At 57.2% G+C, this 57,671-nt stretch carries 49 protein-coding genes, 3 tRNA genes, 1 other RNA gene and 2 pseudogenes (2 of these 55 only partly in view); 23 read left to right on the forward strand and 32 right to left on the reverse strand.

Going from position 1 to position 57,671, the window contains the following annotated elements:
• From PFAS1_RS07270 to rlmE, 17 genes are all read right to left on the reverse strand, one after another.
• Positions 1-31 carry the 5' portion of a DUF6388 family protein gene (locus PFAS1_RS07270; protein ID WP_074873679.1) on the reverse strand. Its footprint begins 275 nt before the window's first position, so 31 of the gene's 306 nt are visible here — the first part of the coding sequence; its start codon is at positions 29-31; its stop codon lies beyond the left edge, outside the window.
• A gap of 136 nt (positions 32-167) precedes the next feature.
• Positions 168-240: transfer RNA gene (locus tag PFAS1_RS07275), tRNA-Thr, on the reverse strand.
• Between the two features lie 139 nt (positions 241-379).
• On the reverse strand, positions 380-2,485 hold the full coding sequence (pnp, locus tag PFAS1_RS07280; RefSeq protein ID WP_076028691.1) for a polyribonucleotide nucleotidyltransferase: 2,106 nt from the start codon (positions 2,483-2,485) through the stop codon (positions 380-382).
• A 197-nt stretch (positions 2,486-2,682) separates the two neighbouring features.
• On the reverse strand, positions 2,683-2,952 hold the full coding sequence (gene rpsO, locus PFAS1_RS07285) for a 30S ribosomal protein S15 (protein ID WP_003176135.1): 270 nt from the start codon (positions 2,950-2,952) through the stop codon (positions 2,683-2,685).
• Positions 2,953-3,069: 117 nt separating this feature from the next.
• Complete coding sequence (gene truB, locus PFAS1_RS07290) at positions 3,070-3,987, reverse strand: tRNA pseudouridine(55) synthase TruB (protein WP_074873678.1); 918 nt, start codon at positions 3,985-3,987, stop codon at positions 3,070-3,072.
• A gap of 3 nt (positions 3,988-3,990) precedes the next feature.
• Entirely contained in the window at positions 3,991-4,392 is a 402-nt protein-coding gene (gene rbfA / locus PFAS1_RS07295) for a 30S ribosome-binding factor RbfA (protein WP_008149016.1), read from the reverse strand.
• A 159-nt stretch (positions 4,393-4,551) separates the two neighbouring features.
• Positions 4,552-7,080 (reverse strand): translation initiation factor IF-2, encoded by a 2,529-nt coding sequence (gene infB, locus PFAS1_RS07300; protein ID WP_076028692.1) that lies wholly within the window; start codon positions 7,078-7,080, stop codon positions 4,552-4,554.
• A gap of 27 nt (positions 7,081-7,107) precedes the next feature.
• Positions 7,108-8,589 (reverse strand): transcription termination factor NusA, encoded by a 1,482-nt coding sequence (gene nusA, locus PFAS1_RS07305; protein ID WP_008024459.1) that lies wholly within the window; start codon positions 8,587-8,589, stop codon positions 7,108-7,110.
• A 47-nt stretch (positions 8,590-8,636) separates the two neighbouring features.
• On the reverse strand, positions 8,637-9,095 hold the full coding sequence (gene rimP / locus PFAS1_RS07310; protein ID WP_010463487.1) for a ribosome maturation factor RimP: 459 nt from the start codon (positions 9,093-9,095) through the stop codon (positions 8,637-8,639).
• 138 nt (positions 9,096-9,233) lie between these two features.
• A tRNA-Met gene (locus tag PFAS1_RS07315) sits at positions 9,234-9,310 on the reverse strand.
• 96 nt (positions 9,311-9,406) lie between these two features.
• Positions 9,407-9,492 (reverse strand) — tRNA-Leu (locus PFAS1_RS07320).
• Between the two features lie 22 nt (positions 9,493-9,514).
• A complete protein-coding gene (secG, locus tag PFAS1_RS07325) occupies positions 9,515-9,898 on the reverse strand; it encodes a preprotein translocase subunit SecG (protein ID WP_030128079.1) in 384 nt (127 codons plus the stop codon).
• Positions 9,899-9,902: 4 nt separating this feature from the next.
• A complete protein-coding gene (gene tpiA, locus PFAS1_RS07330) occupies positions 9,903-10,658 on the reverse strand; it encodes a triose-phosphate isomerase (RefSeq protein WP_076028693.1) in 756 nt (251 codons plus the stop codon).
• 66 nt (positions 10,659-10,724) lie between these two features.
• A complete protein-coding gene (gene glmM / locus PFAS1_RS07335) occupies positions 10,725-12,062 on the reverse strand; it encodes a phosphoglucosamine mutase (protein ID WP_076028694.1) in 1,338 nt (445 codons plus the stop codon).
• 16 nt (positions 12,063-12,078) lie between these two features.
• Complete coding sequence (gene folP, locus PFAS1_RS07340; protein ID WP_008149024.1) at positions 12,079-12,930, reverse strand: dihydropteroate synthase; 852 nt, start codon at positions 12,928-12,930, stop codon at positions 12,079-12,081.
• Positions 12,931-12,938: 8 nt separating this feature from the next.
• Positions 12,939-14,852, reverse strand: coding sequence for an ATP-dependent zinc metalloprotease FtsH (ftsH, locus tag PFAS1_RS07345; RefSeq protein WP_076028695.1), 1,914 nt, complete (start codon positions 14,850-14,852; stop codon positions 12,939-12,941).
• Between the two features lie 202 nt (positions 14,853-15,054).
• Complete coding sequence (gene rlmE, locus PFAS1_RS07350; RefSeq protein ID WP_008005470.1) at positions 15,055-15,684, reverse strand: 23S rRNA (uridine(2552)-2'-O)-methyltransferase RlmE; 630 nt, start codon at positions 15,682-15,684, stop codon at positions 15,055-15,057.
• Between the two features lie 105 nt (positions 15,685-15,789).
• Between rlmE and PFAS1_RS07355 the strand changes: the two genes are divergently transcribed.
• On the forward strand, positions 15,790-16,098 hold the full coding sequence (locus PFAS1_RS07355; protein WP_008005472.1) for a YhbY family RNA-binding protein: 309 nt from the start codon (positions 15,790-15,792) through the stop codon (positions 16,096-16,098).
• Positions 16,099-16,107: 9 nt separating this feature from the next.
• On the opposite strand, the gene PFAS1_RS07360 is transcribed toward PFAS1_RS07355, so the two are convergent.
• The 8 genes from PFAS1_RS07360 to grpE form a co-directional block, all read right to left on the reverse strand.
• Complete coding sequence (locus PFAS1_RS07360; RefSeq protein ID WP_076028696.1) at positions 16,108-16,512, reverse strand: MFS transporter; 405 nt, start codon at positions 16,510-16,512, stop codon at positions 16,108-16,110.
• 28 nt (positions 16,513-16,540) lie between these two features.
• On the reverse strand, positions 16,541-17,017 hold the full coding sequence (gene greA, locus PFAS1_RS07365) for a transcription elongation factor GreA (protein WP_019651075.1): 477 nt from the start codon (positions 17,015-17,017) through the stop codon (positions 16,541-16,543).
• The gene (gene carB / locus PFAS1_RS07370; RefSeq protein ID WP_076028697.1) at positions 17,014-20,235 is read right to left on the reverse strand and encodes a carbamoyl-phosphate synthase large subunit; all 3,222 of its coding nucleotides are present in this window, start codon (positions 20,233-20,235) and stop codon (positions 17,014-17,016) included. Before carB ends, greA begins: the two co-directional genes overlap by 4 nt.
• A gap of 118 nt (positions 20,236-20,353) precedes the next feature.
• Positions 20,354-21,490, reverse strand: coding sequence for a glutamine-hydrolyzing carbamoyl-phosphate synthase small subunit (gene carA, locus PFAS1_RS07375; protein WP_074873662.1), 1,137 nt, complete (start codon positions 21,488-21,490; stop codon positions 20,354-20,356).
• 259 nt (positions 21,491-21,749) lie between these two features.
• On the reverse strand, positions 21,750-22,556 hold the full coding sequence (gene dapB / locus PFAS1_RS07380) for a 4-hydroxy-tetrahydrodipicolinate reductase (RefSeq protein WP_076028698.1): 807 nt from the start codon (positions 22,554-22,556) through the stop codon (positions 21,750-21,752).
• A gap of 9 nt (positions 22,557-22,565) precedes the next feature.
• Positions 22,566-23,690, reverse strand: coding sequence for a molecular chaperone DnaJ (gene dnaJ / locus PFAS1_RS07385; RefSeq protein WP_074873658.1), 1,125 nt, complete (start codon positions 23,688-23,690; stop codon positions 22,566-22,568).
• A 453-nt stretch (positions 23,691-24,143) separates the two neighbouring features.
• Positions 24,144-26,060: a molecular chaperone DnaK gene (dnaK, locus tag PFAS1_RS07390; RefSeq protein WP_008149038.1), complete on the reverse strand. Its 1,917-nt coding sequence runs from the start codon at positions 26,058-26,060 to the stop codon at positions 24,144-24,146.
• A 102-nt stretch (positions 26,061-26,162) separates the two neighbouring features.
• The gene (gene grpE, locus PFAS1_RS07395; RefSeq protein WP_076028699.1) at positions 26,163-26,729 is read right to left on the reverse strand and encodes a nucleotide exchange factor GrpE; all 567 of its coding nucleotides are present in this window, start codon (positions 26,727-26,729) and stop codon (positions 26,163-26,165) included.
• Positions 26,730-26,970: 241 nt separating this feature from the next.
• On the opposite strand from grpE, the gene recN reads away from it, so the two are divergent.
• Positions 26,971-28,644 (forward strand): DNA repair protein RecN, encoded by a 1,674-nt coding sequence (gene recN, locus PFAS1_RS07400; RefSeq protein WP_076028700.1) that lies wholly within the window; start codon positions 26,971-26,973, stop codon positions 28,642-28,644.
• A gap of 75 nt (positions 28,645-28,719) precedes the next feature.
• Here the strand turns inward: recN and fur are convergent, their stop codons facing one another.
• Positions 28,720-29,124 (reverse strand): ferric iron uptake transcriptional regulator, encoded by a 405-nt coding sequence (gene fur / locus PFAS1_RS07405; RefSeq protein ID WP_003197684.1) that lies wholly within the window; start codon positions 29,122-29,124, stop codon positions 28,720-28,722.
• A gap of 97 nt (positions 29,125-29,221) precedes the next feature.
• On the opposite strand from fur, the gene PFAS1_RS07410 reads away from it, so the two are divergent.
• A complete protein-coding gene (locus PFAS1_RS07410; protein WP_076028701.1) occupies positions 29,222-29,749 on the forward strand; it encodes an outer membrane protein assembly factor BamE in 528 nt (175 codons plus the stop codon).
• A 61-nt stretch (positions 29,750-29,810) separates the two neighbouring features.
• Here PFAS1_RS07410 and PFAS1_RS07415 read toward each other — a convergent pair whose 3' ends face one another.
• From PFAS1_RS07415 to PFAS1_RS07425, 3 genes are read right to left on the reverse strand one after another with little or no spacing between them, the layout of a single operon-like run.
• Positions 29,811-30,125 (reverse strand): RnfH family protein, encoded by a 315-nt coding sequence (locus tag PFAS1_RS07415; protein WP_076028702.1) that lies wholly within the window; start codon positions 30,123-30,125, stop codon positions 29,811-29,813.
• Positions 30,118-30,552 carry a type II toxin-antitoxin system RatA family toxin gene (locus tag PFAS1_RS07420; RefSeq protein WP_033058141.1) on the reverse strand — a complete coding sequence of 145 codons (435 nt, stop codon included), beginning with the start codon at positions 30,550-30,552 and terminating at the stop codon, positions 30,118-30,120. Before PFAS1_RS07420 ends, PFAS1_RS07415 begins: the two co-directional genes overlap by 8 nt.
• 7 nt (positions 30,553-30,559) lie before the next feature.
• Positions 30,560-31,963, reverse strand: coding sequence for a sodium-dependent transporter (locus tag PFAS1_RS07425; protein ID WP_076028703.1), 1,404 nt, complete (start codon positions 31,961-31,963; stop codon positions 30,560-30,562).
• Positions 31,964-32,081: 118 nt separating this feature from the next.
• On the opposite strand from PFAS1_RS07425, the gene smpB reads away from it, so the two are divergent.
• Positions 32,082-32,564 (forward strand): SsrA-binding protein SmpB, encoded by a 483-nt coding sequence (gene smpB / locus PFAS1_RS07430; protein ID WP_076028704.1) that lies wholly within the window; start codon positions 32,082-32,084, stop codon positions 32,562-32,564.
• A 122-nt stretch (positions 32,565-32,686) separates the two neighbouring features.
• On the opposite strand, the gene PFAS1_RS07435 is transcribed toward smpB, so the two are convergent.
• Positions 32,687-33,454, reverse strand: a complete 768-nt coding sequence (locus PFAS1_RS07435; RefSeq protein ID WP_076028705.1) for a GntR family transcriptional regulator — start codon at positions 33,452-33,454, stop codon at positions 32,687-32,689.
• 262 nt (positions 33,455-33,716) lie between these two features.
• On the opposite strand from PFAS1_RS07435, the gene PFAS1_RS07440 reads away from it, so the two are divergent.
• The 15 genes and pseudogenes from PFAS1_RS07440 (at position 33,717) to rimJ (ending at position 48,792) form a co-directional block, all read left to right on the forward strand.
• Entirely contained in the window at positions 33,717-35,411 is a 1,695-nt protein-coding gene (locus tag PFAS1_RS07440; protein WP_076028706.1) for a lactate permease LctP family transporter, read from the forward strand.
• Between the two features lie 152 nt (positions 35,412-35,563).
• Complete coding sequence (locus tag PFAS1_RS07445; protein ID WP_076028707.1) at positions 35,564-36,388, forward strand: (Fe-S)-binding protein; 825 nt, start codon at positions 35,564-35,566, stop codon at positions 36,386-36,388.
• Positions 36,385-37,839 carry a LutB/LldF family L-lactate oxidation iron-sulfur protein gene (locus PFAS1_RS07450; protein ID WP_076028708.1) on the forward strand — a complete coding sequence of 485 codons (1,455 nt, stop codon included), beginning with the start codon at positions 36,385-36,387 and terminating at the stop codon, positions 37,837-37,839. Before PFAS1_RS07445 ends, PFAS1_RS07450 begins: the two co-directional genes overlap by 4 nt.
• The gene (locus PFAS1_RS07455) at positions 37,839-38,510 is read left to right on the forward strand and encodes a LutC/YkgG family protein (protein ID WP_076028709.1); all 672 of its coding nucleotides are present in this window, start codon (positions 37,839-37,841) and stop codon (positions 38,508-38,510) included. Before PFAS1_RS07450 ends, PFAS1_RS07455 begins: the two co-directional genes overlap by 1 nt.
• Positions 38,507-41,326, forward strand: coding sequence for an FAD-binding and (Fe-S)-binding domain-containing protein (locus PFAS1_RS07460; RefSeq protein WP_076028710.1), 2,820 nt, complete (start codon positions 38,507-38,509; stop codon positions 41,324-41,326). Before PFAS1_RS07455 ends, PFAS1_RS07460 begins: the two co-directional genes overlap by 4 nt.
• 119 nt (positions 41,327-41,445) lie before the next feature.
• Positions 41,446-41,718 carry a hypothetical protein gene (locus PFAS1_RS07465; protein ID WP_076028711.1) on the forward strand — a complete coding sequence of 91 codons (273 nt, stop codon included), beginning with the start codon at positions 41,446-41,448 and terminating at the stop codon, positions 41,716-41,718.
• 325 nt (positions 41,719-42,043) lie between these two features.
• Positions 42,044-42,295: a hypothetical protein gene (locus PFAS1_RS07470; protein ID WP_008149057.1), complete on the forward strand. Its 252-nt coding sequence runs from the start codon at positions 42,044-42,046 to the stop codon at positions 42,293-42,295.
• 114 nt (positions 42,296-42,409) lie between these two features.
• Positions 42,410-42,803, forward strand: a transfer-messenger RNA (tmRNA) gene (gene ssrA, locus PFAS1_RS07475).
• 187 nt (positions 42,804-42,990) lie between these two features.
• Positions 42,991-43,452, forward strand: a complete 462-nt coding sequence (locus tag PFAS1_RS07480) for an isochorismatase family protein (protein ID WP_076028712.1) — start codon at positions 42,991-42,993, stop codon at positions 43,450-43,452.
• Between the two features lie 80 nt (positions 43,453-43,532).
• Complete coding sequence (locus tag PFAS1_RS07485) at positions 43,533-44,456, forward strand: hypothetical protein (protein ID WP_076028713.1); 924 nt, start codon at positions 43,533-43,535, stop codon at positions 44,454-44,456.
• 79 nt (positions 44,457-44,535) lie between these two features.
• A pseudogene (locus tag PFAS1_RS29170) lies at positions 44,536-44,853 on the forward strand (DUF2252 family protein); the annotation flags it as partial.
• A 355-nt stretch (positions 44,854-45,208) separates the two neighbouring features.
• Positions 45,209-45,643, forward strand: a complete 435-nt coding sequence (locus PFAS1_RS07500; protein WP_232252214.1) for a hypothetical protein — start codon at positions 45,209-45,211, stop codon at positions 45,641-45,643.
• A complete protein-coding gene (locus tag PFAS1_RS07505; protein WP_076028716.1) occupies positions 45,640-47,100 on the forward strand; it encodes an ATPase domain-containing protein in 1,461 nt (486 codons plus the stop codon). The genes PFAS1_RS07500 and PFAS1_RS07505 overlap by 4 nt, the downstream gene beginning before the upstream one ends.
• A gap of 9 nt (positions 47,101-47,109) precedes the next feature.
• Positions 47,110-48,132, forward strand: a complete 1,023-nt coding sequence (locus tag PFAS1_RS07510) for a sensor histidine kinase (protein ID WP_076028717.1) — start codon at positions 47,110-47,112, stop codon at positions 48,130-48,132.
• A 57-nt stretch (positions 48,133-48,189) separates the two neighbouring features.
• On the forward strand, positions 48,190-48,792 hold the full coding sequence (rimJ, locus tag PFAS1_RS07515) for a ribosomal protein S5-alanine N-acetyltransferase (protein ID WP_076028718.1): 603 nt from the start codon (positions 48,190-48,192) through the stop codon (positions 48,790-48,792).
• Here rimJ and PFAS1_RS07520 read toward each other — a convergent pair.
• Together PFAS1_RS07520 and pmrG are read right to left on the reverse strand one after the other, a co-directional pair.
• Positions 48,705-49,550, reverse strand: a complete 846-nt coding sequence (locus tag PFAS1_RS07520) for a phosphatase PAP2 family protein (protein ID WP_076028719.1) — start codon at positions 49,548-49,550, stop codon at positions 48,705-48,707. The two genes, rimJ and PFAS1_RS07520, sit on opposite strands and share 88 nt — an antisense overlap.
• Positions 49,547-50,218 carry a lipopolysaccharide core heptose(II)-phosphate phosphatase PmrG gene (gene pmrG / locus PFAS1_RS07525; protein WP_076028720.1) on the reverse strand — a complete coding sequence of 224 codons (672 nt, stop codon included), beginning with the start codon at positions 50,216-50,218 and terminating at the stop codon, positions 49,547-49,549. Before pmrG ends, PFAS1_RS07520 begins: the two co-directional genes overlap by 4 nt.
• 395 nt (positions 50,219-50,613) lie before the next feature.
• Between pmrG and PFAS1_RS30340 the strand changes: the two are divergent.
• The 4 genes and pseudogenes from PFAS1_RS30340 to PFAS1_RS29725 all read left to right on the forward strand — a co-directional run.
• Positions 50,614-51,492 (forward strand): annotated as a pseudogene (locus PFAS1_RS30340) (methyl-accepting chemotaxis protein); the annotation flags it as partial.
• Positions 51,493-51,693: 201 nt separating this feature from the next.
• A complete protein-coding gene (locus tag PFAS1_RS30345; RefSeq protein ID WP_418329256.1) occupies positions 51,694-52,398 on the forward strand; it encodes a methyl-accepting chemotaxis protein in 705 nt (234 codons plus the stop codon).
• 231 nt (positions 52,399-52,629) lie between these two features.
• Entirely contained in the window at positions 52,630-55,176 is a 2,547-nt protein-coding gene (locus PFAS1_RS29870; protein WP_076028722.1) for a Tc toxin subunit A, read from the forward strand.
• Positions 55,177-55,211: 35 nt separating this feature from the next.
• A protein-coding gene (locus PFAS1_RS29725; RefSeq protein WP_076028723.1) for a Tc toxin subunit A-related protein crosses the window boundary here: on the forward strand, positions 55,212-57,671 show its 5' portion. The gene runs 1,728 nt beyond the window's last position; the window shows 2,460 of its 4,188 coding nt (coding positions 1-2,460); its start codon is at positions 55,212-55,214; its stop codon lies off the right edge, out of view.

Consider the following 57,671-nt stretch of genomic DNA (forward strand, 5'->3'; position numbering starts at 1 on the left):
TGGCTTCTTGGGTCAATTCTTTAACGGTCATGGCGTTCTCTTTGATCTGGGGAATGGAAGATGGATCTGGATCATCAAGGATCTCTCTGACGCAAAAAACCGTTTGAAGCCCGGTTTGTCTGGCCTTCAGAACCATTCGGGATCATTTGAAAACAACGTGTCGCTCGTGCCCGAGACAGGAGTCGAACCTGCGACCTTCGCGTTACGAGTGCGCTGCTCTACCAACTGAGCTACACGGGCAGTGGGCTAAACCTAGCACTGACTTTGGGGTCAGGCAACTTCATGGCTCGTCTCATTTTTCTGCAGGCAAAAAAATGCCCCGCAGCTTTCACTGCGGGGCATTTTTTACAACGTTGAAGCGGTCAGGCGTGGGGAGTGATTAAACGCCCGAAGCCTTGGCTGCTGCTACGTCTTTGATGGACAGCTTGATACGGCCGCGGTTGTCCACGTCCAGTACCAGTACTTCCACTTCCTGGCCTTCTTTCAGGATGTCGGTCACTTTTTCTACGCGAGCGTCGCTCAGCATCGAGATGTGAACCAGACCGTCCTTGCCCGGCAGGATGTTGACGAATGCGCCGAAGTCGACGATGCGCTCAACCTTACCAACGTAGATCTTGCCGATTTCAGCTTCTGCGGTGATGCCCAGAACGCGCTGACGTGCAGCTTCAGCCGCTTCCTTGGTTTCGCCGAAGATCTTGATCGAGCCGTCGTCTTCGATGTCGATCGAAGCCTTGGTCTCTTCACAGATCGCACGAATGGTCGCGCCGCCTTTACCGATGACATCACGGATTTTGTCGGTGTCGATTTTCATCGCGATCATGGTCGGAGCGTTTTCCGACAGCTCGGTACGCGACTGGCCAATGATCTGGTTCATCTGACCGAGGATGTTCAGGCGCGCTTCCAGGGCTTGGCCCAGAGCGATCTCCATGATTTCTTCGGTGATGCCTTTGATCTTGATGTCCATCTGCAGCGCGGTAACACCTTTGGCGGTACCGGCTACTTTGAAGTCCATGTCGCCCAGGTGGTCTTCGTCACCCAGGATGTCGGTCAGGACGGCGAATTTCTCGCCTTCTTTAACCAGACCCATGGCGATACCGGCAACCGGTGCCTTCATCGGAACGCCGGCATCCATCAGAGCCAGGGAAGCGCCGCAGACCGAAGCCATGGAGCTCGAACCGTTGGACTCGGTGATTTCCGACACAACACGGATGGTGTACGGGAACACGTCGGCAGCAGGCAGCATGGCCTGAACCGAACGACGAGCCAGACGGCCGTGACCGATTTCGCGACGACCGGCGCCACCCATGCGACCACACTCACCTACCGAGAACGGAGGGAAGTTGTAGTGCAGCATGAACGGGTCTTTTTTCTCGCCTTCCAGGGTATCCAGCAGTTGTGCGTCACGGGCGGTGCCCAGTGTTGCAACTACCAGAGCCTGGGTTTCGCCACGGGTGAACAGAGCCGAACCGTGGGTCTTCGGCAGAACGCCGACTTCGATGTTCAGCGGACGTACGGTCTTGGTGTCGCGACCGTCGATACGTGGCTTGCCGTTAACGATGTTTTCGCGAACGGTGCGGTATTCGATTTCGCCGAAAGCCGCTTTGACTTCAGCGGAAGTCGGTTGGCCTTCTTCGCCGGACAGCTTGGCAACCACTAGGTCTTTCAGTTCGCCCAGACGAGCGTAACGGTCGGCCTTGATGGTGATGGTGTAAGCCTGGGAGATCGCCTCGCCGAACTCGGCACGGATAGCGCCCAGCAGTGCGGTGGCTTCTGGCTGTGGAGCCCAGGTCCAGGTCGGCTTGGCAGCTTCAGCGGCCAGTTCTTTAACGGCGTTGATCACCACCTGGAACTCGTCGTGAGCAAACAGTACTGCGCCCAGCATCTGGTCTTCGGTCAGCTCTTTGGCTTCCGATTCAACCATCAACACGGCTTCCGAAGTACCGGCAACGACCATGTCCAGGCTCGAAGCTTTCAGTTGTTCGTAAGTCGGGTTCAGCAGGTAGCCGGTGCTTTCGTGGAATGCAACGCGAGCAGCGCCGATCGGGCCATCGAAAGGAATGCCGGAGATGGCCAGCGCAGCCGAGGTACCGATCATCGCAGCGATGTCCGGATCGGTCTTCTTGCTGGTGGAAACGACGGTGCAGACAACCTGCACTTCGTTCATGAAGCCTTCTGGGAACAGCGGACGGATCGGACGGTCGATCAGTCGGGAAGTCAGGGTTTCTTTCTCGGAAGGACGGCCTTCACGCTTGAAGAAACCGCCAGGGATCTTACCGGCAGCGTAAGTTTTTTCCTGGTAGTGAACAGACAGAGGGAAGAAGCCCTTGCCTGGATCGGCTTGCTTGGCGCCGACCACAGTCACCAACACGCTGACGTCGTCGTCAACGGTGACCAATACTGCGCCGGAGGCCTGACGGGCGATACGGCCAGTCTCGAGGGTAACGGTCGACTGACCGAACTGGAATTTTTTGATTACCGGGTTCACGGTGTCCTACCTTCTTTTGTGGCTCTTGGGGAACTTGTCTTCTTGCGAAATTCTTGGGCAACGCCGGGAATCGGCCCGACTGTCATTGTCCAGGTAAAGCAGGTATCCAGATAAAACTTGAGGCTGGGAGCCTGCCATGCGCCAGCGGGAAACCCACTGACGTACGACAGCCAACCAACCTCTAGCGCAATCGCTTATTAGCGACGCAGACCCAGGCGACCGATCAGAGCCTGGTAACGGCCCAGATCCTTGCCTTTCAGGTAGTCCAGCAGCTTACGACGCTGGTTTACCATGCGGATCAGACCACGACGGGAGTGGTGATCTTTACCGTTGGCCTTGAAGTGACCTTGCAGCTTGTTGATGTTGTGGGTCAGCAGTGCAACTTGCACTTCTGGCGAACCAGTGTCACCAACAGCTTGCTGGTAGTCAGCTACGATTTGAGCTTTTTCTTGAACGTCGAGAGCCATGAGGCAATCCTTTTATCAGGAAACTGTTTCAAAGAAACAGTTTCAACAGGCCAGGGACAAATCCCTGTATCTAAAAATGAGTAGTGACCGTGCCTGTTAACAGCCACCCTCGTCCGGTCATTCTGACCGAATCAGTCGACGTGGCGCGATGCGCCCGTCTTCGCTCACTTCACCGATACCGATGAAGCGGCCATTGTGATCCTGTACCCGCACCATGCCGAACTTCGGTGCATCCGGGGCTCGTACCGGTTGGCCGTTAAGCCAGTAGAACGAGCTGTGCTCCGAGAACTGCAACAGTGGCCAATCCAGCAGGCCGCTGTCCGAGGGCATCAAAAAGCGATCGACCGCTTCGTTGCCGCCTTCGGCATGTACCGCTTCCAACTCTTCCAGGGTGACTGTCTGCGCCAGCGTGAAAGGCCCGGCCTGGGTACGTCGCAGTTCAGCAACGTATGCGCCACAACCGAGTTGCTCACCGATATCCTCCACCAGGGTGCGGATATAGGTACCTTTGGTGCAATCCACCGCAAGCCGCGCAGTATCACCTTCAAAGGCCAGTAATTCCAAGCGCGTAATAGTAACAGAACGCGGTTCGCGCTCCACTACTTCACCTGCCCGGGCCAGCTTGTACAACGGCTGGCCATCACGCTTGAGCGCCGAGTACATGGGCGGTATCTGGCTGATTTGCCCACGAAATTTCGGCAGTACCGCTTCGACATCGGCGCGACCAACGGTCACCGGGCGCTCCAGCAAAACTTCACCTTCGGCATCGGCCGTGGTGGTGGTCTTGCCCAGTTGCGCCAGGGTTTCGTAACCCTTGTCGGAATCGAGCAGGTATTGCGAAAACTTGGTGGCCTCACCGAAGCACAACGGCAACACGCCGGTGGCCAGCGGGTCGAGACTGCCGGTGTGCCCGGCCTTCTCGGCGTTCAGCAGCCAGCGAACCTTCTGCAACGCCGCATTGGAGGTGAACCCCAAAGGCTTGTCGAGCAGGATGATGCCGCTGACGTTACGACGGATACGTTTGACCTGAGCCACCGATTACTCCTTGGTGTCTTCGGCTTCTGCCGCAACCGGATGCTGATTGTCTTCAGCGACCGCACGTTCGATCAATGCCGACAGATGAGCACCACGCACGACGCTTTCGTCGTAGTGGAAGTGCAACTGCGGAACGCTGCGCAACTTCATTTCGCGAGCCAACTGCATGCGCAGGAAACCGGCGGCGGAGTTGAGCACCTTGATGCTTTGCGCGATATCTTCGGCGTTGTCCTGCCCCATCACCGTGATGAAGATCTTGGCGTGACCGACGTCACGGCTGACTTCAACAGCGGTAATGGTGACCAGGCCGACGCGCGGGTCTTTGACTTCACGACGGATCAGCTGTGCCAGCTCACGCTGCATCTGATCGCCGATACGTTGGGTACGGCTGTATTCTTTTGCCATGTCTTGTTACCTGTTACTGCCCCACGGTGAAACCCGAAGGGTCTGAAAGCGGCAAACGCCCGGCCTGACAAAAGCCAGACCGGGCGTTGCGTTTAGAGTCCTGACGATGCGCCGTGCATCTGCATGCGGCGGCTCATCGTGGCCCTTGAAGTGCGCGAGTTAGAGGCTGCGAGCAACCTGAACCTTCTCGAAGACTTCGATCTTGTCACCGACTTTGACGTCGTTGTAGCTCTTCACGCCGATACCGCATTCCATGCCGGCACGTACTTCGGAAGCGTCATCCTTGAAGCGGCGCAGGGATTCCAGCTCGCCTTCGAAGATAACGATGTCTTCACGCAGTACACGGATTGGACGGTTACGGTGAACAACACCTTCGATAACCATGCAACCGGCGATCGCGCCAAACTTCGGCGAACGGAACACGTCACGCACTTCAGCGGTACCCAGGATGTTCTCGCGAACATCGCTGCCCAGCATACCGGTGAGGGCTTTCTTGACGTCTTCGATGATGTCGTAGATCACGTTGTAGTAACGCATATCCAGACCTTCCTGCTCGACGATCTTGCGAGCGCCAGCATCGGCACGCACGTTGAAGCCGAACAGTACAGCGTTGGAGGCCAGCGCCAGGTTGGCGTCGGACTCGGTGATACCACCGACACCGCCACCGACAACACGCACTTGCACTTCGTCGTTACCCAGGCCGTTCAAGGCACCGTTCAACGCTTCCAGCGAACCACGGACGTCGGATTTGAGGACGATGTTGAGCGTCTTCTTCTCTTCCTGACCCATGTTCTCGAAGATGTTTTCAAGCTTGCCAGCGTGAGCACGGGCCAGTTTGACTTCGCGGAACTTGCCTTGACGGAACAGAGCCACTTCACGGGCTTTCTTCTCGTCAGCAACTACGCTCATCTCGTCGCCAGCGTCCGGGGTACCGTCCAGGCCGAGAATCTCGACAGGGATGGAAGGACCGGCTTCCTTGATTGGCTTGCCGTTCTCGTCGAGCATGGCGCGCACGCGGCCATAGTTCGAACCGACCAGCACCATGTCGCCTTGGCGCAGGGTACCGTCTTGAACCAGAACGGTAGCAACCGGGCCACGACCTTTGTCGAGACGCGATTCAACCACGACGCCACGGCCAGGAGCCGAAGGAGTCGCTTTCAGTTCCAGAACTTCAGCCTGCAGCAGAACAGCTTCGAGCAACTCGTCCACGCCAGTACCGACTTTCGCCGAAACCGATACGAACGGGGTGTCGCCGCCCCACTCTTCCGAAGTCACGCCGTGAACCGACAGTTCGCTACGAATGCGATCGAGATCGGCGCCCGGCTTGTCGATTTTGTTCACTGCAACAACCAGTGGAACACCAGCGGCCTTGGCGTGCTGAACGGCTTCAACGGTCTGCGGCATTACGCCGTCGTCCGCTGCAACCACCAGGATCACGATGTCGGTCGCCTTGGCACCACGGGCACGCATGGCGGTAAACGCGGCGTGACCAGGGGTGTCGAGGAAGGTGACCATGCCGCGTTCGGTTTCAACGTGGTACGCACCGATGTGCTGGGTGATACCGCCGGCTTCGCCAGCAGCTACCTTGGCACGACGGATATAGTCGAGCAGCGAGGTCTTACCGTGGTCGACGTGGCCCATTACGGTCACAACCGGTGCACGGGAGAACGCTTCACCTTCAAACTTCAGGGACTCGGCCAGGGAATCTTCCAGGGCGGTGTCGCTGACCAGGGTCACTTTGTGGCCCAGCTCTTCGGCAACCAGTTGGGCAGTTTCCTGATCCAGTACCTGGTTGATGGTCGCTGGAGTACCCAGTTTGAACATGAACTTGATGATTTCAGCAGCCTTGACCGACATCTGCTGGGCAAGATCGCCAACAGTGATGGTCTCGCCGATCTTCACTTCGCGCACTACAGGGCCGGTTGGGCTCTGGAAACCGTGAGCGTTGCGTTTCTTCAGCTTGGCCTTGCCGCGACCACCACGACGGAAGCCATCGCTTTCTTCGTCGGTAGTACGTGGGGCAACGCGTGGAGCAGGCGCTTTCTCTTTGACCGAAGCACGATGCGGAGCGTTTTTGCGCTCACCATCGCCACTGCCACGACGACTGTTATCGTCGGCACGTGGTTTGTCCGGACGGCGCTGTTCGTTCTGCTTGTTACGAACGTCAGCAGACGGCGCTGGTGCAGCCGCCACAACCGGCGCGCTTTCACGTACTGGCTCGGCAACTGCAGCAGGTGCTGCAACGGCGTCGTTAGTAGCGGATTGCGCAGCAGCAGGCTGGCGACGTGCGTCTTCTTCGGCGCGACGCTTGGCTTCTTCTTCAGCCTTCTGACGTGCAGCATTTTCTACTGCGCGACGTTCTTCCAGTTCGCGTTTGCGCTCGGCTTCGATTTCTTCCGGGCTGCGCTGTACGAAAACTTTCTTTTTACGTACTTCAACACTGATGCTTTTGCTGCCAGCAACACGCAATGTGCTGGTGGTTTTACGCTGCAGTGTGATCTTGCGTGGTTCTTCCACTTTCGCCTTGTGGCTGCTTTTCAAGTGAGTCAGCAAAGATTGCTTCTCACTGTCAGTCACATGTTCTTCGGCGGCGGTGTGCGGCAGACCTGCCTCACGCATCTGCTGCAACAGGCGCTCTACCGGTGTTTTGACCTCATCGGCCAGTTGTTTCACCGTGACTTGCGTCATGCACTTCTCTCCTCAGGCCGCGCCTAATTACTCGAACCAGTGGGCTCGGGCGGCCATGATCAACTTGCCGGCACGATCATCGTCAATGCCGTCGATGTCGAGCAGGTCGTCAATAGACTGCTCGGCCAGGTCTTCGCGGGTAATTACGCCGCGCACCGCCAGTTCCATCGCCAAATCCTTGTCCATACCCTCAAGCGAGAGCAGGTCTTCGGCCGGATGGGCGTCTGCCAGCTTTTCCTCAGTAGCGATGGCTTTGGTCAACAAACGATCCTTGGCGCGAGCGCGAAGCTCGTTGACGGTTTCTTCGTCAAAGCCGTCGATGTTGAGCATTTCTTCCAACGGTACGTAGGCAATCTCTTCCAGGCTCGTGAAACCTTCATCTACCAGCACCTGTGCCAGGTCTTCGTCGACTTCCAGCTCGTCGATGAAGTTGCGCAGGATGTCGCCGGTTTCTGCTTGCTGCTTAGCCTGGATGTCCGATTCGGTCATCACGTTCAGGGTCCAGCCAGTCAACTGGCTAGCCAGACGCACGTTCTGACCACCTCGACCAATGGCCTGAGCCAGATTGTCTGCGCCAACGGCGATGTCCATTGCATGGGCATCTTCGTCAACGATAATTGCCGCCACTTCAGCCGGCGACATTGCATTGATTACAAACTGAGCCGGGTTGTCGTCCCACAGGACGATGTCCACACGCTCACCGCCCAACTCACCCGACACTGCCTGGACGCGCGAACCGCGCATACCGATGCAAGCGCCTTGCGGGTCGATGCGTTTGTCCTTGGAGCGGACCGCGATCTTGGCGCGCGAACCCGGGTCACGGGATGCCGCCATTACTTCGATCAGGCCTTCAGCGATTTCCGGCACTTCGATGCGGAACAACTCGATCAGCATTTCCGGCGCGGTTCGCGACAGGATCAGCTGCGGGCCGCGGTTCTCGGTGCGGATTTCCTTGAGCAGCGCACGCAGACGCACGCCAACCCGGAAGGTTTCGCGAGAAATGATGTCTTCACGAGCCAGCAACGCCTCGGCGTTGTTGCCCAGGTCGACGATCACGTTGTCGCGGGTCACTTTCTTCACGGTGCCGGAGATGATCTCCCCCAGGCGCTCGCGATAGGCATCAACGACTTGAGCGCGCTCGGCTTCGCGAACTTTCTGCACGATGACTTGCTTGGCAGTCTGTGCAGCGATGCGGCCGAACTCAATGGACTCGATCTTTTCTTCGACTACATCACCAACCTGAGCACCAGGATGCGTTTCGGCAACCTTGCTCGGCCAGGTTTCGATGGCCGGATCGTCCAGGTCTGCTTCTTCGACGACCGTCCAGCGACGGAATGTCTCGTAAGCACCGGTGTGGCGATTGATTTCCACACGCAGATCGACTTCGTCCTCGAAACGTTTTTTGGTAGCAGTGGCCAGAGCCAGCTCCAACGCTTCAAAAATTACGTTTGCCGGTACGCCCTTTTCATTGGATACCGACTCAACAACCAGCAGTACTTCTTTGCTCATCGTACGCCTCGCCTTTCGCAAGCCATTGGATCCGCGGGATCCGCGTCTCAGTCAAAACTGGGAATAATGTTGGCCTTGTCGATCATATCGATCGGCAACAGGAACTCATGGTCTTCTACCTGCACCACGACGTCCTGCTCTTCTACACCGCGCAGAAGGCCCTGAAAGTTGCGTCGGCCTTCAAAAGGCGAGCGCAGCTTGATCTTCACTTGTTCACCGGCAAATTTTGCAAACTGCTCAATAGTGAACAGCGGGCGTTCCATGCCAGGCGAGGAAACTTCAAGGGTGTATTCAACGGCGATTGGATCTTCAACATCCAGAACACCACTGATCTGACGGCTGACAATGGCACAATCGTCCACCAGCACACCGCCCTCTTTATCGATATAAACGCGCAACATTGAGTGGCGACCTTGAGCCGAAAACTCAATACCCCAGCATTCATAGCCTAGGGCCACGACCACCGGGGCCAGCAAGGCCTGCAACTCTTCTAGCTTGCTCGACACCTGAACCCCCTCGTGCATGTATGTGCATGCTGTGCAAAATAAAAAAATGGGCGAAACGCCCATCCTTGAAACGCCGTCGAACAGCGGCGTTGAAAGTGTCCAGCTAACAAAAAGCCCCTTAAAAGGGGCTCCTTAAACTGGTTGCGGGGGCCGGATTTGAACCGACGACCTTCGGGTTATGAGCCCGACGAGCTACCAGACTGCTCCACCCCGCGACAAAGCTGGGGCGGAAGTATACGACCGATCCCTGACAGGGTCAATGTAACCTTCCACCTACAAGAAAGCCCGCTACTGCGGGCTCTCCTGATAATTGGTACCGAGAAGGGGACTCGAACCCCTACACCCTATGGGCACAACCACCTCAAGGTTGCGTGTCTACCAATTCCACCACCTCGGCAATACTACGTTTGAAACCCTTCTTACTTTTGCTCTTGAGCTGGAGGCACGTCAGTCGCTGGAGTAGCCGACTTTTGCTCTTGAAGCACCGGTACATCATCAGAAGCCGGTTGTTGCTTTGGAACTTCCAACACTGCTGGATTTGGCAAACCTACTTGAGTCAGCTCATGAGCCTTCTCTTTAGCAAAGTAACCTAACCCTAAGCTGGTTATGAAGAAACCGGCGGCAAGTATAGCAGTAAACTTACTAAGAAAGGTAGAGGAACCTTGGCTTCCGAACACAGTATTTGAAGCACCTGCTCCGAAAGACGCGCCAGCATCCGCACCTTTACCCTGCTGAAGCAATACCAGAGCAACTACGCCCAACGCACCCAGCAGATGAAAAACGACTACGACTGTTTCCAGCATTTTTTCAGTTTCCCGCGGCGCGACAAATCGCACCGAACTCATCTGCATTCAGGGAAGCCCCACCAATGAGCCCCCCATCGATATCCGGCATGCCGAACAGTTCGACCGCATTGGCCGCCTTCACGCTGCCGCCGTATAGAAGCCGCACACCTTGTGCGACCTCAGAATTCTCTGCCGCCAACTGAGCGCGAATGGCTGCATGCACATCCTGCGCTTGTTGCGGCGAAGCAGTCAGTCCGGTGCCAATGGCCCAGACCGGCTCGTAAGCGATTACTGCCTTTGCAAAAGCACCAACACCGAGCTCCTCTATGATACTGCCTAGCTGACGCCCGACAACCTCAAGAGTTTTTCCAGCTTCGCGCTCTTCAAGGGTTTCCCCTACGCACAACACTGGAATCAAGCCACAAGCCTGTGCCGCTGCGAACTTGCGAATCAGCATTCCGTCCTGCTCGCCCATTATCTGGCGGCGCTCGGAGTGCCCGACAAGCACCAGGGAACAACCTGCATCCACCAACTGAGCCGGCGAAACCTCACCGGTCAATGCACCTTGCATGGATTCCACCGCAGAATTCTGCGCGCCGACCGAAATCGACTTTCCTTCCAGGCCATCAATCACTTGATTGATATGCAAGCAAGGCGGGAATACCGCAACATCAACATCGCTCGGCAAGGCCAGATGACGAAGGCCATTGATCAGCTCAGCGACGCTGGCGCGGGTACCGTGCATCTTCCAGTTACCAGCTACCATAGGGCGACGCATGCTGTACCTCGTCGGTCAAAGTGGGCGCAGATGTTACCCAACACAATCATGGCTGGCAAGCCGAAATCAGGCAGAAACTTCAGTAACCAGTTTTGCCAGCTCTTCGGCATAGCCGCGAACCTGTTTTTCGTCCTCGCCTTCGACCATGACCCGCACCAGCGGTTCCGTCCCGGACTTGCGCAGCAGCACGCGCCCACGACCAGCCATGGCCTGGGTAACGCGCTCGCTTGCCTCTGTGACGAACGGGTGATCAAGAGGGCTCGCACCGCCGCCGAATCGAACATTGATCAGCACCTGAGGACACTTGCGCAGCGCCTGACGCGATTGCGCAAGCCCCTCGGAGCGAGTCTTCAGCGCCATCAATACCTGCAATGCAGCAATGATCGCGTCACCGGTGGTGGTGTGGTTGAAGCAGACAATGTGCCCCGAGTTTTCACCACCCACCAGCCAATTGCGCTCCAGCAACTCGGAGATTACGTACCGGTCGCCAACATTGGCCCGCACAAAAGGAATTGCCAGATCCGCCAGGGCCAATTCCAACCCCAGGTTACTCATCAGCGTACCGACCACGCCGCCCTGCAACTTGCCCTGCACATGCAGGTCGCGAGCAATGATGAACAGCAACTCATCACCGTCGACGACAGCACCGGTATGGTCAACCATCTGAACGCGGTCGCCATCACCGTCAAAGGCGATACCCAAATCAGCATGCTCGGCCAAGACGGCAGCTTGCAGCGGCTCCATATGGGTCGAACCGCAGTTTTCGTTGATGTTCAGGCCATTAGGATGAGCAGAAAGTACAACGACTTCGGCTCCCAGCTCACGGAATACACTCGGAGCCACCTTGTAGGTCGCGCCGTGAGCGCAGTCGATCACGATCTTCAAGCCCGCGAAACTGGTGCCTGTAGGGACGCTACTTTTGCAGAATTCGATATAGCGACCTGAAGCATCGTTGATGCGCGATACCTTGCCGATCTTGCTCGACTCAACCACGGTCATCGGTGTGTCGAGCAACTCTTCGATCATGTGTTCGACTTCATCAGGAAGCTTGGTGCCTTTCCCCGAGAAAAACTTGATGCCATTGTCATCGTGAGGGTTGTGCGAGGCACTGATGACGATACCCGCTTCGGCCTGGAAGGTACGCGTCAAGTAGGCGATGGCCGGTGTAGGCATCGGCCCCAAGAGCATGACATCGGCACCCGCCGAAGTAAGTCCGGCCTCGAGCGCAGACTCGAACATATATCCGGAAATCCGGGTGTCCTTGCCCACCAACACCTTACAGGCGCCCATTTTGCGGAACGCCATGCCCGCAGCCCAGCCGAGCTTGAGCATGAAGTCAGGAGTAATCGGATATTCGCCGACCCGACCACGAATGCCGTCGGTACCAAAGTATTTCTTAGTCATAAGTACTCCATCATTCTTATTCGGCTGATTCCACTGCAGCGATCATTCGCACCACATCGACAGTTTCAGCCACATCATGGACGCGCAATATACGCGCGCCCTTGACCGAAGCCAGCGCTGCAAGCGCCAGACCGCCATATAGACGCTCGCCAACCGGGCGATTCAAAGCCTGACCGATCATGCTCTTTCGCGAAACCCCGACCAACAGGGGCCGCCCCAAGGCATGCAAGGCCTCCATATGTTTGAACAAGCTTAAATTGTGCTGCAAGGTTTTTGCGAAGCCAAAGCCCGGATCAAGGATGATCCGGTCCGCTGTAATTCCTACCGACGCACACTGAGCCATGCGCTCGGCGAGGAACTCGCCCACCTCTTTCGTGACGTCCTGATACTGCGGATTATCCTGCATGTCGCCCGGCTCACCGAGCATATGCATCAGACAGACGGGCAGGCCAGTGGCCGCAGCCGCATCCAGAGCGCCATCGCGCCGCAGAGAACGCACGTCATTGATCAACCCTGCGCCAAGTCGTGCGGCTTCGCGCATCACAGCCGGGGTGGAAGTGTCGACCGAGATAATGACATCCAGCTCGCGGTGTATTCGCTCGACGACCGGAGCTACGCGCTCAAGCTCTTCCAAAGGTGAAACCACCCTGGCACCTGGCCGGGTCGATTCGCCACCGACATCAATCAATGTCGCGCCAGCAGCCACCATAGCCTCAGCATGACGCAAGGCCGCATCGAGCTGGCTATATTGGCCGCCATCAGAGAAGGAGTCGGGAGTGACATTGAGAATACCCATGACATGCGTCAGGGCTAAATCAAGAACCCGATTGCCGCAAGGCAACCGGGTCGAGGACTGAACAGAAGTCATTTCAAACCTTAAACGTCAGCAGCCGGACCGCCGATCGGTGTTTCCGGACGCGGATCCTGTGCCACCGGAGGCGTTCCGGAGCTACCGGCGCCGCCGCCTGACCAGTCGCGAGGCTCACGAGGCGTACGACCCGCCATGATGTCGTCGATCTGATCAGCGTCGATCGTTTCGTACTTCATCAAGGCATCAGCCATGGCGTCGAGCTTGTCACGGTTATCGGTGAGGATCTGCTTGGCCGTGCCGTAGCACTGATCAATGATGCTGCGTACTTCGGAGTCGATCAACTTGGCTGTCTCACCAGAGAAGCTTGCACCCTGACCGCCACCGCCGCGACCGAGGAACACCTCGCCCTCTTCTTCTGCGTACATCAACGGGCCGAGTTTTTCCGACAAGCCCCACTTGGTTACCATGTTCCGTGCAATCTGGCTGGCACGCATGATGTCGTTTGACGCACCGGTGGTGACGCCGTCGAAGCCTAAGGTCATTTCTTCAGCAATACGACCGCCGTACAACGAGCAAATCTGACTGATCAATGCACGCTTGGACAGGCTGTAGCGATCTTCTTCCGGCAGGAACATGGTCACCCCCAGCGCACGACCGCGCGGGATGATCGACACCTTGTAGACCGGATCATGCTCAGGCACGACACGACCAACAATTGCGTGGCCAGCCTCGTGGTAAGCGGTGTTCTGCTTCTCTTTCTCGGACATGACCATGGATTTGCGCTCGGCGCCCATCATGATCTTGTCCTTGGCCAACTCGAACTCTTTCATTTCGACGATGCGCTTGCCAGCCCGGGCCGCGAACAATGACGCTTCGTTCACCAGGTTAGCCAGGTCGGCACCAGAGAAACCAGGGGTACCACGAGCGATCACAGCCGGAGCGACGTCGTCACCCATTGGCACTTTGCGCATGTGGACTTTGAGAATCTGCTCGCGACCACGGATATCCGGCAGACCGACGACAACCTGACGGTCGAAACGGCCCGGACGCAGCAACGCAGGGTCCAGTACGTCTGGACGGTTGGTTGCAGCGATGACGATAATGCCGTCATTCATTTCAAAGCCGTCCATCTCTACCAGCAACTGGTTGAGAGTCTGCTCGCGCTCGTCGTGACCGCCACCCATGCCGGCGCCACGGTGGCGACCGACGGCGTCGATTTCATCGATGAAGATGATGCATGGCGCGTGTTTCTTGGCCTGTTCAAACATGTCGCGAACACGGCTGGCACCGACACCGACGAACATTTCGACGAAGTCGGAACCGGAAATGGTGAAGAACGGCACTTTGGCTTCGCCGGCAATCGCCTTGGCCAGCAAGGTTTTACCGGTACCAGGAGGCCCCACCATCAGCACACCGCGAGGAATACGACCGCCCAGACGCTGGAATTTGCCCGGATCACGCAGGAACTCGACCAGCTCACCAACCTCTTCCTTGGCTTCGTCACAACCGGCAACGTCACCCAAGGTGGTTTTCACCTGATCTTCGGAGAGCAGACGCGCCTTGCTCTTGCCGAAGCTCATTGGCCCGCCCTTGCCACCGGCGCCGCCCTGCATCTGCCGCATGAAGAACATGAACACGGCGATGATCACCAGGATCGGGAAGCTAGCGACCAGGAGTTGAGTCCAGATGCTTTGCTGTTCAGGCTGCTTGCCTTCGACTACGACATGGTTGTCCACGAGGTCGCCAATCAGCCCGTTGTCCTGGATTGCCGGACGAATCGTCTTGAAGCTGTCGCCATCGTTGCGTTTGCCGGTAATCACGTAGCCGTCAACCGCTACGCGCTCGACCTTTCCATCCTTGACCTGCTGGATGAAATCGGAATAGTTGAGGGTCTGCGGCTCGTTAGGGCTGGAGAAGTTGTTCATCACTGTCACCAGGACAGCCGCGATGATCAACCACAGGATCAGATTCTTTGCCATATCGTTCAATTAACTACCCTCTGAAGCAAGCTCCGCTAATGGCGCGCGCTTCGCATGATATTCACCGGCCTAACTTACTACATTACCTACGGCTCTGGCAGGCGCCGTCTGTAACCCTTTGTGAAACACTTTCTACACAATATTCGCTAATGCTCACGGGGCGAAATACGAAAAACCTATCGACCCGCAAAAAAACCTCGATTTACTCACTACGGCCGCGGTAGCCCCAAGCCAGCATGTATTGCTCGCGGGAACTGCCACGGGAAGAGTCCGGCTTGATCATCTGGACCTTGTCGAATTTCTGACGAGCGTCCTTCACGTAAGCATCAAACCCTTCGCCCTGAAACACCTTGATCACGAAATTACCACCCGGCTTGAGTATCCGAGCCGCCAGATCAAGAGCCAGCTCACATAGAAACATGGCTTTTGGCATGTCCACCTCAGGCGTACCACTCATATTGGGGGCCATATCGGAAATCACAAGGTCCACCTGCGAATTACCCACGGCTTCAAGGATCTGAGCGAGCACTTCGTCCTGGGTGAAGTCACCCTGGATGAAAGTCACGTCCGGAATGCTGTCCATTTCCAGGATGTCCGAGGCGATCAGACGCCCCTGACCACCGATCAGCCGACTAGTGACCTGCGACCAGCCGCCGGGCGCCGCACCCAGGTCGACAACGCTCATACCCGGACGGATCAGCTTGTATTTCTCCTGGACCTCCAGAAGCTTGTAACTCGCACGCGAGCGGTAACCATCCTTCTGCGCCTGCTTCACATAGGGATCATTGACATGTCTTTGCAGCCACTTAAGGCTTGTCTTGGAACGGGCCACAGGCCACCTCGAAAATAAAACGGGTCGTGATTAATTGGGCGGTCCCGGACTCGCTCGGGTAAACTGGCCGCCGCTTTTTACAAGATCAGACGCAGGGGTCAGATTATGCCGCTCACTCAAGAGCAGAAGAAACAGTACAAATCCATTGGCCACCATCTGAAACCAGTTTTGACTGTGGCTGACAACGGCTTGACTGAAGGTGTGTTAGCCGAACTTGAACGCGCGTTGGCGGATCACGAGCTGATTAAAATCAAGCTCAACATCCTCGATCGCGAGTCGCGCCTGGCGAACATTGCAGAACTGTGCAAGGTCGGCAAAGCGGACCTGGTTCAGGTCATCGGCAAGATGGCACTGATTTACCGCAAGAACTTCAGCGTCAACAAGCAGCTGTCGAACGTCCATCGCTTCAAGTGATGGCAAGGGTCAAGGGTGTGCTTCGCGCACCCTGCCACCCCACCCTGGCACCGGTTGCAACACCAGCACCAGCCCGGAAAAACCCAGAACAAGATAGCTGAACACCTGCCAACGCACGGCATCCGGCCAGCCAATACGCACCGCGACATACATCGCACACGCATACAGGGCCATCAGCAGCAGTTGCCCGCGAGTATCGCGCCATAGACTGGCAAGGCCCTCGGCCTGAACCAGCACCAAAGCCTGGAAGATCACACACGCTGCGGCGAACCCCACCATCAGCGCATCAAACATGCCTGCAATTTCGTCGATCAGCAGCGGCGCCAGGCCAATTTTGCCCAGCACCGGCAGCAGACCGATATGCAACAGCCACAGACCACCCACCCACAACATCTGAGCGAGCTGCCAAAGCATGGCGCCCGCACGTAGCGGGCGCCTGCGTTTAGATGTGGCGAACTTCGACAATCTCGTACTCGATAACGCCGCCAGGCGTTTTCACGGCAACCACATCACCCTCTTCCTTGGCAATCAAGGCGCGAGCCAGTGGCGAGCCGACCGAAATCTTGCCGAGTTTGAAGTCAGCCTCATCCTCACCCACGATGTGGTAAGTGACGCGCTCGTCAGTCTCGACATTGGCGATTTCAACGGTGGTGCCGAAAATCACTTTCCCGGTGTGAGGAATGGTCGTGACATCAATGATGACCTGATTCTGAATCCGGCCTTCAATGTCACGAATCCGCGCCTCAACCATACCTTGCTGCTCGCGAGCAGCGTGGTATTCGGCGTTTTCTTTCAAGTCACCCAACTCGCGGGCCGTACCGATGTCCTGGCTGAGCTTCGGACGGACGACCTTGGTCAGGTGAGCGTGTTCTTCTTCCAGGGCCTTCGCGCCCTTGACGGTCATTGGATACTTGATCATGCCTTCAATCCTGCGTGTAGATCCTGCAAGCGGCGCACGGTCTTCTCGGGACCGAACTTCAGCGCTTCGCAAATAGCCTCGCCAGCAGCAATAGTTGTGGTGCAGTAAATCTTGTGCTGCAAGGCATTACGACGAATGGAATAGGAGTCAGCGATCGACTGCCGGCCTTCGGTGGTGTTGATGATCAGAGTGACTTCGTCGTTCTTGATCATGTCGACCACGTGCGGACGCCCCTCGGTCACCTTGTTCACACGACGCACTTTCAGGCCTGCGGCTTCGATCAGCTTGGCAGTACCGGCAGTGGCGACCACTTCGAAACCCAAGTTGATCAGATCACGCGCCACGCCTGCAACCAGTGGCTTGTCGTCATCACGCACGCTGATGAACGCAGTTCCGCCGGTCGGCAGCACTTCGCTGGCACCCATCTGGGCCTTGGCGAACGCTTCGCCGAAGGTGTCGCCCACGCCCATCACTTCACCGGTGGACTTCATCTCTGGGCCCAGGATCGGGTCCACGCCAGGGAATTTGGCGAATGGGAACACCGCCTCTTTCACGCTGTAGAAGTTCGGAATGATTTCTTTGGTGAAGCCGATTTCCTTCAGGGTTTTACCGGCCATCACGCGAGCCGCGATCATTGCCAGGGAAACACCGATGCACTTGGACACGAACGGTACGGTACGGGAGGCGCGCGGGTTGACTTCGATGACGTAGATGTCTTCGCCTTGCAGCGCCAACTGAACGTTCATCAGGCCGACAACACCCAGTTCCAGGGCCATTTTCTTGACCTGTTCGCGCATCTCGTCCTGGATGTGTGCAGGCAGCGAGTACGGCGGCAGGGAGCATGCGGAGTCACCGGAGTGAACGCCAGCCTGCTCGATGTGCTGCATGATCGCGCCGATCACCACGTCGGTGCCGTCGCAGACTGCATCCACGTCCATTTCGATGGCGCAATTGAGGAAGTGGTCGAGCAGCACCGGGCTGTCGTTGGACACTTTCACCGCATCGCGCAGGTAGCGCTTGAGCTCTTCTTCTTCGTAGACGATTTCCATCGCACGGCCGCCCAGTACGTAGGACGGGCGAACCACCAGCGGGTAACCGATCTTGGCGGCGGCACGAATTGCTTCGTCTTCGCTGCGCACGGTGGCGTTTGGCGGCTGACGCAGGTTCAGGCGCTCAACCATTTGCTGGAAGCGCTCACGGTCTTCGGCACGGTCGATAGCATCAGGGCTGGTGCCGATGATCGGTACGCCAGCTTCTTCCAGGGCGCGAGCCAGTTTCAACGGGGTTTGGCCGCCGTACTGGACGATCACGCCTTTTGGCTTCTCGACGCGGCAGATTTCCAGCACGTCTTCCAGGGTCACTGGCTCGAAGTACAGGCGATCGGAGGTGTCGTAGTCGGTGGATACGGTTTCCGGGTTGCAGTTGACCATGATGGTCTCGTAACCGTCGGCGCGCAGGGCCAGTGCCGCGTGCACGCAGCAGTAGTCGAACTCGATGCCTTGGCCGATGCGATTAGGACCGCCGCCCAGGATCATGATCTTGTCGCGGCCCGTCGGTGCAGCTTCGCACTCTTCCTCGTAAGTCGAGTACATGTAGGCGGTGTCGGTGGCGAACTCGGCCGCGCAGGTATCAACGCGCTTGTAGACCGGGAAGATCTCCAGCTTGTGACGGTGGCGACGCAGAGCCTTCTCGGTCACACCCAGCAGCTTGGCCAGACGCATGTCGGAGAAGCCTTTGCGCTTGAGGCGGAACATCAAGTCGCGGTCGATGCTGGCCAGACCCAGGGTCTTGACCTTCTCTTCTTCCTTGATCAGATCTTCGATCTGCACCAGGAACCACGGGTCGATCATGTTCATGCCGAAGATGTCTTCGACCGACAGGCCGGCGCGGAAGGCATCAGCCACGTACCAGATACGCTCGGCACCCGGCACGGTCAGTTCGCGCTTGAGGATGCTCATGCTTTCCGGATTGCTCAGGTCGAGCTTCTCGTCCAGGCCGCAAACGCCCACTTCCAGGCCGCGCAGGGCTTTCTGCAGGGATTCCTGGAAGGTCCGGCCGATGGCCATGACTTCACCGACCGACTTCATTTGAGTGGTCAGGCGTGCGTCGGCTTTCGGGAATTTCTCAAAGGCGAAGCGTGGCAGCTTGGTCACGACGTAGTCGATGGACGGCTCGAAGGACGCAGGAGTAGCGCCGCCGGTGATTTCGTTCTGCAGCTCGTCCAGGGTGTAGCCGATCGCCAGCTTGGCGGCGATACGCGCAATCGGGAAACCTGTGGCTTTCGAGGCCAGTGCCGAGGAACGGGATACACGCGGGTTCATCTCGATCACGACCATACGACCAGTTTCCGGGCAGATGCCGAACTGGACGTTGGAGCCGCCGGTTTCCACGCCGATCTCACGCAGTACCGCCAACGAGGCGTTACGCATGATCTGGTATTCCTTGTCCGTCAGGGTCTGTGCCGGAGCAACGGTGATCGAGTCACCGGTGTGGACGCCCATCGGGTCAAAGTTTTCGATCGAGCAAACGATGATGCAGTTGTCCTTCTTATCGCGGACAACCTCCATTTCGTATTCTTTCCAGCCGATCAGGGATTCGTCGATCAGCAGCTCTTTGGTCGGCGACAGATCCAGACCACGGGCGCAGATTTCTTCGAACTCTTCACGGTTGTAAGCGATACCGCCACCGGTGCCGCCCATGGTGAAGGACGGACGGATGATGCACGGGAAGCCAAGCTTCTCGAGGACCGCGTTGGCCTCTTCCATGCTGTGGGCGATACCCGAACGCGGGCAGTCCAGGCCGATGGATTTCATCGCCTTGTCGAAGCGCGAACGATCTTCTGCCTTGTCGATGGTGTCAGCGTTTGCGCCGATCATCTCTACGCCGAACTTCTCCAGAACGCCTTCGCGCTCCAGGTCCAGTGCGCAGTTCAGAGCGGTCTGGCCACCCATGGTTGGCAGCAGCGCGTCTGGACGCTCTTTCTCGATGATCTTGGCAACGGTCTGCCACTTGATCGGCTCGATGTAGGTCGCGTCGGCCATGTCCGGGTCGGTCATGATGGTCGCTGGGTTGGAGTTCACCAGGATGACGCGGTAACCCTCCTCGCGCAGGGCTTTACAGGCCTGGGCGCCGGAGTAGTCGAATTCGCAGGCCTGGCCGATCACGATCGGGCCAGCGCCGAGAATCAGGATGCTTTTAATGTCTGTACGTTTTGGCATGGGTTTGTCACTCAAATCCGCAGGTCAGTCGGCAAGCCGTCTTGTTCAATCTTTGAAGTCTTGAGGGGGCCGCCGGTGTCGGGACCGCCCTCAAGCTTTGCTACATCACGGCAAGCGATTAGCGTCGCTTGGCCATTTCATTGATGAAGCGATCGAACAGGGGTGCTACGTCGTTCGGGCCAGGGCTGGCTTCAGGGTGACCCTGGAAGCTGAAGGCGCTCTTGTCGGTAAGTTCGATACCTTGCAGGGTGCCGTCGAACAGCGATTTGTGGATCGCGCGAACGTTGGCTGGCAAGGTCGTTTCATCTACCGCAAAACCGTGGTTCTGGCTGGTGATCATCACCACACCGGTATCCAGGTCCTGGACCGGGTGGTTGGCACCGTGGTGGCCGTGACCCATTTTCAGGGTCTTGGCACCGGAGGCCAGGGCCAGCAGTTGGTGACCAAGGCAGATACCGAAGACCGGAATTTCGGTTTCCAGCACATCCTTGATCGCCTGGATCGCGTAGTCGCAAGGCTCCGGGTCACCAGGGCCGTTGGACAGGAACACGCCGTCCGGCTTCAAGGCCAGCGCTTCAGCAGCCGGCGTCTGTGCAGGCACTACGGTCACGCGGCAACCGCGCTCGACCAGCATGCGCAGGATGTTCAGCTTGACGCCGTAGTCGTAGGCAACCACGTGGTACGGCAGCTCGGAGGCTTCGATAGTCGCGTGGCTGTCGGTTTTCAAATCCCAGACAGTCGAGCGCCACTCGTACTTCTCTTTGGTGCTGACGACTTTCGCCAGGTCCATGCCTTTGAGGCCAGGGAAACCCTGAGCGGCGGCGATGGCGGCTTCTTCGGAAATGTTGTCACCGGCCATGATGCAGCCGTTCTGCGCGCCTTTTTCACGCAGGATGCGCGTCAGGCGGCGAGTGTCGATACCGGCGATTGCCACAACGTTGTTGGCTTTCAGGTAGTCGGACAGAGACATCGTGTTACGCCAGTTACTCGCAACCAGTGGCAGGTCACGGATAACCAGGCCCGCGGACCAGACGCGGTCGGACTCGGCGTCTTCCGGCGTGGTGCCGGTGTTGCCGATGTGCGGGTAAGTCAGGGTAACGATCTGTTGGGCGTAGGAAGGATCGGTAAGGATTTCCTGATAGCCGGTCATGGCGGTGTTGAACACCACCTCACCAACGGTTTGACCGTCGGCTCCAATGGCTTCGCCGCGAAAAATGCTGCCATCAGCAAGGGCGAGTATGGCTGGCTTAGTCAAGAAGACCTCCCGTAAATAAAGCCTGAAAGGGCGATCGCAGGTTGTAAAAAAGCGGAGTGACGTATGGACACGTCACCCCGCTTCTTCACCGAATTATTCTGCGCGCTTTTAGTGGACACACTAAAGCTGTAGCTTACAGAAAAAGGCTTTTTTGGTCTACCGCCAATGAGCCTTAAAGGCCGAGGAATGCGACAGGACGTCGCTTGGCGGAGTAAAACCGGGCTCAAACACTCTCTTTGAACCCGATTCGGGGCGCATCTTAACGCAGATCGAGGACGTCTTGCATGTCATAAAGACCTGGCTCACGACCGTCCAACCACAACGCGGCACGTACCGCACCCTTGGCGAAGGTCATGCGACTGGACGCTTTATGCGTGATCTCCAGCCTTTCACCCTCACAGGCGAACAGCACCGTATGGTCGCCGACCACATCACCACCGCGAACAGTGGCAAAGCCGATCGTTTCACGCTCGCGAACACCGGTATGACCTTCACGACCATATACCGCAACCTTCTGCAGATCACGATCCAGGGCGCTTGCGATGACTTCACCCATGCGCAGAGCCGTACCTGAAGGCGCATCGATCTTGTGCCGATGATGAGCCTCAATAATTTCGATATCCGCCTCATCACCCAGCACACGAGCAGCCATGTCGAGCAGCTTCAGTGACAGGTTTACACCGACACTGAAATTGGCTGCGAACACGATCGGGATATCCTTGCCGGCCTCGGCCAGCAGCTGCTTCTGCGCGACGTCCAGCCCTGTCGTGCCGATCACCATGGCCTTGCCCGCCTTACGGCAGAACGCGAGGTTTTTCAGCATGACTTCCGGAAGGGTGAAGTCGATCAGCACGTCGAACTCATCAGCCACCGCGTCCAGATTGCCGGACAACGGAACACCGATACGCCCCAGCGAGGCCAGTTCACCGGCGTCCACGCCAATCAGCGTGCTGCCGGGACGAACGATGGCTGCCGTCAGCCCGGTCAGCGGCGCGCGTTGCTGCACCGCCTCGACCAGAATCTTGCCCATGCGCCCGGCAGCGCCCATCACAGCTATACGTCGCATGCCGACTCCTTACAAATCGCCGAAGAAGCGCTTCACACCTTCGAACCAACCCGTGGTTTTAGGCGAATGGCTGTTGTTTTCCGCCAGCGAACTGCGGAACTCTTCCAGCAACTCGCGCTGACGACGACCCAGGTTGACCGGGGTTTCGACCGCCACACGACACATCAAGTCACCAGCACCGCCGCCGCGCACTGGCGCAACGCCCTTGCCGCGAACACGGAACTGCTTGCCGGTCTGCGTCCCTTCAGGGATTTTCAGTTTGACCCGACCATCAAGGGTCGGAATCTCCAGCTCACCACCCAGCGCAGCATCGACAAAGCTGATAGGCACTTCGCAGAACAGGTGCTTGCCGTCGCGCTGGAAGATCGCGTGCTCACGCACGTTGATCACCACGTACAGGTCGCCAGTCGGACCACCCTGGGCCCCCGCCTCGCCTTCGCCGGACAGACGAATGCGGTCACCGGTATCGACGCCGGCCGGCACTTTCACCGAGAGGGTTTTGTACTCTTCGACACGACCTTGACCGTCGCACGAGTCGCACGGATCGGAAATGATCTTGCCCTGGCCATGGCAGCGCGGGCATGTCTGCTGCACCGAGAAAAAGCCCTGCTGCATACGGACTTGACCGATACCGCCACAGGTCGGGCAAGTGATCGGCGAGGAGCCTTTCTTGGCACCCGAACCGTCGCACGGCTTGCAGTTGACCAATGTCGGAACACGGATATTCACGGTTGTACCGCGCACCGCTTCTTCCAGATTCAGTTCCAGCGTGTAACGCAGGTCGCTACCGCGCTGAGCGCCGCCACGAGAACCGCCGCGACCGCCACCAAAGAAGTCGCTAAAGACATCACCAAAGATGTCGGAGAAGTTCTGACCGCCAAACCCGGCACCGCCGCCACCCATGCTTGGGTCGACACCGGCATGACCGTACTGGTCGTACGCCGCGCGCTTGCTGGAATCGGACAGGACTTCGTAGGCCTCGTTGGCCTCCTTGAACATATCTTCCGACGCTTTGTCATCAGGATTACGGTCCGGGTGGTGCTTCATCGCCAGGCGACGGTAGGCCTTTTTCAGGTCTGCTTCGCTAGAGCCACGCTCAACACCCAACACTTCGTAATAGTCACGCTTTGCCATAAGTCTTTGCACTCTTAAGGACGTTCGGCAAACCCCTCCTGAGCCTTGCCAAACTCGTTGAGCCCCAATACAGGCCCGGACCCAACTCACGTCAATTCAACGATCCTGGTCTTTGATTCATTGCGGTACTTTCGGCTCGAAAAGCAGGAGCATTTCCGGCCATACCGCCAACACTGGGGCGGACTGAATGGCTTGTTCGTTAGGCAATTCCGGCGCCTGAACACCATAACCTGCGTTGCCGCTCCTCCCCATAGCGAGCTATGGGTCGTCGCAGCGCCTTGGATATGGCGCCCAGGCATCCGAACTTGCTCTAACGAACAAGCCACTCACTCCGCCTTTGTCGCATGCTGTAAAAATTCGCTAACTCCAGACACGCCAACGCGGGAGCAAGCCCCCGCGCGGCGACATCCTACCAGTCACCGCCTAAAGGCAGTCAACCGGCCGACCAACAACTTACTTGTGGTCTTTGACTTCTTCGAACTCAGCGTCGACGACGTCGTCAGCCTTCTCGGCCGATTCGCCTTGCGGTGCAGCGCCTTCAGCAGGTTGAGCCTGCTCGGCGTACATCTTCTGCGCCACCGGAGCGGAGACTTTCGACAACTCTTCAACCTTGGCTTCGATCGCGGCCTTGTCGTCGCCTTTGACAGCGGCTTCCAGCGCAACAACAGCAGCTTCGATTGCAGTCTTCTCTTCAGCAGTCACTTTATCGCCAGCGTCTGCAACCATTTTGCGCGTCGAGTGAACCAGCGCATCGCCCTGGTTGCGAGCGGTTGCCAGCTCTTCGAACTGGCGATCTGCGTCGACGTTGGCTTCAGCATCGCGAATCATCTGCTGAATCTCTTCCTCGGACAGACCGGAGTTGGCCTTGATCACGATCGACTGAGTCTTGCCGGTAGCCTTGTCTTTGGCGCCTACGTGCAGAATGCCGTTGGCGTCGATGTCGAAGGTCACTTCAATTTGTGGCACGCCACGTGGTGCTGGCGGAATCTCGGCCAGGTCGAACTTGCCCAAGGACTTGTTCTGAGCGGCTTGCTTACGCTCACCTTGCAGCACGTGAATGGTCACAGCGCCCTGGTTGTCGTCGGCAGTCGAGAACACTTGCGATTTCTTGGTAGGAATCGTGGTGTTTTTCTCGATCAGCGCGGTCATCACGCCGCCCATGGTTTCGATACCCAGGGTCAGCGGGCTGACGTCCAGCAGCAGAACGTCTTTCACGTCACCGGCCAATACTGCGCCCTGGATAGCAGCACCCATGGCAACGGCTTCGTCCGGGTTCACATCTTTACGCGCTTCTTTACCGAAGAACTCGGTCACCAGCTTCTGAACCAGTGGCATACGGGTTTGACCGCCGACCAGGATCACGTCGTTGATGGCGCCGATGTCGATGCCGGAGTCTTTCAGAGCGATGCGGCAAGGTTCGATGGTGCGTTGAACCAGGTCTTCTACCAGCGCTTCAAGCTTGGCGCGGGAGATTTTCACGTTCAAGTGCTTAGGACCGGTGGCGTCTGCAGTGATGTACGGCAGGTTCACGTCGGTCGAATTGCTCGAAGACAGTTCGATCTTGGCTTTTTCAGCGGCTTCTTTCAGGCGCTGCATGGCCAGCGGGTCACCTTTAAGGTTCATGCCGCTTTCTTTCTTGAATTCGTCAACGAGGTAGTCGATCAGACGAATGTCAAAGTCTTCACCGCCCAGGAACGTGTCACCGTTGGTGGCCAGAACTTCGAACTGGTGCTCGCCATCGACTTCAGCGATTTCGATCACGGAAACGTCGAAAGTACCGCCGCCCAAGTCGTAAACGATCACGGTGTGATCGCCCTTCGCCTTGTCCATACCGTAAGCCAGAGCGGCTGCGGTTGGTTCGTTGATGATACGTTTTACGTCCAGGCCCGCGATGCGACCGGCGTCTTTGGTGGCTTGACGCTGGCTGTCGTTGAAGTAGGCCGGAACGGTGATTACCGCTTCGGTCACTGGCTCGCCGAGGTAGTCTTCGGCGGTCTTCTTCATTTTCTTCAGAATTTCAGCCGAGATTTGTGGCGGCGACATTTTCTGGCCGTTCACTTCAACCCACGCATCGCCGTTATCAGCCTTGGCGATTTTGTACGGGACCATCTTGATGTCTTTCTGTACGACTTCTTCGTCGAACTTACGACCGATCAGACGCTTCACCGCATACAGGGTGTTGTGCGGATTGGTCACAGCCTGACGCTTGGCCGATTGACCAACGAGGATTTCACCATCGTTGGCGTAAGCAATGATCGACGGCGTGGTACGCGTGCCTTCAGCGTTTTCAATAACTTTGGCTACGCCGTTTTCAAGCACGGAGACGCAGGAGTTGGTAGTCCCCAGGTCGATACCGATAATTTTGCCCATGTTCACTCTCCCGAAACTTTGGATTTGGTTGCCGCAGCAGTGGTGGCTAACTGCGGTAGCACTTAAACGCTTGACTTCTAAATGGGGGCCTTGCGGCTAATTTCAAGCCTGCTCGTCAATCGAAGGCGAAACTGGTGCCGGCGCCTTGCTGACCACGACCATGGCCGGGCGCAACAGGCGACCGTTGAGCTGATAGCCCTTCTGGAACACCTTGAGCACGCTGTTCGGCTCGACGTCGGCGCTTTCCTGCATGGCCATTGCCTGATGCTGAACGGCGTTGAACGGTTCGCCATGCGGATCGATCGCTTCCAGCTGATAACGCTTCAGGGTGTCCTGGAACATTTTCAGGGTCAGCTCGATGCCTTCGCGCATGGGACGAATGCTTTCGTCGTCCGGGCTGGACAACTCCAGACCACGCTCCAGGCTGTCGATGATCGGCAACAAGTCACCAGCGAATTTCTCCAGTGCGAACTTGTGAGCCTTTTCCACATCCTGCTCGGCGCGACGGCGGACGTTCTGCAGATCAGCTGCTACACGCAAAGCCTGATCATGAGCACCAGCCAATTGCTCTTCGAGCACTTGAATACGAGCCACCAGTTCCTCACCCGAATCCTGGGCAGCCTGATCGGCGTCTAGATTTTGCGTATCCACTGTCTGTTCGTCAGCCATAGATTTCTCCTTTCAATATCGTCCGCGAGCTCAACTCGCGCTTCTGCCCAGCTATATGGGGCCGCAAAATCCAGCTTCAAGGGGCGCCTATTTATTAACCCTACAAAAAACAGCTGCATTGTCATTCCCCGGCGCACTAAGGATTTCGTCGGATCAAGCAAATCGAGCTAAGGGAGGGCATTGTCAGCCAGAAACAAAACACTGTATAAATAACCAGACCTAAAGCCTGGGAGCGGCCTTTATGCTGGTGCACCTGTCCGTACATAACTACGCCATCGTTGAACATCTCGATCTCGAACTCGATCGCGGGATGAGCGTGATCACTGGGGAAACCGGCGCCGGCAAGTCGATCATGCTCGACGCCCTCGGCCTGACCCTGGGCGATCGCGCCGACAGCGGCGTGGTCCGTCCCGGCGCCGACAAGGCCGATATCCTGGCAACCTTCGATCTGGTCGATATCCCGGAAGCTAGCGCCTGGCTGGCCGAGCGCGACCTGGAGAGCGACGGTCCGTGCATCCTGCGCCGGGTGATCACCGCCGAAGGGCGCTCACGCGGCTATATCAACGGCACGCCTTGCCCCCTCGGCGACCTCAAGGCCCTGGGTGAACTGCTGATCGATATCCACAGCCAGCATGAACATCAATCCCTGCTAAAGACCGACACGCACCGTCGCCTGCTCGATGAATACGCGGGTGCGACGGACCTTGCCCGTCAGGTACACCTGGCCGCCCAACGCTGGCGCCAGACCCGCCAGGAACTGGAACGTCTTTCCAATTCCGGCGATGAGCAGCGCGCCCGCCATCAATTGCTCAGCTATCAACTCGAAGAACTGGAAAACCTTGGCCTCGGCGAAAATGAGCTGGAGCAGCTGGAACAGGAACACAAGAACCTGACCAACGCCGAAACCCTGCTGGGCATTTGCCGGCAAGTGGTCGAACAATGCAGCGAAAGTGATTCCGGGAATGTGCTGAACGCCCTTACCGCCAGCCTCAATCGCCTTTCGAGCGTCAACAATTCGATTGGCGCCCTGGGCGAAGCCAGCAGCCTGCTGACCAGCGCACAGATCCAGGTCGAAGAAGCCGTGGGAGAACTGAACCGCTTCCTTGATAACTTCGGCGCCGATCCAGCGCGTCTTCAGTACCTCGAAGAACGCCTTGATGCGATCTATACCATGGCACGCAAACACCGCATCCAGCCGACCGAAGTGGCCGAGATGCAGCAGCGCTTGCTGGATGAAATCGAAACCCTGAACGCCAATGACGAATCCATCGAGCGATTGAGCGATGAACTGGCCTCCTATGCCCGTCATTATCAGGAAAAGGCCCGCGAGCTCAGCGATTTGCGCCATCAGGCCTCGAACAGCCTTGCCAGCGCCGTGGAGCATGAAATCCAGCGACTGGGCATGCCTGGTGGGCGTTTCACTATCGAGCTGCGCCCCAACAGTAGCGATGAACTGCTACCCAATGGCCTTGAGCAGGTAGAGCTGCTGGTGAGTGCCAACCCGGGCCAACCGTTGAAAGCGCTGGCAAAAGTGGCATCCGGCGGCGAATTGTCACGGATCAGCCTGGCAATTCAAGTGATCACCGCGCAGACCTCCCGCGTACCGACTTTGGTGTTCGACGAAGTGGACGTGGGCATCGGTGGTCCAACCGCCGAAATCGTGGGCCAGTTGTTGCGTCGACTGGGGGAGCGCGGGCAGGTATTGACGGTCACTCACTTGCCGCAAGTAGCAGCACAGGGACATCAACATCTATTCGTACACAAAGTGCGCGGCGAAGATGCCACTCACACAGCCGTCGCCAAGTTGAGCAAGAACGATCGTGTCGAAGAAGTGGCGCGGATGCTGGGAGGCATCGACCTTACAAAGGAATCTCTGGCTCACGCCAGGAAAATGGTCGTCACCGCAAAAATTTAAGATCGATAGAAAGCACGAAGGCGACCCTGGGGTCGCCTTCGCTCGTTTCGCGAACCTTAAATTCGCGCGACATGCTTACTTTTTCTTGCGTACGTACAGCACGAGATTGTGATCCACCATCTCGAAGCCATACTTGTCGACGATTGCTTTCTGCAGTCGCTCGATTTCTTCGTCGAAGAACTCGATCACTTCACTGGTCTCGACGTTGACCATATGGTCGTGATGCTTGCCGTCGTCCAGCTCGAAGACCGCATGGCCCCCGTCGAAGTTGTGCCGCACCACAAGGCCAGCTGCCTCGAACTGGGTCAGGACACGGTAAACCGTGGCCAGACCGACGTCCTCACCAGCCTCCATCAGCGCCTTGTAGACGTCCTCGGCACTCATGTGGCGTTGCTCGGCGGAATCGAGCATTTGCAGAATTTTGACCCGTGGAAGGGTCACTTTGAGGCCGGCTTTGCGTAGTTCGCTATTTTCAACCATGGTCAGCTTTCTCGCGATGCTGCTTCGCAGCTTCTCTTAATGCGGGTATGATCGGCGTTTACGTTGTCCCAGCCAAGATAGTGGAAGTCGCCCACCGATGCAAAACACCAAGCTCTTGCTAACCAGTTTCACCTTTGTGGGACTGCTCGCACTCGCCGGTTGTTCATTCCCCGGGGTTTACAAAATCGACATCCAGCAGGGCAATGTCGTCACGCAGGACATGATAGACCAGTTACGCCCGGGAATGACCCGCAAGCAAGTACGGTTTATCATGGGCAACCCTCTGCTGACCGACACGTTCCATGCCGATCGCTGGGATTATCTGTACAGCCTGCAACCGGGTGGCGGTGAACGCCAACAGGAACGCATTAGCGTTATCTTCAACCCAAATGACCAACTTGTCAGCCTCTCTGGCGATTTCATGCCAGGCGTGAGCCGCGACGAAGCCATTCTCGGCAAGGACAGCGGCACTACAGTTGCTGCACCAGCAGAAAACGCCGAGACGCCGAAACCGGAGAAACCGGTCAAGCCAGGTTCGTTGCTGGACCAGATCCAGAAGGATGTCGACGGTGTAGAAACCGTTCCAGTCCCGACTCCAGAACCTCTGGAAACCTCGCCGCAATAATTTGCGACGCAATAAAAAACCCGGCATGTCCGGGTTTTTTATTGTCCAGCATTTGAGCGAATCATTGATTCCGGGTTTTGGCCTCAGCAGCCTTGGCTGCGCGCAACCGACGCACTTCTTTCGGATCAGCCAGCAATGGACGGTATATCTCGATGCGATCTCCAGCCTGGACAAGATGTTTGTCCGGATCAGCAATCACTTTACCGAAGATCCCCACCGGACAGCTGGCCAGATCCAGCTCGGAAAACGCCTCGCCGATGCCTGACTTGAGCAAAGCCGCCCGCACGGTCGTTCCTGCCGGCACAGTTACCGACATGAGCACTTGACGATCTACGGCGGCAAACACCACTTCAACCTCAATCATCGACTCAACCATGCATCTGCTTGGCGCGCTGGCAGAAAGCATCCACCAGCGTATTGGCCGCCTGATTGAACAACGGCCCCAGGGTCGCGCGCACAATCGGCCCGGCGTAATCGAACGACAGGTCCAGGCTGATCTTGCAGGCTTTCTCGCCCAAGGGCTTGAACACCCAGACGCCATGCAATTGATTGAACGGCCCTTCTTCGAGGTTCATCTCGATCGAATGCCCGGGCACCAGCGTGTTGCGCGTTACGAAATGCTGGCTGAGACCACCCTTGGCCACGCCGACGCTAGCGCGCATATGCTCGGGAGAACTCTCCAGGACTTCGGCCGATGAGCACCACGGCAGAAATTCCGGGTAACGCGCCACGTCGTTGACCAGGTCATACAGCGCTTGCGCCGGATACGGCAGCAGGGCCGAACGTTGAATGTGTGTCGTCATGTCAGCGTCACTTCCACAGCTGGGCGGCAAATACTACGAGAATGCCGATGGGCGCCACATAGCGCATCAAGAACAGGGACAGGGCGAACAATACGGGGCTGCGGATCGACAATTCGTCGCGTACCGCTTCACGCCCCATCACCCAGCCTGCAAACACCACGAAACACAAACCACCAAGTGGCAACATGATTCGCGAGGTGAAGAAATCGATCACACCAAAGAAGTCCAGGCCACCGGCCGCGCCCCATTGATAGAGGTGGAACATCCCGCCTTCGTTCACGAAAAACTTGGCTTCCTTCCAGATATTGAAGGAAAACACCGTGCCCAGACCGACAAACCAGCAGATAAATGCCAGCCAGAAGGTGACCCACGCGCGGCTGACTTTCGTGCGCTCAACCAGGTAAGCCACCATCGGCTCAAGCAGGGAAATTGCGGAGCTCCAGGCTGCAATCGCTACGAGCACGAAGAACACTACGCCCATCAACTGGCCGAACGCTACGTTACCAAACGCAAAGGGCAGGCTGACGAACATCAAGCCAGGGCCTTCGCTTGGGTTCAGGCCGCCAGCGAACACAATCGGAAACAACGCCAGACCGGCCACCAGGGAAACGAAAGTATCGAGCAGTGCCACGCCGACGATAGTGCCGGAAATCGACGAGTTCTTTGGCATATACGCGCCGTAGATCATGATCGAACCGACGCCCACGCTCAGTGAAAAGAACGCGTGCCCCATGGCTGGCAGCAAGCCGTCGAGTACTTTTTCCGGGTGGAAGTCGAACATGAAATGCACGCCTTCCATGAAATGCCCGGTAGTCATGCTGTAACCCAGCAGAACAATCACCATCACAAACAGCAGCGGCATCATGATTCGCAAGCTGCGTTCCAGCCCCGCAACCACTCCCTTGGCGATTACTACGGCCGACAGCAGCATGAAAATCGTGTGCCAAAGTGTCAGGCGCCACGGATCAGCGATCACATTGCCGAAATAAGCGCCGACCTCATCAGGCGTTGCACCCTGGAAGTCGCCACGCCCCATGTCGATGATGTAATCCAGCGACCAGCCGCCTACCACACTATAGAAAGACAGGATCAGCAACGCCGTGATCATCCCGGCGAATGCGCCCCAGGACCATTTGCCCGAATGGCCGGCTTCCAGCGCCAATACCTTCAAGGCGTTGGCCGGGCTTTGACGTGCACGACGGCCGATCAGGGTTTCGGCCAGCATGACCGGCACACCGATCAGCGCGATACAGGCCAGGAACATCAGCACGAAGGCGCCGCCGCCATAGACACCGACCATGTACGGGAATTTCCAGATACTACCCAGGCCCACGGCCGAACCGGTCGCGGCGAGTATGAAGACCCAGCGGCTAGCCCAACTGCCGTGGACAGAAACCTTGTCTGTCGACATCGTTATCACGCCCAAGCGTTCAAAAAAGAGGCCGCATTGTCCGGGATTCAATCAACCTGCTCAAGCACGTAGCGATACCGTAGCCGACTCGCTTGCAACTCCCTATAATGCCGCCCCTATGGCTAAACAGAAGAAACACCCAACAGGGACCATCGCGCAAAACAAAAAGGCGCGACACGATTACTTCATCGAGCATAAGTTCGAGGCTGGTCTGGTCCTGGCCGGCTGGGAAGTAAAAAGTCTGCGGGCAAGCAAGCTGCAACTGGTAGACAGTTACGTCTTGCTCAAGGATGGCGAAGCCTGGCTGCTCGGCAGCCACATTACGCCACTGATGACCGCCAGCACCCACGTCATCGCTGATCCGACCCGCACCCGCAAATTGCTGCTCAACCGGCGCGAGCTGGAAAAGCTGGCCACGGCCGTGCAGCAAAAAGGTTACGCCTGCGTGTGCCTGTCCTGGTACTGGAGCAAGCACATGGTCAAGTGCGAGATCGCTCTGGGCAAGGGCAAGAAGGAATACGACAAGCGTGATACCGAACGCGAACGCGACGCCGGTCGCGAGTTGCAGCGTGCGGTGCGCAACAAGGGCAAGGAAGAATAATTCCTCGCTCTGATCGTTCCCACGCTCCGCGTGGTAATGCAGCAATGTACGCTCTGCGTCCGCTTTGTGACGCGGAGCGTCACGGGATGCATTCCCACGCAGAGCGTAGGAACGATCATTGACTACATCCCCTTGCGCCGCTCCGCCCGGGCCATGCGCTGTACTTCCTGACGCACTTCTTCCAGCACTTCCTGCACATACAAAATGTGTCGGCTGGAGACTTCCCGCGCCTGCTCAGCCCTTCCTTCAATAATCGCCAGGTACAACTCCCGGTGCTGGGTGATCAGCATGTCGCGGGTTTCCGTGCGTTGCTTGTACATCCCGCCGATGTTGGTCACCACGTTACGCTTGAGCAGATCGAACAACCCGCGAATGGTGTGCAGCAACACCGCGTTGTGACTGGCCTCAGCAATAGCCAGGTGGAATTTCGCATCCGCCGCGCCCTCTTCCGCCCGACTTATCTCGTCGTGACGCGTATAGCAGTCCTGCAATTCATTGAAAGCCGCGGTCAATCGCTCGCGATCGACGTCCGTAGCACGCATGGCTGCGTAATAGGCACAGGAGGCTTCCAGCGTGTGACGAAATTCCAGCAGATCGCGCTGCGCTTCAGGGTTGCTTTCCAGCAGATGCAGCAGCGGATCGCTGAAGGTTGACCCCAGCGACTCCACCACATAATTGCCACCGCCCTGGCGACTGACCAGCAAGCCTTTGGCCGCCAGCTTCTGAATCGCTTCGCGCAACGAAGGGCGTGACACGCCGAACTGCTCGGCCAGCGCACGCTCGGCCGGCAAGCGCTCACCCGCCTTCAGCGTGCCCTCGAGAATCATCCCCTCGAGCTGCTCGACAATATCGTCAGACAAACGGCGCTGACGAATTTGATCAAACCCCATAACTCAATTCTCCACGATCCCGACGGCTCGCCGGGGTGTCTATTCTGGCCTATCAGGGCTGCTTCAGCACCTGCCAGACAGCATTTGGTCGAGCGGACCAGATGGCTTGCGCACCGCGTATTCGACAAAAGTTTTAGAGCGGCAAATTGACACGCCGCCTACAACGCTTTTACCCTAGCCAACAGCGATTGTAAATTGGTATTACCAATTATCCAAGAACGCTGACCAGTGCCTGACCAACAACAATTAGGGGCCACCCCATATGCAAACCTGGCAACAGCTCTATTCTCCGCTCGGCAGTCTCGGCGTGTCCGCGCTCGCGGCCGTTATCCCCATCGTGTTTTTCTTCCTGGCATTGGCCGTGTTCCGACTCAAAGGACACGTGGCCGGCAGCATCACGCTGGCCTTGTCCATTGCCGTGGCGATCTTCGCCTTCCAGATGCCGGTCGACATGGCTTTCGCCGCCGCCGGCTATGGTTTCGCCTACGGCCTGTGGCCAATTGCCTGGATCATCGTGGCAGCGGTATTTCTCTACAAACTGACGGTCAAGAGTGGTCAGTTCGAAGTGATCCGCAGCTCGGTGCTATCGATCACCGACGACCAGCGCCTGCAAGTGCTGCTGATCGGCTTCTGCTTCGGCGCCTTCCTGGAAGGTGCCGCCGGTTTCGGTGCACCGGTCGCGATTACCGCCGCACTGTTGGTAGGACTGGGCTTCAATCCGCTATATGCCGCCGGCCTGTGCCTGATCGCCAACACCGCACCGGTTGCCTTCGGCGCCCTGGGGATTCCGATCATTGTTGCCGGGCAAGTCACCGGTATCGACGCGTTCAAGATCGGCGCCATGACAGGCCGCCAACTGCCGCTGCTGTCGCTGTTCGTGCCGTTCTGGCTGGTGTTCATGATGGACGGCCTGCGCGGCGTTCGCGAAACCTGGCCGGCAGCACTGGTGGCCGGCTTGAGCTTTGCCATCACCCAATATTTCACGTCGAACTTCATCGGCCCGGAACTGCCGGACATCACCTCGGCCCTGGCCAGCCTGATTTCCCTGACGCTGTTCCTGAAAGTCTGGCAACCGAAACGCGCCGCAGGCCAACACATCGTCGGTGCCGTCTCAGCTTCCGTGGTGGGCGCCAGCGCTGGCGGTTTCGGCCTGCCGCGCAGCACCGTGGCTTCGCCCTACAGCTTTGGTGAAATTCTCAAAGCCTGGTCACCGTTCCTGATCCTCACCGTGCTGGTCACCATCTGGACACTGAAACCGTTCAAGGCGATGTTCGCTGCTGGCGGTTCGATGTACAGCTGGGTATTCAACATCGCCATCCCGCACCTCGATCAATTGGTGATCAAGGTTGCACCGATCGTGACCGCCCCGACCGCTATCCCGGCAGTGTTCAAACTCGACCCGATTTCCGCGACCGGCACGGCGATTTTCTTCTCCGCGCTGATCTCGATGCTGGTGCTTAAGATCAATGTCAAAACTGGTCTGACCACTTTGAAAGAGACCTTCTACGAGCTGCGCTGGCCGATTCTGTCCATCGGCATGGTGCTCGCCTTTGCCTTCGTCACTAACTACTCGGGCATGTCCTCGACCATGGCGCTGGTTCTGGCAGGCACTGGCGCAGCATTCCCGTTCTTCTCACCGTTCCTCGGCTGGCTGGGTGTGTTCCTGACCGGTTCCGATACCTCGTCCAACGCCCTGTTCAGTTCGCTGCAAGCGACCACTGCGCACCAGATCGGCGTCAGCGACGTGTTGCTGGTAGCGGCGAACACCAGCGGTGGCGTGACCGGCAAGATGATCTCGCCACAATCGATCGCCGTGGCCTGCGCCGCGACCGGTCTGGTGGGCAAGGAATCGGATCTGTTCCGTTTCACCCTCAAGCACAGCCTGTTCTTTGCAACGATCGTGGGCTTGATTACCTACATCCAGGCCTACTGGTTGACCGGCATGCTGGTGCACTAAGTACTACACGATAAAAAGCAAAAACCGACGCCGGACCACGATTCCGGCGTCAGCTATTCACAACCCGGTCTGTAAGGCTGCTGAAAGCTTGCCTCTCTATATTTCAGCAGCCTCGACAGACGGATAACCGGGACCACCCGGAGACACGCCTGATGAGCGAGCTTTTTTACAACGCTGTGCCGAACGCGACCCGCGTCGCCCCGCCACTGCCCGAGCCCCGGCAATACCCCAGCGAGAAACCGTCACGGGTCTACCTGTTCGGAACCTGTGTGGTGGATTTGTTCTACCCCGAAGCCGGGATGGACGCGATTCACTTGCTGGAACGCGAAGGCATTCGTGTCGAGTATCCGCAGGGGCAAAGCTGCTGTGGACAACCGGCCTACACCTCGGGTTACACCGAGCAGGCGCGGACCGTGGCACGCTCGCAACTGGCGCTGTTTGCCGGGGACTACCCGGTGGTGGTGCCTTCGGGATCGTGTGCCGGGATGTTGCGCGAACACTACGCCGATTTGTTCAAGGACGAGCCGGACACGCTGAAACAGGTTCAGGCGCTGGCGGCCCGGACTTATGAACTGGCCGAGTTTCTGTTGTTCGTCTGCAAGGTGCAGCTCAAGGACAGTGGCGAGCCCGTCAAAGTAGCGTTGCACACGTCGTGCTCGGCACGCCGTGAGATGAACACCCACTTGCATGGCCGCGAGTTGTTGGCGCAGCTGCGTAACGTGGAGCGAGTCGACCACAGCCATGAAAGTGAATGCTGTGGCTTCGGTGGGACTTTCAGCGTCCGTATGCCAGACATTTCCGGTGCGATGGTGGCTGACAAGACCCGCTCGTTGAAGGAATCCGGCGCGCACAAGGTACTCAGTGCCGACTGCGGTTGTCTGATGAACATCAACGGCTCGCTGGAGAAACAGCAGGAAGCATTGCGCGGCCAACACCTGGCCAGCTTCCTTTGGCAGCGAACCGGAGGTGTTCTATGAACGCTTCCGCGATTATTCCTACGGTTGCCGTGGAAGAAGATTTTCGCATCCGGGCTCACAAGGCGTTGGATGACAAGCAACTGCGAAACAACTTTCGCACGGCGATGGATTCGCTGATGACAAAACGGGCAGCGTCCTTCAGCGATGCCCACGAAAGAGAACATTTGCGAGCGCTGGGCAATGCTGTCCGCGCCCGCGCGTTATCCAAGTTGCCCGACCTGCTCGAGCAACTTGAACAGAACCTGACCCGCAACGGTGTGACAGTGCACTGGGCGGAAACGGTGGACGAGGCCAATGGCATCGTCCTCTCGATCATCCGCGCTCACGAGGGGCGGCAAGTGATCAAGGGCAAATCGATGGTCAGCGAAGAGATGGAAATGAATCACTTCCTCGCTGAACAGGGCATTGAATGCCTGGAATCGGACATGGGCGAGTACATCGTCCAGCTCGACCACGAGAAGCCTTCACACATTATTATGCCGGCGATCCACAAGAACGCCGGTCAGGTCGCGTCCTTGTTCCACGACAAACTTGGCGTGGAATACACCAAGGACGTTGACCAACTCATTCAGATCGGTCGCAAGGTCTTGCGGCAGAAATTCTTCGAAGCGGACATCGGCGTCTCCGGCGTCAACTTCGCCGTGGCCGAAACCGGCACCTTGCTGCTGGTGGAAAACGAAGGCAACGGGCGCATGACCACCACCGTGCCGCCGGTGCACATCGCCGTGACCGGCATCGAAAAAGTCGTGGAAAACCTGCGCGATGTGGTGCCACTGCTGTCACTGCTGACCCGCTCAGCCCTTGGTCAGCCGATCACCACCTACGTCAACATGATCTCCGGCCCACGCAAGGAACATGAGCTCGACGGCCCTCAGGAAGTGCACCTGGTATTGCTCGACAACGGTCGCAGCCAGGCCTTCGCCGACAGCGAACTGCGCCAGACCCTGAACTGCATCCGCTGCGGCGCCTGTATGAATCATTGCCCGGTCTACACCCGAATCGGCGGCCACGCCTATGGGGAGGTTTACCCTGGGCCTATCGGAAAAATCATCACTCCGCACATGGTCGGCCTGGCGAAAGTCCCGGACCACCCAAGCGCCTCGTCCCTGTGTGGCGCCTGCGGTGAAGTCTGTCCGGTAAAAATTCCGATTCCGGCACTGCTGCGTCGCCTGCGGGAAGAGAACGTCAAAGCCCCGGACAGCCCTCATCAAGTGATGCGCGGCCAGGGCAGCAAGTACTCGCGTAAAGAACGGTTTATCTGGAATGCCTGGGCGAAGCTCAACAGTTCTCCCACGCTTTATCGACTGTTCGGCTTCTTCGCCACTCGCTTGCGAGCACTGGCACCCAGCAACGTCGGCCCCTGGACGCAAAACCACAGCGCACCGAAACCCGCTGCCCGCTCACTGCATGACATGGCCCGCGAACATCTGGCCAAACAGGGAGATCGCTGATGAGCGCCAAGCAAAATATCCTCGCCAAGTTGCGGAACAGTCTGACAGGCACCACACCGGTGCCTGACGAGTTCGACGTCGAACTGGTGACAGCGCCTTACACCTACACGGCCGAGCAACGCATCCCACAGCTGCGCAAACAGATGGAAGCGGTGCACACCGAAATCCATCTGACGTCCGGCGAAGGCTGGCCTTCGTTGCTTGCTCAGTTGTTGCGGGACCGTCAGCTACCCAGTTTGTTGATTGCACCGACTACGCCTCACGGGCAACGCGTCACTCAGCACTGGGCGGAAAAACCTGATCTGCCAACGCTCAAATCCTACGACCGTCCGGTTGAAGAATGGAAAGCCGAGCTGTTCAACGACACGCCAGCCAGCCTGACCGGCACCCTCGGCGCAATCGCCGCCACAGGTAGTCTGATTCTCTGGCCGACGCGGGAAGAACCGCGCCTGATGAGCCTGGTGCCGCCCGTGCATTTCGCCCTGCTCAAGGCCAGTGAAATCCGCGACAACTTCTATCAAGTGCAGCAGGAATTCGAGTGGGCCCAAGGCATGCCGACCAACGCGCTGCTGGTATCCGGCCCGTCGAAAACCGCCGATATCGAGCAGGTCCTGGCCTACGGCGCTCACGGTCCGAAAGACCTCGTGGTCATGATCCTGGAGGACCAATGAATCTACCCGCGGCTTTCCTGCGAGATGCGCAGCAACTGATTCCCCAGGAGCGACGTTTCGACGACCCGCTGTCGACCCTGGCCTTCGGCACCGACGCCAGTTTCTACCGGCTGATTCCGAAACTGGTGATTCGTGTCGAGTCTGAAGATGAAGTCGTCACGCTGCTGAAACTGGCACAACGGGATCTGGTCCCGGTGACCTTCCGCGCCGCCGGCACCAGCTTGTCCGGCCAAGCCATCAGCGACTCGGTGTTGATCGTGCTGGGGGATAACTGGAACGGTCGCGAGATCCGTGGGCAAGGTACGCAAATCCGTCTGCAACCGGGCGTGATCGGCGCGCAGGCCAACGCGTGGCTGGCGCCGTTCGGGCGCAAGATCGGCCCGGACCCGGCGTCGATCAATGCCTGCAAAATCGGTGGCATCGTCGCCAATAATGCCAGTGGCATGTGTTGCGGCACGGCGCAAAACACCTATCACACGTTGGCTGGCATTCGTCTGGTGCTGGCCGACGGCAGCCGTCTCGACACCGAAGATACGGTGAGTGTTGCGGCGTTTCGGGAGAGCCACGCTTCGCTGCTTGAACGCCTGGCAACATTGGGCCGCGAGACCCGCGCCAATGCCGAACTGGCGGCGAGAATTCGCCACAAATACCGTCTGAAAAATACCACCGGGCTGTCACTCAATGCGTTGGTGGATTTCGACGAGCCTGTGGATATCTTGAGCCACTTGCTGGTGGGCTCCGAAGGCACCCTCGGTTTCATCAGCGCGGTGACTTACGACACGGTGATCGACCACCCGAACAAGGCCTCGGCACTGATCGTGTTCCCGGATGTGGAAACCTGCTGCAACGCTGTGACAGTGTTGAAAAGCCAGCCGGTGTCGGCCGTGGAACTGCTGGACCGGCGCAGTCTGCGTTCAGTGCAAGACAAACCCGGCATGCCCGCTTTCGTACAACAGCTGTCGAACAATGCCTGCGCGCTGCTGATCGAATCCCGCGCCGCATCGTCCACATTGCTGCAGGAACAACTGGCGCACATCATGGCGTCGTTGTCCTCGTTCCCGGTGGAAAAACAGGTCGACTTCACCGAAGACCCGGTGGAAAACGCTCGGCTCTGGGCGATCCGCAAGGACACTTTCCCTGCCGTCGGCGCCGTGCGCAAAACCGGCACCACGGTGATCATCGAAGACGTGACCTTCCCGGTTGAACAACTGGCCATCGGCGTAAACCGCCTGATCGAGCTGTTCGACAAACATCACTACGATGAAGCGATCCTTTTCGGACACGCGCTGGAAGGCAATCTGCACTTCGTCTTCACCCAAGGCTTCAACAACCCGGAAGAAGTCGCACGCTATCAGGCGTTCATGGACGACGTGGCACAGTTGGTAGCGGTGGAGTTCGGCGGCTCGCTGAAAGCGGAACACGGCACCGGACGCAACATGGCGCCCTTTGTCGAACTGGAATGGGGCAGCGATGCCTACCAGTTGATGTGGCAGCTTAAACGCCTGCTCGATCCCAACGGCATTCTCAACCCGGACGTGGTGCTCAGCGAGGATCCGCAGATCCACCTCAAGCACCTGAAGCCGTTGCCGGCCGCCGATGAGATTGTGGACAAGTGCATCGAGTGCGGTTTCTGTGAACCGGTCTGCCCGTCGAAAGGCCTGACCCTGAGCCCGCGCCAGCGCATCGTGATCTGGCGTGACATTCAGGCAAAGAAACGCGCTGGCGTGGACACCGCCGAACTCGAAACCGCGTACGAATACCAAGGCATCGACACCTGTGCCGCCACGGGCCTCTGCGCGCAACGTTGCCCTGTAGGAATCAACACCGGCGAGCTGGTGAAAAAACTCCGCAGCCGGAAGGCAACTCATACGAAAACTGCCAATTGGCTGGAAGGCAATTTCGCCACTGCGCTGCAAGGTGCACGTTTCACCCTGCACGTGGCCAACGGTGCGCGAATGCTGTTGGGGGCGCCACGACTGGCAAAACTGTCTGCGACGTTGACGCGCCTATCCAAAGGCCAGGTCCCACAGTGGACTAACGCCATGCCGCAACCGGAAAAAGCCATTCGCTTCAGCCCGACAGTGTCGGACGAACGCCCTCGGGTGGTGTACCTCGCGGCCTGCGTATCGCGGGCAATGGGCCCGGCGGCGGGTGATAAAGAGCAAATGTCGCTGTACGACAAAACCCGAGGGCTGCTGGAAAAGGCCGGTTATCAAGTAGTCTTCCCGGACAATCTGGACAATCTCTGTTGCGGGCAACCGTTCGCTTCCAAGGGCTACGCCGAACAGGCCGAACACAAACGCCAGGAACTGATCGGCGCCTTGCTGCACGCCAGTCGCGGCGGGCTCGACCCGATCTACTGCGACACCAGTCCGTGTACGTTACGGCTGACTCAGGACCTGGGCGATGTGCGCCTGGACCTGTACGACCCGGTGCGTTTCATTCGTACGCATTTGATGGATCGTCTGGATTTCACGCCGCAGGAAGCGTCGATTGCCGTGCACGTCACTTGCAGCACGCAGCACCTTGGTGAAAGCCAGGCTTTGATTGATCTGGCGCGTAAATGCAGCAAAAACGTGGTTATTCCCGAAGGCATTCACTGCTGCGGTTTTGCGGGGGATAAGGGTTTTACTACGCCGGAACTGAACGCACATTCGCTGCGCACGCTCAAGGATGCGGTTCAGCAGTGCAGCGAGGGGATTTCGACCAGCCGCACGTGTGAGATTGGTCTGACGCAACACGGTGGAATTGATTACCACGGGCTAGTCTATTTGGTGGATCGGGTAACGCAGGCGAGGGTCATGCAAGAAAAATAGAACCCTGATGCGCTGCCATAGTCCACAGAATAAGCCCGGACGTTACCGGGCTTTACCCATACTCGGCAGCCCGTCCTGACGGCCAGCGATGCCTGGACCCTCAGTTCAAGGAGTTACATATGAAACGTTCTGTACTGTTAGGTCTGTTCGTTACTGCCTCACTGATGGCGTCCACCTCGTTTGCCGCTGAAGACCTCTGTGCGGTCAACTTGAAAACCATCGAAAATGCCAAGGCACAGACTCCTCCGGAGATGGCTGATCAGGTCATGGAAAGCGTCACGAAAGCCAAGGCAGATCAGGCAAAAGGTACCAAGGAAGGGACTGATGACTGCATCGCCGAGACCGAACAAACTATCCAGCAAATCAAGAACGCGAACAAAGGCGGGAAGTAACCCAGCACAATGCCAACCTTCGGGTTGGCATTGTCGGTGTATACCGCGCAAGCTTGTTGCTCACCAGGATTGAAATAGCAACAGGCTTGCGGCTGTACAGCTAAGCCATAACGCGATCCGTAGCAGCTGGCGAAGCCTGCGTTGTTGGTGAAATTGCTCATTGTTCCTGGCAAACAGTTTTTCACAGCCTTTCTCCAAAAACCGAATTCCTGCGCAGAGTCGTGGTCTTTTAAGTAGGCCCCACCAATCGTGGCTTGCTTTTCGACCTCGGCCGAGCCGCCCACACATACGGCAGCACCGAGACCATCCGTACAAGGAGATATCCATGAAACGTACCGCACTCGCTGGTTTGGTCATGTCTGCTGCAATGTTGGCCTCTCCCGTATTTGCAGCGGACAACGACCTTTGTACGAGCAAACTGCAGGAGCTCGAAGCCAAAGTGAATGCGCTACCAGCGACCTCCACCAACGCACCGGAGATCAAAAGGCTGCTGGCCAGCGCCAAAACTTCAAAAGCCGCCGGGGACGACAAGAAATGCGCCACCGAGGCCATCCAGGCATTAGCGCTGACAAACTGAGCAACGAACCCAACCCATGATCACTCGCGGCCACCTTCGGGTTGGCCTTCTGACGTGTGTTGGCGTACACTGCGCAGGCTTGTTGCTCACTTTGATTCACAGAGCAACAGACTCGGGGCCGTTTAGGATTCGACGCCGGTTGCGAAACTTTAGGTGCATGCCGAGTTGGTAACAGAACTCGTAAATCCACTGTTGCAACTTTCTATAGTTGCCAATGACGAAACCTACGGGGAATACGCTCTCGCTGCGTAAGCAGCCTTAGCCCTTCCCTCCTGGTACCTTCGGGTCCAGCAATCATCAGGGGATGTCTGTAAACCCAAAGTGATTGTCATATAGAACAGAATCGCCGTGCAGTACGTTGTGGACGAAGCGGCTAAAACTTACACAACTCGCCCAAAGCACCCTGCCCGTCGGGTCGCTGAGGGTTAACTTAATAGACACGGCTACGCATGTAGTACCGACAGCGGAGTACTGGCGGACGGGGGTTCAAATCCCCCCGGCTCCACCAAATACGAAGCAAGACAAAGCCCGCCAAGTGCGGGCTTTGTTGCATCTGGGGTTTGGTCATTCCTGCAGGCCGCATCACCATCCCCGGCAAAAGCGGGCCTGCCTGTAAAAAGGCTCGCAAGACCACTCCCAAAACAACCTCGCGACCAATGCCACCATCGTCGTCGCGACCTCCCACGGAGACGCCCATGCGCCAAGCCCTCCTTATCATCGACGTCCAGCCCAGCTTCGCCCCACCTCAATGGCTCATCGAAGGTATCCAGACACTCATCAGTACCCTGCCCAGCGTCGCCACGGTCGAGCGCCACGACGAATCCAAAACCCCGTTCCAAAAACAACTCGGCTGGCATCCCGCTCCGGACGATGACAGCCTGATTCAGGCCGACCGCATCTTTATCAAGCACGGCTACGTGCCTTCGCAGGAAACCATCGAGTATTTGAAAAGCCTGAAGGTGGATCGTGTACTCGTCTGCGGTCTTCAGACCGAGACTTGCTGCCTGGCGGCGGGGTTTGCGTTGTTTGATGCGGGGTTGCAACCGACGTTGATTACGGATCTGACGGTGGGGTCATCGCTGGATCGGACAGGAAGATTGGGCGTTAAACTTTGGGAGCATCATTTCAAGCACACGCTCAAATCGAGTGAGCTGTAATCAATGAATTAGTCGGCGATTCAACACAACGGAACCTATGCTGCGGGTTTACCTGCAACCACTCACTCAGGAAGATCAACATGAACGTATGGATCGCAGCCGTTCTGGCCGCCATGGTTTCGGTACCTGTACACGCTGCCACCGAGATCGCTCCTCGTGTCGAGCAGGTCGCCTTCAAAAAGGGCTCCGACACTGTAAAGTTCGCCCATTCCATCAAAGGCCCGCTCACCGCGCAGTACCGTCTGAACGCGAAGGCCGGCCAGATGATGACTGTGGACTTCAAGTCTTCCAACGCCTCTGCCTACTTCAACATCACCGCGAAAGGTGCGGACTATGCGCTCTTTAACGGATCGATCATGGGCAATCACTTTCTGGGCCCCTTGCCCGCCGATGGCGAATACACGGTTCAGGTATACCTGATGCGCAACGCCGCTCGGCGCAATGAAGTGGCCAACTACAACCTTTCATTAGGCCTGAGCGCCGGTGATGTGACGGACGGCAATCAGCCGTTCGACCAGACACTTGAATTGCAGGGCATTGGCTTTCATCTGAAGAGTGTGTCGGTCGATGGAAATCGCGCTCTACACATTGCGCCCCAAGGCCTGGAAATTGATAACTCAGAGATTGTGCGTCCCCTCACCGGCACCATCGCCCGAGCAGAAGTCGCCGATCTTGATCGCAATGGCTCCCCGGAGATTTACGTATTCATCAGATCTCCGGGGCGCGGGATGCCCGGCGAGCTCATTGCTTATGCTGCCAACCGCAAGAAGTCGCTTAGCGAGATTTATCTGCCACCTGTCAGCGAGAACCCGAAAACAGCGGCGGGCTACCAGGGCGAGGATGAGTTTGCCGTGGTGGAAAATACATTGGTGCAGCGGTTCCCGGTTTATGACAGCACGGATGCCGATGCGGGCAGGACGGGGAAAATCCGACAGGTTCAGTACACGTTGATGCCTGGAGAGGCTGGGTGGGTTTTGAGGGCTTTGGGGACGACTGAGTATTGAAGGATGCTCGCTGGCAAAGTGGTTCCCGTTTGTCCCGGCGGTCAAAGCCCGAACACTTCGGATGAAGACGTGGAGCCCTTTTGCAACGCCGGAGCGCAATCTGCTGTTCAGCGTCAGCGATTTCGACGAAGCCCATCCCGGCCCTTGGGAGGATGCCGACGGCTGGCTGCGCCTGTTGCACTGGCGTGCGCTTTAGGACGCGTTCATGCGCGAGGATCCCGGCACGCTGCAAGCCGACCGTCGCGAACTGTTGGCGCGTTTTCACATTCAGGACATGGCGTTCAAAGTGGCCGGTGCGGGCAGTGTCGGGACTCGATGCCAGGTAGCCCTGCTGACCGATGATCAGGAGTTCCCGCTGTTCCTGCAGTTCAAGGAGGCCCGTCGTTCGGTGCTTGCCGGCTCGGAAGCGAACTTTGCGGCGGATCATTTGCTGTAGGCGTGTCTCACGGGTGTGAAGCGGCGAGCACTCATCGACATGAATTTTTCTTCACCCCACGACCTTTCACCAACGGGTACATTGCGCTCGCTCATTCAAGAAACTACGGTTTGCCCGCCCTCCCGCGGGCTTTTTTTTGCCTGCTGTTTTGTTTCCTGCGGAAGCTTCAAACGATACAAATACGTGCCCTGGACGTCATGGCGTTCAGAATGCCGAGGTTGCCGGGCCATTCTGATCAGCGGGCCCTGACGCAAAGCACTCCCGACGCCGCCATTAGGTGTACCATCGAACACTGTCCATCAGATATCAGTTAGCCATGTCCACGCTAAGCGATGAGAGCCGCCAGATCGTAGCTTCTCTGGCGCACCGCGTTGGCCCCAACGCTGACATTGCAACAGTCGCGCAAGCGATCGCATCAATATTGCAGGATATGGACGCAGCCCTCACGCCCATCATCGGCCAGCAAGGGGTTGCCGCGCTTTATCGCCGCAGCCTCCATTTGTGCGCTTCCAACCATCCGCGTCTGGCCCGCACCTATGACAACGTGCAGTCCGGCATGGATCTGACTGCCCTCAAGTCCGTAATCGTTGAGCAAAGCAACGCCGATGCGCTGTTTTTCGGTGACGTGTTGCTGACCACGTTTTACGAGCTGCTGACCACGCTGATCGGGCCCTCGCTCACCGCACGTTTGCTTCGTGGCGTGTGGGAACCTTCTTTGAGCGACACCCCTTCGCAGGAAAATTCGCCATGAGCACCAAAGTGACTATCAACCGCCTGGCCACCGGCGTGCCAGGACTGGACGAGGTGCTGGGCGGTGGATTGCCGGAGTTTTCGTTCAACCTGATCGCCGGCCCGCCTGGCTGTGGCAAAACCACCCTGGCGCATCAGATGATGTTCGCCCTGGCGACGCCTGAGCGCCCGGCGCTGTTTTTTACGGTGCTCGGCGAGCCGCCGCTGAAGATGCTGCGTTACCAGCAGCAATTCGACTTTTTCGACAGCGAAGCGATCAACCACTCGATCCGCTACATCAACTTGTCCGACGACACCCAAACCGGGAATCTGGACGAAGTGTTGCGGCGCATCGTCAGCGAGGTGGAGGTTCACTCCCCGTCGCTGGTGTTCGTCGACTCGTTCCGTTCGGTGGTGCTGGCCAGCCAGACCCAGGACAACCCGAACAACAACCTGCCGCAGTTCGTTCAGCAACTGGGCATGTTGATGACCACCTGGCAGGCGACGACCTTCCTGATTGGCGAATACTTCACCGAAACCGACACCAACCCGATTTTCACCGTGGCCGACGGCCTGATCTGGCTGCGCCAGAGCGTTCAGCGCAACTCCATGGTGCGCAAGATGGAAATCATGAAGATGCGCGGCCAGCCGACGCTGCCCGGGCTGCACACCTTCCGTATCGCGACGTCGGGGATCAAGGTCTTTGCGCCTGCGGCCCTCAACCCGGTTGAAGCACCGCTGGAGTTCCCCATCAAGCGCCTGAAAATGGGCGTGCCACAGCTCGACGAGATGCTGGGTGGCGGCCTGCCCCGTGGTTATTCCTTGCTGGTGGCCGGGCCGTCGGGCTCAGGCAAGAGTATTCTGGCAGCGACCTTCCTGGCCGAGGGCGCGCGCAACGGCGAAACCGGTGTGATCGCGGTGTTTGAACAACGGCCTAATCACTCCCAGAACGCCACCCTTGCGGGCCTGATCCAGAGCGGACAGGTCGGTCTGGTGGACAGCCGCGCCCCGGACCTGTCCATCGACGAGATCGTGCAATTGCTGCTCAGCGAGATCAGCCGACTCAAAGCCACCCGCGTGGTGATCGATTCGTTATCGGGCTTCGAACTGGCGCTGGCACCGACCTTCCGCGAAGATTTTCGCGAGTCGCTGTCGCGCATGGTCACTGCGTTGACGAGCGCCGGGGTCAGCGTGTTGATGACCTCAGAACTGGAAGACCGCTACACCGACCTGCGCTTCAGCCCTTACGGCACAGCATTTCTTACCGACGCAATCATCGTTCAGCGCTACATTGAAGTGCAGAGCCGTTTGCTGCGCATCATGGCCGTGGTCAAGGTACGGGCCAGCGCCCATTCCGATGAGTTGCGCCAGTACCACATTGACGATAATGGCCTGCACATTGGCGAGATGCTGCCAGACCAGGAAGGTTTACTAGGTGGCCGGCCCACCCGGCAGCGCTTGGGCAAAGACGACGGATGAGCAAAAATCATGAGTGAGGCCAATGGCAAGGACAAGGAAGCAATGGCCACCGCCGCTCGCGAACTGTTCCTGCTCGGCCAGAAAACTGTTGAGGCACGGGCCGTGCTGGCGGCGCTGCAAAAAGAGCTGAACGACGCCAATACCCGACTGGTCGATAGCCAGCAGGTCGAGCAACTGATCGAAGCCAATCAGCAATTGGTGCTGGCGATTTTGCTGGCGCAGTCCGATGCAGAAAAACCCCAGCGCACGCAGGAAGAACAACGACTGTTCCTGGAGATGCGTGAAGCCAACGCCCAATTGGTGATCGCGGCCCTGAGCGCGCAAGACCTGCAAGCCTCGGCCGAACACACCCTGGAACAACAACGCAACATCCTCACCCTGGTGGCCCACGAACTGCGCAATCCGCTGACGCCCATCAGCATGATTGCCGGGCGCCTGGTGCGCGTGCCCAGTGAGGAACTGCCGCGCATGCAGGCGCTGATCGAAGGCCAGGTGCAGCACATGTCGCGGCTGGTGGATGATTTGCTCGATGTCTCCCGCGCCAGCACCGGCAAGCTGCGTCTCGATCGCCGCATCGTGGACATGGTGCAGATCATCCATCAGGCCATCGCAGTGTGCAGCCCGGTGATGACTGCTCACCATTTGCACTTCAGCGCTGAACTGCCCGAGTGCGTGTTGGCGATGAATGGCGACCCGGTGCGCCTCACGCAGATTCTCGGCAATCTGCTGGGCAACGCGGCCAAATACACGCCATCGGGCGGCAATGTCACGCTTTCGGTGACCGCTGAAGCCGACGTGCTGCAAATGAGCATTTGCGATGACGGCATCGGCATTTCCGCCAAGGCGCTACCGTTTATCTTCGAGCCGTTTGTGCAAGACGTTCACGCCATCGGCTTTAATGGTGCAGGCCTTGGCATTGGCTTGACGGTGGTTCGCGAGCTGGTCGAAGCCCATGGCGGCACGGTCATCGGGATGAGCGACGGTGATGGCAAGGGCAGCACCTTTATCGTGACGTTACCGCTGGCGGTTTGAGTTTTCCCGCTGGCCACGCAATGCTTGCGCGATGATCCCCGTGAACCGGAGCGCCCTATGCCGCTGCTTTCCCTGCCCTGTAAACGCTTGACGCTGGCAGTGCTCGACCCTGAACAGGCGACGCTGGAAAGCGACTTCTACCGGCGCAACCTGAGGCATCTCGCCCGGTGGTCGCCGATTCGCCCCGTCGATTACCACAGCCCTGAACGCATCCGCCCGCGCCTTGAAGTGCAAGCCAGCGCTTTCCAGGCGGGTCTGGCGGTGCATTTCGCGTTGCTGGATCAGGACAGCGGCCAGATGATCGGCGCCTGCAACTTCAGCGGCATCACTCGCGGGGCATTTCAAGCCTGCTATCTCGGTTACCACATCGACGAATCTCATCAGGGCCAGGGCTTGATGCAGGAAGCACTCGAAGCGGGAATCGGCTACATGTTCGATGAGCAGAAACTGCACCGGATCATGGCCAATTACATCCCTGGCAATGAACGCAGTGCACGGCTGCTGGAGCGTCTGGGATTTGAACGTGAGGGCTATGCCAAGGCGTACCTGAGTATCGCCGGGCGCTGGCAGGATCATGTGTTGACGGCGTTGATCAATGATCGCTTTGAAACGCCGGAAGAGCGCTGGTCCAGCGGTTGCTCCAACCGCGCTCGCCCATAGAACGCCAACGCTGTCAGCAAACACGCCAGCCATACGAAGATCCCCGCCCAGAAGGTGTGGGACATGTAGTGCCAGCCTTGCAGAACCCGCGTCGTGCCATAGACGAAACCGAGCAGCAGCGAGCCGTACATCACCGCTTTGGAATAGCGCCAGCGGTAACGACGCGCCACGAAGTACAACGCCAGCAGGGTGAAGCCGCCCGAAGCATGTCCGCCCGGCCAGCAGCGCCCGTCACCCGCGACTTTCAGCAAATCGAAATTCTCATACCACTCTTTGTGCTCGATTTTCCCGCCGTACTGGGTCGTTTCGATCGGGCAGTACACGCTGGTGTGGCCCTTGAGATAGTGGATCACCCCGGTGCTGATGGAGAACGCGAACACCACATAGAGGAAGTCCCGACGGTGCTTGCTGGCAAACCGAAGCACTGGCGCGGCTTTGATCTTTTCCAGGAACGCGATGATTTTCGAATGCTTTTCGGCCTTCAGACGCGGCCAGAGAAACGATAGCAAGGCGCCGACGATCGCTAGCTCTCCTGTCCAGTTCGGGATGATCCGCGCCCATTTATGGGTGATCTTTTCGAACAGGTGGACGTGATCCAGCGGAAACGTCTGCGTGACCGGGTCGTAAAAGAGATCATTGAACGCGATGTCGATTTTGGTCAGGTCGAATAGCAGGAAAATCACAACCGCACAGGCCAGCGGAATGCCGAAGTTCACCCAATAAAAGTGGTAACGGGAAGACCCAGAAAGTGAATTCATTTAACGGTCACCGAGCGCCAGTCCGAAGCTTCGATGAAACCGAGCATGCGAGGTGCCTGGGGCGTTTCGGCGGAGATAAACAAAGACGCGCCGTAGCCCAGCGTAGAGGCCGGCAACTTGAGATCTTTCTCCAGTTGCGACATGCATTCGCTGTGGGTCACCAGAATCAGGTTTCGCCCGGCCACCTTGTGCGCCAGCGCGTCACGCAGCATGGTGCCCCTGCAATTGATCAACCAGTCTTCCCCGACCCCGACCTTGTTGAACATGTAGCCAGCGGTCTGCGCTGTACGGATGACCGGGCTGTTGTAGATGTCAGCCCTGTTCAGTCCCAGTCGTTCGAACTGCGCACCGACACCCACCGCGACGCCGCGAGAGCGATCGGTGATGCCATCGTTACCGCTCAGGCAGGCGGCACTGGAGTGATCGCAGCGTTCGACGTGACGCACCAGCACGATCACGTCGCCCTTGGCCCAATTGGCCGCCAACGCCCGTGCGCCGGCCACGTTGCCGTGGGCCAGATCCGGCACAGCGGCCGGCTGCAACAGCCACATAGTGAGCGGAATCACCAACAGCGCCGAGGCGAGTACGACAGCCGCATTGCGATAGCGGGCAAAACGGCTCAGATCAATCGAGCGTTTTATCCCGAACAGACTCAGTCTCAATTCCACATCAAACCGCCTCGCCGGCACGCATCACTGTCATTCGATGCCGCGAGGTTAGAGAGGCTGGCGTCGGCAGCCGGTGAAACTCATGTGAAAAAAAGCTTAAGACCGCACGAAGGTCTTGTTACATATCCGCCTTACAAAAACCATTCAGCTCTCGCAATTGCTGCCGATACAGTCCTGCTACACACCTTGCTGGCGACCAAAAACAACAATCTTCCAGCCAACCGACGATCTAGAAGCACAACGTTCCTGGAGGATTTTTGATGAATAGCTGGCTCGGCAATATCAGCGTGAACATGAAGCTGGGCTTGGGGTTCGGCCTGGTCCTGGCCCTGACCTGCATCCTCGCCCTGACCGGCTGGACAAGCCTGGGCGGATTGATTGACCGCAGCAACTGGATGAGCGACATCACCCAGCTCAATGCCGGCCTGACCAAGCTGCGCGTGGTTCGCCTGCAATACATGCTGACCAATGGCGACGAAACCGCCGCGCAGAACGTCCAGACCACGCTCGAGGCCTTCTCCACTCAGCAACAGGCGCTGCTGGTGAAGTTCAAGAGCCCGGAAAACCTCAAGCTGCTCAAAGAGCAAGGCGCCGTCATCGACGCCTACAAGACGTCCCTGAACAAAATGCGCAGCGCGTACCGCACCGGGAACAGCGCACGCGACACCATGGGCGCCAATGCCGAGACCGCGAATACGCTAATCAACGCCATCAATACCGCCGTGCAGCAAATGCCGCTGAGCGACCAACGCTTCGAACAATTCCAGGCCATCACGGCAGCCAAGGAAGCCTTCTTGCTGGCCCGCTACGAAGTGCGCGGCTACACCGCGACCACCAACACCGAGACCGAGCAAAAAGCCGTCGGCCAACTGGACGTGGCCATCGCCAGCCTGAAACCTCTCAACGTGCATTTCGCCGACACTCAGCAAGACGCCCTGCGTCAGCTGGAAACCGCACTGAGCAACTACCGCAGCGCCTTGCAGGCTTACAAAGCGGCGAACAGCGATGCGGTGCAGGCGCGCAAGGAAATGACCGAACAGGGTGCCGCCATTGTGAGCCTGAGCGACCAGCTGTATCAGATCCAGCTCGACCGCCGTGACGCCGAAAGCGCCCAGGCTCGCACCCTGCAACTGATCAGCACCTTGCTGGCGTTGCTGGTGGGCATCATTGCTGCCGTGATCATCACCCGTCAGATTACCGGCCCGCTGCGCGACACCCTGGCCGTGGTTGAACGCATCGCCAGCGGCGACCTGTCCCAGGACGTCAAAGTGACGCGCCGCGACGAACTCGGCGTGCTGCAACAGGGCATCGCTCGCATGGGCGTAACCCTGCGCGACTTGATCAGCGGCATCCGCGACGGCGTCACCCAGATCGCCAGCGCTGCCGAAGAACTGTCCGCCGTAACCGAGCAAACCAGCGCCGGGGTCAATAGCCAGAAGATCGAAACCGATCAAGTGGCGACCGCCATGCACGAGATGACGGCCACCGTGCAGGAAGTCGCGCGCAATGCCGAAGAAGCCTCCCAGGCGGCCGCCGCTGCTGACGGCGAAGCTCGTGAAGGCGACAAGGTGGTCAACGAAGCCATCGCCCAGATTGAACGCTTGGCCACCGAAGTAGCGCGCTCCACCGAAGCCATGAGTGTGCTGCAACAGGAAAGCGACAAGATCGGCAGCGTCATGGACGTGATCAAGGCCGTGGCCGAACAGACCAACCTGCTGGCGCTCAACGCCGCCATCGAAGCGGCCCGTGCCGGTGAAGCTGGTCGAGGCTTTGCCGTGGTGGCCGACGAAGTCCGTGGCCTGGCTCAGCGCACGCAGAAGTCCACCGAAGAAATCGAAGGCCTGGTGGCCGGTCTGCAGAACGGCACGCAACAAGTGTCCGCCGTGATGAACAACAGCCGCGCCCTGACCGACAGCAGCGTCGCGCTGACCCGCAAGGCTGGCGTGTCACTGGAAAACATCACCCGCACCGTGTCCAACATCCAGTCGATGAACCAGCAGATCGCTGCCGCCGCCGAGCAGCAAAGCGCCGTCGCCGAAGAGATCAGCCGCAGCATCATCAACGTGCGCGACGTGTCTGAACAGACCGCCGCCGCCAGCGACGAAACGGCGGCGTCCAGTGTTGAACTGGCGCGGTTGGGCAGTCAGTTGCAGCAGATGGTCAGCCACTTCCGGGTTTGAGCCTCGGCCCCACAACTCATGTTTGCCAAGACTCCCACGCAAGGTGGGAGCCATTGGCAACGAGTCTGCCATCGGCAGATGCCTGAACAACCTACATCCCTCCCATAAGAACCCGCACGAAAAATCGCCTTTTCATACGGATCAATCTCAGCCCTCCTATCTCCCCGTGCGGCCTGCTTCTGTAGTTTCTCCTGACCGGAACACTCTGTTCGATCAGGAGATTTACAACACATGGACAGTAACGACTCCCTGCTTTACCAACTCGTTGCCCCAACTTCCAGCGAAGAAGGAACGCACACAGAATTCAAAACAGCTATGCAGAAGATGCAGATTGACTCCGTGTTCGACATCATCAGCATGTCGCCGGAAGAATTTGCTAGTGCGCTAGCAGTGCACAGTGTCGCCGATGCACAGCAGATCTATGACGACGCGGTGGCATGTGCACACATGATCAGCCGTTTGTACTACGAGCAACAGATATCGCCTGATGGCGCTAAACAGCGTAACCGGCGGGACGCAGATTCCGAACAGGTATCCGGTCCCATCACCTATCAATTGCTGTTCAACGAAAACTGGGAGCAGTTTTGCCATGAAGGCCATATAGCGGCCAACAACTCTCCCATCGCCTATCTGAGGGCGCTATATCGGTTTGCACTTGAACTGGAGAATTCATCTACACACTCAAACAAAATCACCTTGGAGCAACGCCGTCCTGATCTCCCGGAATTAATACTGGACGCACAAAGCACTTTCGTTAAACGCCCGATGCTGAGTATCGTCAATGACACCTTGATGACTCATATCCAACAACACCTGGATAAAACCAACAACAAAAAGACCATTCAAGAGGTACTGGCCAGCGAACACTATCCGCTTCAGTTGCCCTACGATTTACATCACTACCAATGCCTGCTCGCGTTGGGCGAAGATAAACCGGCGCTGGGTGAGTTGAAGTATCGGGTCAGTCTTGAACTGCCGTTCTCAGGAATTGATTCGATTTATGGAGGAACTTCGGAAACGCGAGCCGAATCTCAAAAACTGCTCTCAGGCTTAAGTCCAAAACAACAGAAACTGCTCACCGCGCCGTACGATAACGACGTGGTATCGAATGCATACGGTTATGAAAACCACCATCTTTTGTGGAGCGTCAAGAGCTTCAAGAAGTTAACCGGACTGACAGTCGATCAGATTGAACAGTTGCTGGCTTACGGAAAATATTTCCCAAACGAATCAATTCATAACTTATGGTCCTCCCGCCATCTTTATGGCTGCCTATACATCAATAGAATTGCAGAGAGTAAAGTTTTTGCGGCGGACGAGCGCTTTTACAATTTAAACACACACCGTTTGGATCGCATGCTGCGAATGATCCGATTGCACCGTTGGACAGATATTTCCTTTGCCGAGCTTGACTCTTTAATTACTAACGTCGACAGAGCGGCATCAGGCACCCATTATGGAATGGAAAGTAATACGTTGCGGGCACTCGGTGTGCATCACTACATGAATAAGCGCTATGGCATCAAGCCTGAAGAGTTTGCTTCGTTTCTGCACGACATGCCAACTTATTCCTGCGGTGATCGCGTATCTTTGTTCGATCAGGTATTCAGTAAAACCAAGCCATCCTCCAGCCCTCTGATAGAAAACAATGGGAAAAACATTGATATCGATGCCCCTGAGTCGCTGGCGACTCTAAACTTTTTAAAAGCCGGGCTGGATTCGAGTATCACACAGGATGACTTTTTACTCCTCACGCGGCAAAGCAAGAAACACCTGACTTCATTCAAACATGATCTATCGAGCGTCTCTGCTATTTACCGTCAGGCACGAATCGCCCAGATGTTTGGTTTGTCACCTTCTGAATGTACTGCCTTGGCACGATTGCTGGGGGGCGAGGCATTTTGCAAGTTGTTGGTGACAGGGGCCATAAACGCGGAAAACAGTTCAAATAGCGACATTCTCGACGTATTGATGGCAATGGATTGGGCCGTCGACTGGCTCAAGCAGAACAACTATTCGGTCAAGCAATGGTGCCGCTTACTCGATCAGACCCAGGACGAACTGGTGTTGAACCCACAACTGGAAGATAAAATCAAAATCATTCAAAAGAGTCCGCATGACACGAGTGAAAAGAAAGCTCTTCTGGTGCAAAAACTTCTGCACGAAGTCGCCTTTCTTTCCAGCGAACAAGTCCCGTGCGCGATGAAACTGGCCGAAACTTGCGAAGTCGATATTTTCGATGAAATGGCTGCCAAGACGTTCGACTCCGGAAAAAAAACACGGTTGTTCGCAAGAGCACTGCGCGCAACCGAGGCAATACAGGCGCTGTTGCTTAGTAATACCTCATTACTAAAATTGTTGAATAACCCTGCATGGCTTGCACTCGGCAACAGCGGGACACTCACGCCCCATACGCTGTATCTGCTTGATCGATTCAGTACTTGCACCCGCCACCATGTGCAAGCAGAAACCAGGCTTCTGAACTACCTCGAACAGGCCAATGGACAGTCAGACACTGTGACAATCAACAATTCCAATATCTCACTGGCTGAACTCCTGAACTGGACGATTGAGCAGGTCAGTATTTTGACTGCCGACTTGCCAAACCAGCGAGCCCGGTCAATGGAAGAAGTGGATTGGGTTATACGCTGCAAAAAATGCTGCGAAGAGACAGGCCTGTCGGTCAACAACCTGAAACTGGCAGTTTCGTTAAACATCGAAAAATCCACCGCCGATTGGAAAGCCGTTGGGGAAGCCCTGATCGCGGCTCATTTCTGACCCGCTTTTCTTTTGCAAATATTCAAGGAATGAATATGAACGATGTACTAACAAAACTTGATGAAACCCTACGGAATGTTCAGCTGGCGTATTACTTGGAAAAAGTTGTGCCCACCACCACAAACATATTCAAGCTAACGACTGTGGAGGATCTCAACGAATTCTGGTTACTGGATGTGCAGGTTAGCCCGCTTATTGAAACTTCACCCGTTGCGTGCGCCATTGCCAGCCTGCAGCTATACATTCACCGCATTCTGCATGACATGGAGCCCGGCTATGGCCCAGCGACAAAAACGCCTGAGCGAGTAAAGACATGGACCGACGAAATGCGTCGTTATTCCATCTGGGCGGGCCACCAAAAACTATTGTATTACCCTGAAATTTACCTGGACCCAAACCTTAGAAACACGGACAGCGATAATTTAAAACAACTGAAGAACGACATAAACCAAAGCAGGATCCAGCCTGACACCATTGAATCGGCCGTAAAATCCTATCTGACGCGCTTTGAGGAAGTCTCCAATCTAAACATTCTCAATGGATATATCGACGGCACGGATTTCGCCAATAGCAAATACTATTTCATTGCCAAATCACGTTCCGCGCATACTTATTTCTGGCGCTCACTGAACATGGCCGAACGGCCATACGACGGTACTAAAACCGTAAATGGCCAGCGTGTAAAACAGGATCATCCCGAACCGTACGCATGGTCGGACTGGGAAAAAGCAGACATCCCTATTCCGCACGACGCCATCGAGCACACCATTCGCCCTGTCTGGTTCAATAATCGGCTGTTCGTTACCTGGGCCCAGTGCATCCATCAAGACCCGGCGGGAGTAACAACAAATAGAAAAGACCCTCAACTGTTGATGAGTTACTGCTACAAAAAGACTGATGGCACCTGGAGCGCACCGCAAACGGTCTTGAAAAACTTTATCAATAATGACCTGCTAGGCAATCAGACATCACGTCTTGTCGAGGAGACTCCATTATCCGACCTGCATCCAGACGAAATAAAATCACGTATCAATACGGTAGCCATACAAAACGGAGAGCATTCCCAAGACGTTCTGCTCCTTGCCATCGTATTGTATGGCGAGCAAACAGAATTAATGCTGCCAAGGACGGCCTATATAAATGGTGTTTACGATGGGTCGAATCGCGATTATCACGAGCGAAACAACACGCCTCTCTATTTGAGTTCCGCAAGCATTAATAAGAATTTCACTCACATCCCGGGCCCGCCCTCCCGGAGCTACAACATACAAAAGCCTCTTTCACTTCCGCATTACAATCTCGCATACCACGTTCACAAACACCCTATAAATGAGTTATCCAAACCTGTTTTCTATTTGCAATCAAAGCAGAAAACAAACCACACGAAACGTGTGACTACAAAACCTGCCCTTACTAGCCATCGACCATTATTGCCACCTGACACAATACACTGCAATATCGCATACCTGACACTCAGCTCGCAAACAACCATTTGCCTGAATCTTAATCCGAAATTAATTTCAAACTCGCAAGCCGCTTCTCTATTTGTGTTTCGACAGTCAGAAATGCTGTCCCAACCGGTGCAAACCACCCCTCTTATCTCAGGGAAGGATTCGTACTGCTTCCAATTTGACAATTGCGACCTAACTAGAACCAGTGAAATATTCCAATATGGTTTAACAACACATAAAGATGGTCAGCATTGGTATTGCGGTGGCATCGAAGCCAGTGTGATGGATAGTTTTAGCACTCCAAAACTTTCAAGTAATAATTCAGTGCAATATCTCGACTTCTCAGACTCATTGATTCTGCACAGCGATATCGGTCCGGCAGATCGTCAACCCATCAGACTCAATACCTTGCTTGCCACCGAGCTGACCGCTCGTGCCGAAAACAGTCTGGATGAATTGTTCAGCCGAGAGACACAACAGTTGCGGGAGCCGAAAATATTAAATGGCGACTCTGATCAATCCATGGACTTTCACGGCCCCAACGGCCGTTACTACACAGAGCTGTTCCTGAATTTACCTTGGTTGATCGCACATCGATTAAACGCGGAAGGGCAATACGTCGAAGCCGAACGCTGGATCAAGTACCTCTTCGATCCGGGCCGAAGGCAATCCGAATGCTGGAAGACTGTGCCTTTGACCGGCACCGACGTCCCCTCCTATGCCGCTCGCGCCCCGCATGATCCGCACATGATTTCCCAAAGCTACCCAGTGCACGCTCGCAAGGCGCTTTACTTGCTTTATCTCGACATTTTGATCAATCGAGGCGATGCCACGTACCGGGAATTGACACCCGATAGTCTCGTCGAGGCAAAGCAGTGGTACACGCGAGCATCGACTCTTCTTGGTTCGCGCCCGGTTATTCAATGGGCGGATTTATGGTCGTCGATCAGTTTGAAAGCACTGAGCGCGAACCACACCAAGAATCGCCGTGCACTTGAGAAGACTCTGAACCTGTCAATCACCAATGGCATGATCACGTTATCT

Origin of the sequence: Pseudomonas frederiksbergensis (assembly GCF_001952935.1) — a bacterium.
Classification (GTDB): Bacteria; Pseudomonadota; Gammaproteobacteria; order Pseudomonadales; family Pseudomonadaceae; genus Aquipseudomonas; species Aquipseudomonas frederiksbergensis.

Coding starts and splice junctions, on each gene's coding strand:
- rpsO (WP_003176135.1), bottom strand. CDS start 2,952: ATGGCTCTCGACGTTCAAGAAAAAGCTCAAATCGTAGCTGACTACCAG.
- rbfA (WP_008149016.1), bottom strand. CDS start 4,392: ATGGCAAAAGAATACAGCCGTACCCAACGTATCGGCGATCAGATGCAG.
- infB (WP_076028692.1), bottom strand. CDS start 7,080: ATGACGCAAGTCACGGTGAAACAACTGGCCGATGAGGTCAAAACACCG.
- nusA (WP_008024459.1), bottom strand. CDS start 8,589: ATGAGCAAAGAAGTACTGCTGGTTGTTGAGTCGGTATCCAATGAAAAG.
- secG (WP_030128079.1), bottom strand. CDS start 9,898: ATGCTGGAAACAGTCGTAGTCGTTTTTCATCTGCTGGGTGCGTTGGGC.
- tpiA (WP_076028693.1), bottom strand. CDS start 10,658: ATGCGTCGCCCTATGGTAGCTGGTAACTGGAAGATGCACGGTACCCGC.
- glmM (WP_076028694.1), bottom strand. CDS start 12,062: ATGACTAAGAAATACTTTGGTACCGACGGCATTCGTGGTCGGGTCGGC.
- folP (WP_008149024.1), bottom strand. CDS start 12,930: ATGACTTCTGTTCAGTCCTCGACCCGGTTGCCTTGCGGCAATCGGGTT.
- ftsH (WP_076028695.1), bottom strand. CDS start 14,852: ATGGCAAAGAATCTGATCCTGTGGTTGATCATCGCGGCTGTCCTGGTG.
- PFAS1_RS07355 (WP_008005472.1), top strand. CDS start 15,790: ATGCCGCTCACTCAAGAGCAGAAGAAACAGTACAAATCCATTGGCCAC.
- PFAS1_RS07360 (WP_076028696.1), bottom strand. CDS start 16,512: ATGCTTTGGCAGCTCGCTCAGATGTTGTGGGTGGGTGGTCTGTGGCTG.
- greA (WP_019651075.1), bottom strand. CDS start 17,017: ATGATCAAGTATCCAATGACCGTCAAGGGCGCGAAGGCCCTGGAAGAA.
- carB (WP_076028697.1), bottom strand. CDS start 20,235: ATGCCAAAACGTACAGACATTAAAAGCATCCTGATTCTCGGCGCTGGC.
- dapB (WP_076028698.1), bottom strand. CDS start 22,556: ATGCGACGTATAGCTGTGATGGGCGCTGCCGGGCGCATGGGCAAGATT.
- dnaJ (WP_074873658.1), bottom strand. CDS start 23,690: ATGGCAAAGCGTGACTATTACGAAGTGTTGGGTGTTGAGCGTGGCTCT.
- dnaK (WP_008149038.1), bottom strand. CDS start 26,060: ATGGGCAAAATTATCGGTATCGACCTGGGGACTACCAACTCCTGCGTC.
- grpE (WP_076028699.1), bottom strand. CDS start 26,729: ATGGCTGACGAACAGACAGTGGATACGCAAAATCTAGACGCCGATCAG.
- recN (WP_076028700.1), top strand. CDS start 26,971: ATGCTGGTGCACCTGTCCGTACATAACTACGCCATCGTTGAACATCTC.
- fur (WP_003197684.1), bottom strand. CDS start 29,124: ATGGTTGAAAATAGCGAACTACGCAAAGCCGGCCTCAAAGTGACCCTT.
- PFAS1_RS07410 (WP_076028701.1), top strand. CDS start 29,222: ATGCAAAACACCAAGCTCTTGCTAACCAGTTTCACCTTTGTGGGACTG.
- PFAS1_RS07415 (WP_076028702.1), bottom strand. CDS start 30,125: ATGGTTGAGTCGATGATTGAGGTTGAAGTGGTGTTTGCCGCCGTAGAT.
- PFAS1_RS07420 (WP_033058141.1), bottom strand. CDS start 30,552: ATGACGACACACATTCAACGTTCGGCCCTGCTGCCGTATCCGGCGCAA.
- PFAS1_RS07425 (WP_076028703.1), bottom strand. CDS start 31,963: ATGTCGACAGACAAGGTTTCTGTCCACGGCAGTTGGGCTAGCCGCTGG.
- smpB (WP_076028704.1), top strand. CDS start 32,082: ATGGCTAAACAGAAGAAACACCCAACAGGGACCATCGCGCAAAACAAA.
- PFAS1_RS07435 (WP_076028705.1), bottom strand. CDS start 33,454: ATGGGGTTTGATCAAATTCGTCAGCGCCGTTTGTCTGACGATATTGTC.
- PFAS1_RS07440 (WP_076028706.1), top strand. CDS start 33,717: ATGCAAACCTGGCAACAGCTCTATTCTCCGCTCGGCAGTCTCGGCGTG.
- PFAS1_RS07445 (WP_076028707.1), top strand. CDS start 35,564: ATGAGCGAGCTTTTTTACAACGCTGTGCCGAACGCGACCCGCGTCGCC.
- PFAS1_RS07450 (WP_076028708.1), top strand. CDS start 36,385: ATGAACGCTTCCGCGATTATTCCTACGGTTGCCGTGGAAGAAGATTTT.
- PFAS1_RS07455 (WP_076028709.1), top strand. CDS start 37,839: ATGAGCGCCAAGCAAAATATCCTCGCCAAGTTGCGGAACAGTCTGACA.
- PFAS1_RS07460 (WP_076028710.1), top strand. CDS start 38,507: ATGAATCTACCCGCGGCTTTCCTGCGAGATGCGCAGCAACTGATTCCC.
- PFAS1_RS07465 (WP_076028711.1), top strand. CDS start 41,446: ATGAAACGTTCTGTACTGTTAGGTCTGTTCGTTACTGCCTCACTGATG.
- PFAS1_RS07470 (WP_008149057.1), top strand. CDS start 42,044: ATGAAACGTACCGCACTCGCTGGTTTGGTCATGTCTGCTGCAATGTTG.
- PFAS1_RS07480 (WP_076028712.1), top strand. CDS start 42,991: ATGCGCCAAGCCCTCCTTATCATCGACGTCCAGCCCAGCTTCGCCCCA.
- PFAS1_RS07485 (WP_076028713.1), top strand. CDS start 43,533: ATGAACGTATGGATCGCAGCCGTTCTGGCCGCCATGGTTTCGGTACCT.
- PFAS1_RS07500 (WP_232252214.1), top strand. CDS start 45,209: ATGTCCACGCTAAGCGATGAGAGCCGCCAGATCGTAGCTTCTCTGGCG.
- PFAS1_RS07505 (WP_076028716.1), top strand. CDS start 45,640: ATGAGCACCAAAGTGACTATCAACCGCCTGGCCACCGGCGTGCCAGGA.
- PFAS1_RS07510 (WP_076028717.1), top strand. CDS start 47,110: ATGAGTGAGGCCAATGGCAAGGACAAGGAAGCAATGGCCACCGCCGCT.
- rimJ (WP_076028718.1), top strand. CDS start 48,190: ATGCCGCTGCTTTCCCTGCCCTGTAAACGCTTGACGCTGGCAGTGCTC.
- PFAS1_RS07520 (WP_076028719.1), bottom strand. CDS start 49,550: ATGAATTCACTTTCTGGGTCTTCCCGTTACCACTTTTATTGGGTGAAC.
- PFAS1_RS30345 (WP_418329256.1), top strand. CDS start 51,694: ATGACGGCCACCGTGCAGGAAGTCGCGCGCAATGCCGAAGAAGCCTCC.
- PFAS1_RS29870 (WP_076028722.1), top strand. CDS start 52,630: ATGGACAGTAACGACTCCCTGCTTTACCAACTCGTTGCCCCAACTTCC.